The 57,671-nt window shown below is 64.4% G+C and carries 43 protein-coding genes, 3 tRNA genes, 3 rRNA genes and 10 pseudogenes (1 of these 59 running past the window's edge); 33 read left to right on the top strand and 26 right to left on the bottom strand.

Annotation, left to right across the window (positions count from 1 at the left end):
• Positions 1–90: the beginning of an ABC transporter ATP-binding protein gene (locus AC6I65_RS00295; protein ID WP_497902126.1), read on the bottom strand. It extends 828 nt beyond the left edge of the window; only the first 90 of its 918 coding nucleotides appear in the window; the start codon lies at positions 88–90; the stop codon falls past the left edge of the window.
• Positions 91–247: 157 nt separating this feature from the next.
• Between AC6I65_RS00295 and rpiA the strand changes: the two genes are divergently transcribed.
• Positions 248–961 carry a ribose-5-phosphate isomerase RpiA gene (gene rpiA / locus AC6I65_RS00290; protein ID WP_497902125.1) on the top strand — a complete coding sequence of 238 codons (714 nt, stop codon included), beginning with the start codon at positions 248–250 and terminating at the stop codon, positions 959–961.
• Between the two features lie 98 nt (positions 962–1,059).
• Here the strand turns inward: rpiA and AC6I65_RS00285 are convergent, their stop codons facing one another.
• Positions 1,060–1,488, bottom strand: coding sequence for a hypothetical protein (locus AC6I65_RS00285; RefSeq protein ID WP_497902124.1), 429 nt, complete (start codon positions 1,486–1,488; stop codon positions 1,060–1,062).
• 294 nt (positions 1,489–1,782) lie between these two features.
• On the opposite strand from AC6I65_RS00285, the gene fni reads away from it, so the two are divergent.
• Complete coding sequence (gene fni, locus AC6I65_RS00280) at positions 1,783–2,850, top strand: type 2 isopentenyl-diphosphate Delta-isomerase (RefSeq protein WP_497902123.1); 1,068 nt, start codon at positions 1,783–1,785, stop codon at positions 2,848–2,850.
• Between the two features lie 53 nt (positions 2,851–2,903).
• Here the strand turns inward: fni and AC6I65_RS00275 are convergent, their stop codons facing one another.
• Positions 2,904–3,623, bottom strand: coding sequence for a DUF547 domain-containing protein (locus AC6I65_RS00275; protein WP_497902122.1), 720 nt, complete (start codon positions 3,621–3,623; stop codon positions 2,904–2,906).
• A gap of 229 nt (positions 3,624–3,852) precedes the next feature.
• On the opposite strand from AC6I65_RS00275, the gene AC6I65_RS00270 reads away from it, so the two are divergent.
• The 3 genes and pseudogenes from AC6I65_RS00270 (at position 3,853) to AC6I65_RS00260 (ending at position 6,247) form a co-directional block, all read left to right on the top strand.
• The gene (locus tag AC6I65_RS00270) at positions 3,853–4,842 is read left to right on the top strand and encodes an AI-2E family transporter (RefSeq protein WP_497902121.1); all 990 of its coding nucleotides are present in this window, start codon (positions 3,853–3,855) and stop codon (positions 4,840–4,842) included.
• A gap of 90 nt (positions 4,843–4,932) precedes the next feature.
• Positions 4,933–5,738, top strand: a pseudogene (pheA, locus tag AC6I65_RS00265) (prephenate dehydratase).
• 89 nt (positions 5,739–5,827) lie between these two features.
• Positions 5,828–6,247: an Hsp20/alpha crystallin family protein gene (locus AC6I65_RS00260; RefSeq protein ID WP_497902120.1), complete on the top strand. Its 420-nt coding sequence runs from the start codon at positions 5,828–5,830 to the stop codon at positions 6,245–6,247.
• A gap of 190 nt (positions 6,248–6,437) precedes the next feature.
• On the opposite strand, the gene AC6I65_RS00255 is transcribed toward AC6I65_RS00260, so the two are convergent.
• Positions 6,438–6,899 carry a hypothetical protein gene (locus AC6I65_RS00255; RefSeq protein WP_497902119.1) on the bottom strand — a complete coding sequence of 154 codons (462 nt, stop codon included), beginning with the start codon at positions 6,897–6,899 and terminating at the stop codon, positions 6,438–6,440.
• 144 nt (positions 6,900–7,043) lie between these two features.
• Positions 7,044–7,391, bottom strand: a complete 348-nt coding sequence (locus tag AC6I65_RS00250; RefSeq protein WP_497902118.1) for a hypothetical protein — start codon at positions 7,389–7,391, stop codon at positions 7,044–7,046.
• A 267-nt stretch (positions 7,392–7,658) separates the two neighbouring features.
• On the opposite strand from AC6I65_RS00250, the pseudogene leuS (AC6I65_RS00245) reads away from it, so the two are divergent.
• From leuS (AC6I65_RS00245) to lpdA, 5 genes and pseudogenes are all read left to right on the top strand, one after another.
• Positions 7,659–10,321: pseudogene (gene leuS, locus AC6I65_RS00245) on the top strand (leucine--tRNA ligase).
• Positions 10,322–10,569: 248 nt separating this feature from the next.
• On the top strand, positions 10,570–13,524 hold the full coding sequence (leuS, locus tag AC6I65_RS00240) for a leucine--tRNA ligase (protein WP_497902117.1): 2,955 nt from the start codon (positions 10,570–10,572) through the stop codon (positions 13,522–13,524).
• Positions 13,525–13,842: 318 nt separating this feature from the next.
• Entirely contained in the window at positions 13,843–14,598 is a 756-nt protein-coding gene (locus AC6I65_RS00235) for a YqjF family protein (protein WP_497902116.1), read from the top strand.
• 76 nt (positions 14,599–14,674) lie between these two features.
• A pseudogene (gene ilvA / locus AC6I65_RS00230) lies at positions 14,675–15,894 on the top strand (threonine ammonia-lyase).
• An 87-nt stretch (positions 15,895–15,981) separates the two neighbouring features.
• Complete coding sequence (gene lpdA, locus AC6I65_RS00225; RefSeq protein WP_497902115.1) at positions 15,982–17,409, top strand: dihydrolipoyl dehydrogenase; 1,428 nt, start codon at positions 15,982–15,984, stop codon at positions 17,407–17,409.
• Positions 17,410–17,494: 85 nt separating this feature from the next.
• On the opposite strand, the gene AC6I65_RS00220 is transcribed toward lpdA, so the two are convergent.
• Complete coding sequence (locus tag AC6I65_RS00220; RefSeq protein WP_497902114.1) at positions 17,495–17,995, bottom strand: halocyanin domain-containing protein; 501 nt, start codon at positions 17,993–17,995, stop codon at positions 17,495–17,497.
• A gap of 985 nt (positions 17,996–18,980) precedes the next feature.
• On the opposite strand from AC6I65_RS00220, the gene AC6I65_RS00215 reads away from it, so the two are divergent.
• From AC6I65_RS00215 to AC6I65_RS00190, 6 genes are all read left to right on the top strand, one after another.
• Positions 18,981–20,454: ribosomal RNA gene (locus tag AC6I65_RS00215) — 16S ribosomal RNA — on the top strand.
• A gap of 116 nt (positions 20,455–20,570) precedes the next feature.
• A tRNA-Ala gene (locus AC6I65_RS00210) sits at positions 20,571–20,642 on the top strand.
• A 209-nt stretch (positions 20,643–20,851) separates the two neighbouring features.
• Positions 20,852–23,763: ribosomal RNA gene (locus tag AC6I65_RS00205) — 23S ribosomal RNA — on the top strand.
• A gap of 139 nt (positions 23,764–23,902) precedes the next feature.
• Positions 23,903–24,023, top strand: a 5S ribosomal RNA gene (gene rrf, locus AC6I65_RS00200).
• The 16S, 23S and 5S rRNA genes sit together here with 2 tRNA genes alongside, the layout of an rRNA operon.
• Before the next feature lie 113 nt (positions 24,024–24,136).
• Positions 24,137–24,212, top strand: a tRNA-Cys gene (locus AC6I65_RS00195).
• Between the two features lie 216 nt (positions 24,213–24,428).
• A complete protein-coding gene (locus AC6I65_RS00190) occupies positions 24,429–25,340 on the top strand; it encodes a DUF8231 family protein (RefSeq protein WP_497902113.1) in 912 nt (303 codons plus the stop codon).
• A 507-nt stretch (positions 25,341–25,847) separates the two neighbouring features.
• Here the strand turns inward: AC6I65_RS00190 and AC6I65_RS00185 are convergent.
• Positions 25,848–25,921, bottom strand: a tRNA-Lys gene (locus tag AC6I65_RS00185).
• A gap of 82 nt (positions 25,922–26,003) precedes the next feature.
• Between AC6I65_RS00185 and AC6I65_RS00180 the strand changes: the two genes are divergently transcribed.
• Positions 26,004–27,278, top strand: coding sequence for a M20/M25/M40 family metallo-hydrolase (locus AC6I65_RS00180; RefSeq protein ID WP_497902112.1), 1,275 nt, complete (start codon positions 26,004–26,006; stop codon positions 27,276–27,278).
• 24 nt (positions 27,279–27,302) lie between these two features.
• Here AC6I65_RS00180 and AC6I65_RS00175 read toward each other — a convergent pair whose 3' ends face one another.
• Entirely contained in the window at positions 27,303–28,022 is a 720-nt protein-coding gene (locus AC6I65_RS00175) for a DUF7119 family protein (RefSeq protein ID WP_497902111.1), read from the bottom strand.
• An 85-nt stretch (positions 28,023–28,107) separates the two neighbouring features.
• Entirely contained in the window at positions 28,108–28,302 is a 195-nt protein-coding gene (locus tag AC6I65_RS00170; RefSeq protein ID WP_497902110.1) for a DUF8595 family protein, read from the bottom strand.
• Between the two features lie 390 nt (positions 28,303–28,692).
• Here AC6I65_RS00170 and AC6I65_RS00165 point away from each other — a divergent pair, with 390 nt between their 5' ends.
• The 9 genes and pseudogenes from AC6I65_RS00165 to AC6I65_RS00125 all read left to right on the top strand — a co-directional run.
• Entirely contained in the window at positions 28,693–29,067 is a 375-nt protein-coding gene (locus AC6I65_RS00165; protein WP_497903207.1) for a DUF8134 family protein, read from the top strand.
• Between the two features lie 45 nt (positions 29,068–29,112).
• The gene (locus AC6I65_RS00160) at positions 29,113–30,888 is read left to right on the top strand and encodes a nitrite/sulfite reductase (protein WP_497902109.1); all 1,776 of its coding nucleotides are present in this window, start codon (positions 29,113–29,115) and stop codon (positions 30,886–30,888) included.
• A 4-nt stretch (positions 30,889–30,892) separates the two neighbouring features.
• A complete protein-coding gene (locus AC6I65_RS00155; protein ID WP_497902108.1) occupies positions 30,893–31,222 on the top strand; it encodes a DUF6360 family protein in 330 nt (109 codons plus the stop codon).
• A gap of 64 nt (positions 31,223–31,286) precedes the next feature.
• On the top strand, positions 31,287–31,775 hold the full coding sequence (locus tag AC6I65_RS00150; protein WP_497902107.1) for a DUF892 family protein: 489 nt from the start codon (positions 31,287–31,289) through the stop codon (positions 31,773–31,775).
• Positions 31,776–31,780: 5 nt separating this feature from the next.
• Complete coding sequence (locus AC6I65_RS00145; protein ID WP_497902106.1) at positions 31,781–31,972, top strand: hypothetical protein; 192 nt, start codon at positions 31,781–31,783, stop codon at positions 31,970–31,972.
• Between the two features lie 43 nt (positions 31,973–32,015).
• Positions 32,016–32,498 carry a ribosomal protein S18-alanine N-acetyltransferase gene (gene rimI, locus AC6I65_RS00140; RefSeq protein ID WP_497902105.1) on the top strand — a complete coding sequence of 161 codons (483 nt, stop codon included), beginning with the start codon at positions 32,016–32,018 and terminating at the stop codon, positions 32,496–32,498.
• A 102-nt stretch (positions 32,499–32,600) separates the two neighbouring features.
• Positions 32,601–32,729 carry a DUF7563 family protein gene (locus AC6I65_RS00135; protein WP_497902104.1) on the top strand — a complete coding sequence of 43 codons (129 nt, stop codon included), beginning with the start codon at positions 32,601–32,603 and terminating at the stop codon, positions 32,727–32,729.
• A gap of 96 nt (positions 32,730–32,825) precedes the next feature.
• Positions 32,826–35,183 carry an MEDS domain-containing protein gene (locus tag AC6I65_RS00130; protein WP_497902103.1) on the top strand — a complete coding sequence of 786 codons (2,358 nt, stop codon included), beginning with the start codon at positions 32,826–32,828 and terminating at the stop codon, positions 35,181–35,183.
• Positions 35,147–35,911 (top strand): annotated as a pseudogene (locus AC6I65_RS00125) (sensor histidine kinase); the annotation flags it as partial. The gene AC6I65_RS00130 and the pseudogene AC6I65_RS00125, both read left to right, overlap by 37 nt.
• A gap of 157 nt (positions 35,912–36,068) precedes the next feature.
• Here the strand turns inward: AC6I65_RS00125 and AC6I65_RS00120 are convergent.
• Positions 36,069–37,657, bottom strand: a pseudogene (locus AC6I65_RS00120) (preprotein translocase subunit SecD).
• Positions 37,654–38,532, bottom strand: a complete 879-nt coding sequence (gene secF / locus AC6I65_RS00115; RefSeq protein ID WP_497902102.1) for a protein translocase subunit SecF — start codon at positions 38,530–38,532, stop codon at positions 37,654–37,656. The pseudogene AC6I65_RS00120 and the gene secF overlap by 4 nt, the downstream one beginning before the upstream one ends.
• Before the next feature lie 118 nt (positions 38,533–38,650).
• Here secF and AC6I65_RS00110 point away from each other — a divergent pair, with 118 nt between their 5' ends.
• A complete protein-coding gene (locus tag AC6I65_RS00110) occupies positions 38,651–39,076 on the top strand; it encodes a DUF7968 family protein (RefSeq protein WP_497902101.1) in 426 nt (141 codons plus the stop codon).
• Positions 39,077–39,202: 126 nt separating this feature from the next.
• Here AC6I65_RS00110 and ddfA read toward each other — a convergent pair whose 3' ends face one another.
• The 3 genes from ddfA to AC6I65_RS00095 form a co-directional block, all read right to left on the bottom strand.
• Positions 39,203–39,475: a DdfA family disk-determining factor gene (gene ddfA, locus AC6I65_RS00105; protein WP_497902100.1), complete on the bottom strand. Its 273-nt coding sequence runs from the start codon at positions 39,473–39,475 to the stop codon at positions 39,203–39,205.
• Between the two features lie 121 nt (positions 39,476–39,596).
• Complete coding sequence (locus AC6I65_RS00100) at positions 39,597–40,082, bottom strand: Lrp/AsnC family transcriptional regulator (RefSeq protein ID WP_497902099.1); 486 nt, start codon at positions 40,080–40,082, stop codon at positions 39,597–39,599.
• A 359-nt stretch (positions 40,083–40,441) separates the two neighbouring features.
• On the bottom strand, positions 40,442–40,723 hold the full coding sequence (locus AC6I65_RS00095; protein WP_497902098.1) for a WNWW family protein: 282 nt from the start codon (positions 40,721–40,723) through the stop codon (positions 40,442–40,444).
• A gap of 313 nt (positions 40,724–41,036) precedes the next feature.
• Between AC6I65_RS00095 and AC6I65_RS00090 the strand changes: the two genes are divergently transcribed.
• Positions 41,037–42,038 (top strand): lipid II:glycine glycyltransferase FemX, encoded by a 1,002-nt coding sequence (locus AC6I65_RS00090; RefSeq protein ID WP_497902097.1) that lies wholly within the window; start codon positions 41,037–41,039, stop codon positions 42,036–42,038.
• A gap of 101 nt (positions 42,039–42,139) precedes the next feature.
• On the opposite strand, the pseudogene AC6I65_RS00085 reads toward AC6I65_RS00090, so the two are convergent.
• Positions 42,140–45,719, bottom strand: a pseudogene (locus tag AC6I65_RS00085) (DNA polymerase II large subunit).
• 1 nt (position 45,720) lies between these two features.
• Positions 45,721–46,138: pseudogene (locus AC6I65_RS00080) on the bottom strand (PPC domain-containing DNA-binding protein).
• 174 nt (positions 46,139–46,312) lie between these two features.
• On the opposite strand from AC6I65_RS00080, the gene yciH reads away from it, so the two are divergent.
• Complete coding sequence (gene yciH, locus AC6I65_RS00075; protein ID WP_253431440.1) at positions 46,313–46,606, top strand: stress response translation initiation inhibitor YciH; 294 nt, start codon at positions 46,313–46,315, stop codon at positions 46,604–46,606.
• Between the two features lie 617 nt (positions 46,607–47,223).
• Here yciH and AC6I65_RS00070 read toward each other — a convergent pair.
• The 3 genes and pseudogenes from AC6I65_RS00070 to AC6I65_RS00060 all read right to left on the bottom strand — a co-directional run.
• Positions 47,224–47,571 (bottom strand): annotated as a pseudogene (locus AC6I65_RS00070) (rhodanese-like domain-containing protein); the annotation flags it as partial.
• A gap of 52 nt (positions 47,572–47,623) precedes the next feature.
• Positions 47,624–48,206 (bottom strand): annotated as a pseudogene (locus tag AC6I65_RS00065) (NUDIX hydrolase); the annotation flags it as partial.
• Positions 48,196–48,627, bottom strand: a complete 432-nt coding sequence (locus AC6I65_RS00060) for a hypothetical protein (protein WP_497902096.1) — start codon at positions 48,625–48,627, stop codon at positions 48,196–48,198. The gene AC6I65_RS00060 and the pseudogene AC6I65_RS00065, both read right to left, overlap by 11 nt.
• Before the next feature lie 206 nt (positions 48,628–48,833).
• Here AC6I65_RS00060 and AC6I65_RS00055 point away from each other — a divergent pair, with 206 nt between their 5' ends.
• Entirely contained in the window at positions 48,834–49,154 is a 321-nt protein-coding gene (locus AC6I65_RS00055; RefSeq protein WP_497902095.1) for a hypothetical protein, read from the top strand.
• A gap of 258 nt (positions 49,155–49,412) precedes the next feature.
• On the opposite strand, the gene AC6I65_RS00050 is transcribed toward AC6I65_RS00055, so the two are convergent.
• Genes AC6I65_RS00050 through AC6I65_RS00030 form a run of 5 tightly spaced genes read right to left on the bottom strand, consistent with a single transcriptional unit; the run spans position 49,413 to position 52,822 of the window.
• Positions 49,413–49,823 (bottom strand): DUF5809 family protein, encoded by a 411-nt coding sequence (locus AC6I65_RS00050; RefSeq protein ID WP_497902094.1) that lies wholly within the window; start codon positions 49,821–49,823, stop codon positions 49,413–49,415.
• Positions 49,824–49,848: 25 nt separating this feature from the next.
• Entirely contained in the window at positions 49,849–50,337 is a 489-nt protein-coding gene (locus AC6I65_RS00045) for a DUF5810 domain-containing protein (RefSeq protein WP_497902093.1), read from the bottom strand.
• 37 nt (positions 50,338–50,374) lie between these two features.
• Positions 50,375–50,971 (bottom strand): class I SAM-dependent methyltransferase, encoded by a 597-nt coding sequence (locus AC6I65_RS00040; protein WP_497902092.1) that lies wholly within the window; start codon positions 50,969–50,971, stop codon positions 50,375–50,377.
• Positions 50,972–50,997: 26 nt separating this feature from the next.
• Positions 50,998–51,702, bottom strand: coding sequence for a ribonuclease HII (gene rnhB, locus AC6I65_RS00035; RefSeq protein ID WP_497902091.1), 705 nt, complete (start codon positions 51,700–51,702; stop codon positions 50,998–51,000).
• Positions 51,703–51,727: 25 nt separating this feature from the next.
• On the bottom strand, positions 51,728–52,822 hold the full coding sequence (locus AC6I65_RS00030) for an RAD55 family ATPase (RefSeq protein WP_497902090.1): 1,095 nt from the start codon (positions 52,820–52,822) through the stop codon (positions 51,728–51,730).
• 113 nt (positions 52,823–52,935) lie between these two features.
• On the opposite strand from AC6I65_RS00030, the gene AC6I65_RS00025 reads away from it, so the two are divergent.
• The 3 genes and pseudogenes from AC6I65_RS00025 to AC6I65_RS00015 all read left to right on the top strand — a co-directional run bounded on the left by AC6I65_RS00025 (position 52,936) and on the right by AC6I65_RS00015 (position 56,363).
• Positions 52,936–53,400, top strand: coding sequence for a hypothetical protein (locus AC6I65_RS00025; RefSeq protein WP_497902089.1), 465 nt, complete (start codon positions 52,936–52,938; stop codon positions 53,398–53,400).
• Between the two features lie 170 nt (positions 53,401–53,570).
• A pseudogene (locus AC6I65_RS00020) lies at positions 53,571–54,916 on the top strand (tryptophanase).
• Positions 54,917–55,022: 106 nt separating this feature from the next.
• Positions 55,023–56,363: an outer membrane protein assembly factor BamB family protein gene (locus AC6I65_RS00015; RefSeq protein WP_497902088.1), complete on the top strand. Its 1,341-nt coding sequence runs from the start codon at positions 55,023–55,025 to the stop codon at positions 56,361–56,363.
• A gap of 65 nt (positions 56,364–56,428) precedes the next feature.
• Here AC6I65_RS00015 and AC6I65_RS00010 read toward each other — a convergent pair whose 3' ends face one another.
• On the bottom strand, positions 56,429–56,746 hold the full coding sequence (locus AC6I65_RS00010; RefSeq protein WP_497902087.1) for a hypothetical protein: 318 nt from the start codon (positions 56,744–56,746) through the stop codon (positions 56,429–56,431).
• 210 nt (positions 56,747–56,956) lie between these two features.
• Positions 56,957–57,421 carry a hypothetical protein gene (locus tag AC6I65_RS00005; protein WP_497902086.1) on the bottom strand — a complete coding sequence of 155 codons (465 nt, stop codon included), beginning with the start codon at positions 57,419–57,421 and terminating at the stop codon, positions 56,957–56,959.
• Positions 57,422–57,671: the final 250 nt, after the last annotated feature.

The following is a 57,671-nucleotide window of genomic DNA, read 5'->3' as shown; positions in this document are numbered from 1 at the left end:
CGAGACGCCGTCGAGGGCGTGTACCGGCTCGCCGACGCGGTACGTCTTCCGCACGTCGGTCATCGTCACGGCGTCGTCGCTCGGTCCCATCGTCCCTCTACAAGGCTCGCTCGAGCCAAAAACTTTGGCGGGGTGGGGTCGAATCGCCGCAATCGCCGACCGAGTTGGTCTCGACTCGTCTCGATCAGCCGACCGAGGGTCGACCTCGAGGGCTACGTTTTTCCCGTCGCCGCCCGCTCGTGACGGTATGAGCGCGAAATCGTCGGGCGGCGCCGACGCCCACAAGCGCCGTGCGGGGGAACGAGCAACCGAGGAGGTCGAAGACGGGATGGTCGTCGGCCTCGGCACCGGGTCGACGACCGCCTACGCCATCGAGGCACTCGGCCGTGCAGTCGCGGACGGCCTCGAGATTCGGGGAATCGCGACCTCCTTTCAGTCCAGGCGACTGGCCCTCGACGTCGGTATCCCGCTGACGGATCTCGACGCCGTCGACGGGATCGACCTGGCTATCGACGGGGCCGACCAGGTCGTCGACGACCCCGACTCCCCTGCCCACGGGGCGCTGATCAAAGGTGGCGGCGCGGCCCACGCCCGCGAAAAACTCGTCGCCGTCGCGGCCGACCGGTTCGTCGTCGTCGCGGATTCCTCGAAACTCGTCCCCGCGCTCGAGGCGCCGGTTCCAGTCGAAGTGCTCCCCGCGGCCCACGCAGTCGTCGCGGGCCGCATCGAGGACCTGGACGGCGATCCGACCCTCCGTATGGCGACGCATAAGGACGGCCCCGTGGTCACCGATAACGGGAACCTCGTTCTTGACTGCGCATTTGGTTCGATCGACGACCCGGCCGCCCTCGGCAACGACCTCGCGTCGATTCCCGCCGTCCTCGAGCACGGCCTGTTCGTCGATTTCGCGAACGCGACGTACGTCGGAACCGACGACGGACTCGAAGTGCGGTCGTACTAGCTCGAAGCCGGGTACGTCGAGACGCGTGTCCTGCGTATCGGATCCTGCGTATCGCGTCTTGTTTATCACGTTCTGCGTACCGTCGACGGGAACAGACACTACTCCAGGCGAGTATTCTCCTCTGACCGTGAGTCCTCAGCGGGTGCCGATACACGCCCGGCGACCGTGCCGAGGACGACGTAGCAGAGACCGATCGCTCGAGTCAACGGAACCACCCACGGTTTCAACTCGAGGGCGTCCGGATTCTGGTAGGCGAGTTCGAGCGCCGTTCGAACGAATCGCTCCGGGGCCAGGAGGGCTGGTACGCCGAGGACGGCGAGAGCCGGTCCGACGGACGGCGCGCGTTCTCGTTCACGGAGGGCGAGCCACGCGAACAGCACGCCCTCGAGCCGAGCCATCGGTATGGTCCACGTGCGCAACTCGCCGGCGTCCGGGTTCTCGAACGCTCTTCGTTCTCCCCAGGCGATGATCCGGTCGGGAAACAGGGTTTCGACGACGCTGAATCCGAGGACGATTGCTCGCCACATAGAGATGCCTTCGCCGGACAGCCACAAAAATCCTGAAACGGTCGGACGCCTTTCCGTTGAACTGGTGAGATTCCACCCCCGCCTCGTCGTCGCTCGAGTGGGTCGCGAACGGCTCGGAGCGGCCCTGAACGATTCCGACACCACGCGAGCGGCCCACAGTTGGGCCACGTCACAATTGGTCCAGCGACGGTGGCGATTAGGCGGTACCCGGCGATAGCAATGGGTAGGCGACCGACCGTCGCGAATGGACACCTTTTCAATACCGCCGGCGAACGACACAGCAGAGACGAAGCGATGCCCGAGACATCCGACCGCAAAGACGACCACATCCGCATTATAGAAGAAGAAGACGTCGAGACCTCGGGGACCGGATTCGAGGATATCGAACTCGTCCACGAGGCGCTGCCGGAGATCCACCGGGACGAGATCGATACGAGCGTGGACCTGTTCGGCCACGAACTCGCGGCCCCCATCGTCATCGAGAGCATGACCGGCGGCCACCCCAACACCACGAAGATCAACCGATCGCTCGCCGCCGCGGCCCAGGAGACGGGCGTCGCGATGGGCGTCGGCAGCCAGCGCGCCGGCCTCGAACTCGACGATCCGGACCTCCTCGAGTCCTACACCGTGGTCAGGGAGGCCGGCCCCGACGCCTTCCTCTACGGCAACGTCGGCGCCGCCCAGTTGCTCGAGTACGACGTGAGCGACGTCGAGCGCGCCGTGGAGATGATCGACGCGGACGCGATGGCGATCCACCTCAACTTCCTCCAGGAGGCGGTCCAGCCCGAGGGCGACGTCGACGCCCGTGGCTGTCTCGAGGCCATCGAAACGGTCGCGAGCGAGCTCTCGGTGCCGGTAATCGTCAAGGAGACGGGCAACGGCATCGCACGGGGCACCGCCGAGCGACTGACGGCGGCGGGCGTCGACGCCATCGACGTCGCCGGAAAGGGCGGGACGACGTGGTCGGGCATCGAGTCCTACCGGGCTGCCGCCGTCGGCGCGACCCGCCAGGAACACGTCGGGCGACGCTTCCGGGCCTGGGGCGTCCCGACCGCCGTGAGCACGCTCGAGGCCGCGAGCGTCCACGACACCGTGATCGCCAGCGGCGGCGTCCGCTCGGGACTCGACGTGGCGAAGACCATCGCCCTCGGTGCGCAAGCTGGCGGTCTCGCCAAGCCGTTCCTCTCGCCGGCGGGGCAGGGAACCGAGGCGGTCGTCGACCTCCTCGAGACCCTCCGCGTCGAACTCGAGACGGCGATGTTCGTCACGGGGTCGGAATCGGTAGCGGACCTCCAGCGGGCCGAGTACGTATTGCTCGGGCGAACGAAGGAGTACCTCGAGGGTCGAGGGCACGGGAACTGACGGCTTTCGGAGAATCGAGACCCTCGAGATCGCCGGGCTGGCGGCGATCCGAGCTATTTCTGTCGGTAGTCCCCCAGATCCATCGACCAGTCGTACTCGTCGTACTGCAACGTCGGCGTCACGCCGGGCGGAATCACGTCGTAGCGCTCGAGGAACGACCGAATCCCGCTCGAGCCGCCGAAATCACCGCGGTACCAGAGGAAGACGCGCGGCACGCGGGCAACGCGCTCTCGTGGCTGGTAGCTCACGTTCTCCTCGAGGAACCAGTCGGTCGCCGTCTCGAGTTCCGTCTCGACGTCGGCAGGGCTGTAGACGGCCACCGGCGGACAGCTTTCGGTGCCGCAGTTCAGCGCGAAGTGGATCCGGGGATCGACTGATTCGAGCCGAAACTGGCGCTCGAAGGCCGTCGGGAACGGTCGCGGCAGGTACCCCATCCCCCAGGGGTGTCTCGAGCCACGAAGGAGTCCGTGCTGGATGTCGTTGAGACTCAGCCAGACGCCGGCGATCGGAACGCGATCCCTGGCGAAGAACTTCCAGCGGTCGAGCACACCACCTTCGAGCAGCGTGGGATCGTCCTCGAGGAGGATCTGCACGTACGCGTTGTAGCAGTTGAGCCAGAAGGCGAGTTTCTCCGCGCGGCCGCCGAGCGCCCGGTCGAGTCGCGTCCGCTCGAGCGTGGCGAGATGGTCGCGGAGGGCGCCCCGCTCCCCGTCCGTCTTGACCGTGTAGAGGAGGTCGGCCGAGATCGAGAGCGGGTCGAGCTGGGTCGACATACGTGATCTCTCGTGAACCACGGCCTTGAACCCGTGTGACGAGCGACGAGACAGTCGAGACGTACGAACCGTTTACGCCGGCCAATCCCATGTTTCCCCGATTACCCAGCAGTAATCGGATCTTCACGCAGGCGCCTTCGGCGAGGGCTGGGTCGCTGCTCTCGGCGGGACCGCCTCGGCCTGTACCTGCTGCCACCGCTTTTAACCCCCTCCCCGTTGAGTTCGAGGTGTGAACCGATCGAGAGGGACGCTGCTCGTTCTCATCACCGTCCTCCTGCTGTTGTCGGCGCAACTCGTCCTCCCGTACATCCAGTACGTGCTGGCCGCCGTTCTCCTCGCGTTCGTGCTGACGCCAGCCCAGCGTCGCCTGGAGCAACGAACGTCGCCCGCTATCGCCGCGTTTTCGCTCGTCTTGCTGGCCCTGCTTCTCGCCATCGTCCCCGTCGTGATCGTCGTGGCGTACGTCTTTCGCGACGCCCGCGCCCTCGTCGAAGGCGCCGACGCCGATTCGCTTCCGCTTGAGCCCTTCCAGTCGGTCGCCGAGCGATTCGGGGTCGACCTCGAGTCGACGGCCATGGAGTGGGCCCGAACCGCGGGACAGACGCTCCTGGAACGGAGTCCGGAACTGCTGGCGGGGCTCACGCACACGGCCATCGGCATCGGCGTGGCGCTCTTCTTGCTGTACTACCTCCTCCGAGACGGCGACTCCTTGCTCCGGTGGCTTCGGGAGGTGACGCCGCTTCCGGACGCCGTCCAGACCGACCTCTTCGACTCACTCGAGAACGTGACGTGGGCGGTGCTGGCCGGTCACGTCCTCATCGCGCTGGTCCAGGGCGGACTGGCGGGAATCGGCCTGTTCGTCGTCGGCATCCCGAACTCGCTGTTCTGGACGGTCATCATGATCGTCCTCTCGCTGATTCCGATCGTCGGTTCGTTCCTGGTCTGGGGCCCCGCTGTGGTCTACCTGCTCCTGATCAACCAGCCGGCGTTCGCGATTGGGCTGGCGATCTACAGTACCATCATCGTCGGTCTTTCGGACGACTACATGCGACCGATCGTCGTCGACCGCTACGCCGAACTCAACCCGGCCGTGATCATTATCGGCGTCCTCGGTGGCGTCACTGCCTTTGGGTTCATGGGGCTGTTCTACGGCCCCATCGTCCTCGGTGCGCTCGTCGCCACGCTCGAGATCTTCAGCGACGATTACGGGTCGCTCTAGCGTCGAGTCAAAAGTGGAGATGGCCGACTGCGAACTCGAGAAATCACCACCTTCGGCACGCTTTTCGGGGTTCGACTCCCACCTGCGGATATGACAGCCGTCACGCTCGGCCCCGAGGGGACGTACTCACACCGTGCGACGCGAGCGATCGACGACGACGTCGTCTTCCGCCAGTCGGTCACCGACATCGTCGCCGCCGTCGCCGCCGGCGAGTTCGACCGCGGGGTAATCCCCATCGAGAACAGCATCGAGGGGAGCGTCACCGAGAGCCAGGACGCCCTCGCGGAGTACGATGTCGCCGTCGTCCGCGAGATCGTCACGCCGATCCGCCACGCCCTGCTTGCACAGGGGCCGAACTTCGACACCATCGCCAGCCACTCCCAGGCGCTCGCCCAGTGTCGCGCCTACCTCGAGTCCGAGTACCCCGATGCGACCCTCGAGGCCGTCTCGAGCACGGCCCAGGGCGTCGAATACGCCCGCGAGAACCCCTCCGTCGCGGGCATCGCCCACCCCGCCACGGCGGGCGACGACCTCGAGGTCCTCGCCGCCGACATCCAGGACCAGACGTCGAACGCGACGCGGTTCTTCGCACTCGCACCCGCCTCCGAGCGTTCGGAGGCCGGCGGGAAGACCTCGCTCGTCGTCTATCCGAACGCGAACTACCCCGGACTGCTCCTCGAACTCCTCGAGCCGTTCGCCGACCGCGACATCAACCTGAGCCGAGTCGAGTCCCGCCCAAGCGGCGAGCGACTCGGCGATTACGTCTTCCACATGGACGTCGACGCCGGCCTCTACGAGGAACGTACCCAGGAGGCTCTCGCCGACCTGGAGTCCCTCGCCGAGAGGGGTGGGTTCGCCGCCTGGGGTCGTACGACCTCGAGCACGTCGTCGACTGAGAATCGCGAGATCCGCTCGACACGACCCTGCCAGTTCTGTCGTCCTCGCCGGGGCACAATTTATCCTCTTCGAGCGCCTATCGACTCGCATGCGACGCAATCCGTTCGACGACCTCGAGGAGATGCTCAACCGAGTCAGCAAGCAGATCGAAACGGGCGTCGGCGGTAACGGCCTCTCGTTTCCGGGTTCGGTCGCTGTCGATGTGGCCGACCACCGCGACGAGTACGTCGTGACAGCCGACCTCCCTGGCTTCGAGACCGAGGACATCGAGCTGACTCTCGTCGAGGGGACGCTCCGCCTCGAGGCCGAACAGGAGACCGACCGCACCGACGAGCACGATCGCTACCTCCGCCGGGAGCGGTCGCACAAGTCGGTCAGTCGACGGCTCCACCTCCCCGAACCGGTCGACGAGGAGTCGATAAAGGCCAACTACAACAACGGCGTGCTGACAGTCACGCTGCCGAAATTGCAGGAGAGCGACGATTCGAAACGCATCGACATCGACTAGGAAACCGCGGATTCAGGCGTTCTCGAAGCGTTTTCATCCAAAAATACGTGCTCGAGCCGTCGGCCTCTCTCGAGCGGGGTGCTGGCGATTCGCGAGTACCGACGGAGGAATATTGACGTGGCGAGGATCGACGCGGGCGTATCGACCGCAAATCCAGAGAGGATCCGGTGACCGGGGTCTGGCCGCCGATTCAGACGAGGACTGCATCAAATGCCTCCAGCCGTTCGATCCGGAAGGCCGCTTCGGTCGTACGAATGACGAACACGTGAGGGCGTTTACCGTGTTCCTCCTGGTAGGGCCGATACGCGAGATCGCGAACGTCGCTCAGAAGGGTCTGAAAGGAGGACCCTCCAGTTTGGGTGCACGCTTCGGCCCCGTCGTTGCGGATCGCGAAGCGAACGAGGCGCTTCGATTCCTCGGTGAGGAACTCGTACGCGACGGTAGCGGTACCGTACCTCGACTCGACGTCCGTTCTCGAGAGTTCTAGCGCTCCCCATGCCCACTCGTCTTCACAGCGGCCACGCTCTCGAAGCCACTCGGGCGGGTCCTCGACCGTCGCCGGCTCGTTCTCGGCCTCGTCGGCGCTCGAGAGACAGCCGGAACCGAGCGAGGTGCAAGCGAGAACCCCGACGAGCACGCGGCGCCGTTGCATGGACGTCTGTTTCCGCGGTACTCGAGAAAAACGTTCGGATCAAACGACACGTTTTGTCGAGTTAAACGATACGCCTGGCCGGGTCGGATGCACTCGAGCGGACGACGCGTTTCGACGGCGAAACGGGAAATCGCTCCGGACGGGTCAGATCGGCACGCCGAACGCGCCGACGCCGAGACCCAGGATCGCGTTGAGCACGAACAGAATCACTAGCGCCGACAGCCAGGCGATCACGCCGATGGCTGCGGCGGTCACCCAGCCGCCGGGGTAACGCCAGTTGATCACGGCGATCCAGACGATCAGGGCGATGATCGGCCCCAGGAGCGGAATCCACGAGGTGAGCGCCCAACCGATGGCGCCGACGATGGCCGTCACGATCGCGTGCTCGTAACTGTGAGCGTCGACGACGACGCTTGCGGCGAGGTAAATCGCCAGGCCGCCGACCAGCAGTGCGACGATGAACGCGACCAGTGCGCTGATGAGTGGTGCCATTGTGGTCCGTGATTCCACCGGCGAACGTATATAAAACCGCGACGGTTGCATCGGATTTTGCTCGTTCCATCTCGTTCGAACCTTCCTGCCGACGTATAGCGGTTTCACTCTCGAGAACGGTCCCACTTCGTCCCCTCGAGCTGGTTCGAAACCGAACCGGAACGGAACCCCTGCTTCGGGCGCCCGCCTCGAGGCGAGCGGGAACCGTCCGTTTGTCCACCAATGGAAAGGTATAGAACCTCGCCTCCGCCAATCCTATATAAGCAAATGAGCGACTCGGGATACGACCACGCGACGGTCGAACGACGCTGGCAGGAGGCGTGGGACGACGCGAACGTGTACCGAACGCCCGACGACGTCGAGGATCCGACGTACGTCCTGGGGATGTACCCCTACCCCTCGGGCAAACTCCACATGGGCCACGTTCGAAACTACACGATCACCGACGCCTACGCCCGCTACCGACGGATGCGCGGCGACGACGTGCTCCACCCGATGGGGTGGGACGCCTTCGGCCTCCCGGCCGAGAACGCGGCCAAGGAGCGCGACACCAACCCGCGCGACTGGACGTTCGACTGCATCGACACCATGCGTGGGCAGATGGAATCGATGGGATTCGGCTACGACTGGGGCCGCGAGATCACCACCTGCACCCCCGAGTACTACCGCTGGAACCAGTGGCTGTTCACCCGCTTCCACGAGGAAGGGCTGGTCGAACGCCGCGACGCCGAGGTCAACTGGTGTCCCCACTGCGAGACCGTCCTGGCCGACGAGCAGGTCGAGGGCGAGGCCGAACTCTGCTGGCGCTGTGACACCCCCGTCGAGACCCGCGAACTCGAGCAGTGGTTCCTCCGAATTACGGAGTACGCCGACGAGTTGCTCGAGGCCATCGACGACCTCGAGGGTGGCCGAACTCGGTCCGACAGATGCAGCGCAACTGGATCGGTCGCCAGCACGGGACCGAACTCGATTTCGAAATCGAAGACCACGGGGACGTCCGGGCATTCACGACCCGCGTCGACACGCTCTTCGGCGCGACCTTCTTCGCGCTCGCTCCGGACCACCCGATCAGCCAGGAACTGGCCGAGGAGGACGAGGAGGTCCGCCACTTTGTCGAACACGAGGCCGATCCCGAGGGCGACGAGCCGAACGGCGTCGCCACCGACCTGTCCGCCACCAACCCAGCCACGGGCGAGGAGATTCCGGTCTACGTCGCCGACTTCGTCCTCTCGGACGTCGGGACCGGCGCGCTGATGGCCGTGCCGGGCCACGACGAGCGCGACCACGCGTTCGCGACGAAGATGGGCGAGGACATCGTTCCCGTCGTCGCTCCCGAACCGGAGAACTGGGATGGCGAGTCCGTGCCCGACGCACCGGACGTGAGTGGGGAAGCCTACACCGACGACGGGGCCCTCGTCAACTCGGGCGAATACTCGGGTCTCGACAGCGAAACCGCACGCGAGCGCCTGACCGAGGATATCGAGAGCGCCGAGCACGCCACCCAGTACCAGCTCAGAGACTGGGGCATCTCGAGGCAGCGCTACTGGGGGACGCCGATTCCGGTCGTCCACTGTGAGGAGTGTGGCCCCGTAATGGTTCCCGAGGAGGATCTGCCCGTCGAGTTACCGGAGTTCATCAACACCACCGGGAACCCGCTGGACGCCGCCGAGGAGTGGAAGGAGACGACCTGTCCCGACTGTGGCGGTCCAGCCGAGCGCGAAACCGACACGATGGACACCTTCGTCGACTCCTCGTGGTACTTCCTGCGGTACGTCTCGCCCGACCTCGAAGATGCTCCCTTCGACCTGGAGCGGGCCAACGACTGGATGCCCGTCGACCAGTACGTCGGCGGCATCGAGCACGCCGTGATGCACCTGCTCTACTCGCGGTTCTTCACGAAGGTGCTCTCCGACCACGAGGGCCTCGAGCACCGCGAGCCGTTCACGAACTTGCTCGCCCAGGGGATGGTCCAGCTCGAGGGTGAGAAGATGTCCAAGTCGAAGGGGAACACCGTCTCGCCCCAGCGGATCGTCGAGGAGTACGGCGCCGACACCGCCCGGCTGTTCATGATGCAGGCCGCTCAGCCCGAGCGCGACTTCGACTGGAGCGAGGAGGGCGTCCGGTCGACCTACGCGTTCCTCACGCGATTGCGGGGGATGGTCCAGGACTACATCGCGGACGCGCCCGCGGGCGAGAACGACGCCGTCGCGAGCTACGTCGAGAGCGAAATCGACGCGACGCTCGCCATCGCCACCGAGAAGTACGACGACCTGACGTTCAACCGCGCGCTTCGCGAGACTCAGGATCTGGTCCGAACGCTCCGCCAGTACGCCGACTACGCCGAACCCTACACCGAGACCTACGAGCGCGGGCTGTCGGCCGTCGTTCGGCTACTGGCCCCGGTCGCCCCGCACCTCGCGGAGGACCTCTACGAGCAACTCGAGGGCGAGGACGGCGGCTTCGTCGTCGAGGCCGACTGGCCGACCGCGACAGTCGACCGCGATCACGTCCAGAAGCGCCGCAAACTCGTCGAGAACACTCGCGAGGACGTCCGCCAGATTATCGACGTGGCCGGCATTGACGACCCGCAGGGGATCGACGTCGTCGTCGCCCCCGACTGGAAGTACGACGCCCTCGAGATCGCGATCGAGAGCGACGCGGACAACCTGATCGGCGAACTCATGCAGGAATCGCACATCCGCGAGCAGGGTGACGCTGCCGCGAGTTACGGCCAGGACCTGCAAGTAGAGCGAGAGGCGCTCTCGACGACGCTCGGCCCGGACGAGGAGCACGCGGCTCTCGAGTCGGCCGCCTGGCTAATCGAACGGGAGTTCGACGCGCCAGTCAGCGTGGTTCGCGCCGAAAACGCCGACGATTCGGTGCTCTCGAACGCGGAGCCAGGCCGGCCGGCGATCGAAATCGAGGAGTAGCGCTCGAGATTTTGAATTACCGAGAGACCGAGCCATCGAGACACCGAACCACCGAGCCGCCGAGAAACCGAGAGACCGGGATTGGTGACAGGCCGCGCCTGTCAACACACTAGCTCTTTGTCCGTCACTCGAGTAAGCGAAAGCATGAGACGACGACTCGACGCCGACTGCGACGGTCAGCCGAAACGGATCCAACAACCGCCAGTAACGCCGTGGCCAATCGCCCGGTCGACCATCGAGGGATCGACGTGAACCGGCACGCTCGAGGCCGGGATTCCCGAACCGCCACCTCAGAGGAGAGCGACGGCTACGAGCCGCAGGAACTCGAGGCGCGCTGGCGCGAGCGCTGGGCCGAGTCGGGCCGGTACGAGGCCGACCCGGACGGCCGCAGTTCGGGAGAAGCAACGTTCGTGACCGTCCCCTACCCGTACCCGAACGGCGGTATGCACATCGGTCACGCGCGCACGTACACCGTCCCCGACGCGTACGCCCGCTACCGTCGTCAGCGGGGCGACAACGTCCTCTTTCCCATCGCGTGGCACGTCACCGGCACGCCCATCATCGGCGCTGTCGAGCGCCTGAAACGTGGTGACGCCCACCAGCTCGACAGCCTGCGAAACGCCTTCGGGGTGCCCGAGTCCGACCTTTGGGACCTCGAGACGCCGATGGGGTTCGCCCGGTACTTCATCGAGAACCACTACGAGGCGGGAATGCGCCGCCTCGGGCTGTCGATCGACTGGCGCCGCGAGTTCACTACCGAAGACGAGCGCTATTCGCGATTTATCGCCTGGCAGTACGAGACCCTGTACGAGCGCGGCCTCCTCGAGAAGGGGCTGCACCCGGTGAACTACTGTACGAACGAGGAACAGCCGGTCACGACCCACGACATCTACGAGGGCGAGGACGCCGAATTCCAGGAGTACTCGCTGATCGCGTTCCACGCCACGAGTGACGACTCGAGCGGAGCGAACGGCGAGGCGGTACCGGGAGCAGAGAGCGAACGCACCGTCTACCCAATGGCGACCCTGCGCCCCGAGACCGTCCGCGGGGTCACGAACGCCTTCGTCGACCCCGACGCGACCTACGCTCGCGCGAGCGTGGACGGCAGGGAGTGGGTCGTCTCCCTCGAGGCGACCGAGAAACTCGCGTTGCAGGCGCGCGAGGTCGAGGTGCTCGAGACCCTCCCGGGGGCCGAGATCGTTGGCACCCGCGTCCGGAACCCCGTCACCGACGAGGAGATCGTCGTCCTCCCGGCCGAGTTCGTCGACACCGACAGCGCTACCGGCGTCGTCATGTCCGTCCCCGCCCACTCGCCCGACGACTGGGTCGCCCTCGAGGCGGCGAAAGCCCGCGCAGGCGACCTGGTCGAGTACGGTCTCGACCCCGAGGCGGTGCGGGCCATCGAACCGCGGGCCGTCCTGGCCGTCGAAGGCTACGGCGAGTTCCCCGCGGCGGACGCCGTCGCCGAGTACGGCATCGAGTCCGCGAGTGACCCCGCCCTCGAGGCGGCGACCGAGGAGCTGTACACCCGCGAGTTCCACCAGGGCGAATTGAACGAGGAATACGGGGAGTTCGCCGGTGCGGTAATCGAGGACGTCCGCGACGACCTCGACGCTCACTACCGCGAACGGGGAGCCTTCGACGCGATGTACGACTTCGCCGAGACGGTCGTCTGTCGCTGCGGCGGGCGCGTCGAGGTCGCCGAACAGGACACCTGGTTCCTGCGGTACAACGACGCAGCCTGGCGCGAGAAGGCCCACCGGGCCGTCGCGAACCTGGACGCGATTCCCGAGAACACCCGCGAGCAGTACGACCACACGATCGAGTGGCTCGAGGAGTGGCCCTGCATCCGCAACTACGGCCTTGGGACGAGACTGCCGTGGGACGACGAGTTCGTCATCGAACCGCTGTCGGACTCGACCATCTACACAGCCTACTACACCATCGCCCACCGGATCCGAGACGTCCCGGTCGAGGACCTCACGCGAGAGTTCTTCGACGCGCTCTTGCTGGGTCCGGAGTCCGTCGACGAGCCGGACGAGCACGCCCTGGAACTTCGCAAGGAGTTCGAGTACTGGTATCCGGTCGACTATCGGTGCTCGGGCAACGACCTGATCTCGAATCACCTGACGTTCTTCCTCTCCCACCACGCCGAACTGTTCGAGCAGGCGAAGTGGCCCCGGGGAATCACCGTCATGGGCATGGGCCTGCTCGAGGGCGAGTCGATGAGTTCCTCGCGAGGGCACGTCGTCCTCCCTGGGGAAGCCATCGACTGCTACGGGGCCGACACCGTACGTTTCTTCTTGCTCAACAGCGCCGAACCCTGGCAGGACTACGACTGGCGGGCCGAGGCCGTCGTCGCGACGCGCGATCAACTCGAGCGCTTCTGGAACCGTGCCGTGGACCTGATCGACGGACCCGCGGGTGAACGTGACCTCGAGCGGATCGATCGCTGGCTCCTCGCCCACCTCCAGGAGACGGTTCGCGAGGTCACCGACGCGATGGACCGATTCGAGACCCGGAAAGCCAGCCAGAGAGCCTTCTACCGCTTCGAGGAGCACCTGAAGTGGTACCGCCGCCGGACGGACCTCGAACGCGCGGGGGCGCGATGGACCCTTCGTACTGTCCTCGAGACGCGACTGCGCCTGCTCGCGCCCGTCATCCCGTTCACGGCGAACGAACTCCACGAGCGACTGACGGGCGAACCAGCCGAGGACGTGCCGTGGCCCGAGTCGGTGCCCGAATTCGAGGACTCGAGCGTCATCGCCGAGGAACGGCTGGTAACGGCGCTGCTCGAGGACGTTCGCGACATCGTCGAGGTGACCGACACCGATCCCGAGACGATCCGCGTCTACGTCGCGGCCGACTGGAAGCGCGAGGTGTTCGGCACCGTCGTGGAAACCGGTCCGGACCAGGGAGCCGTGATGGAGCAGGTCATGCAAAATCCTGCCCTTCGTGAGCGAGGAGGTGCCGTCAACGACCTCGTTGGCGACCTCGTCTCGTTCGTCCGCGAACGCGAGGATGCCGCACTCGAGACGCTCGCCGGAATCGACGAGCGGGCCGTCTACGAGGCGTCCGCGGGTTTCCTCAAGAGCGAGTTCGACGCCGACGTCGTAATCGACGCCGAGGACGCCGATCCGATCGATCCCGCCGACAAGGCGAGCCAGGCCCGACCGTTTCGCCCGGCGATCTACCTCGAGTAGGCCGTTTTACGGGCGATCCTGTCCGTATTCGTTTCGAACTTACTCGTTCGGAGCGGCGGCCTCTGTGCACTCGTTACCGGTCCGGACTCCGCACACTCTCCCGATTCAGGCTCCCGATCGAGTTCGTATAGCGCTTCGATACATTCACCTGAACTAATTGGTTCCTGAGTGATTTATCCCCGCAGGTAACGTAGAGACGTATATGAATAACGCCGCTGCGACCGACCCCTCGCCGCCGACGAAAGCGCTCGGACCCGTCTCGCTCGGGGGGCTCGCCCGACTGTTTCTCGAACGAGAGGTCGCACTCTCGCATCAACCATGACCGAACAGCGAATCCTGCATCCCGATTCGACGACCGCCGAAACGGAACCGGCGTCCCTCCCCTGGCTGCCACACCCCTTCTCGATGGTGTGGCGAGACGGGGCCTTCCTCCACTGGCCCGTCAACCCGGACCGTCTTCGACCGCACGTTCCCGATCGGTTCGACCTCGAGACCTATGAGGACCGGGCCTGGCTCTCGATCGTCCCGTTCGTCCTCGCTCGAGCAGGCGTTCGAGACACGCCGAGCGCGATGCGCGTCACGCGTCCCGAACTCAACCTCCGGACGTACGTTCGCTACCGGGACGTCTCCGGACTGTACTTCTTCAGCATCGACATCGACGGACCATGGCTGGCTTTCCTCGCTCGCAGGGGACTCAACGTCCCCTGCTTCGACGCTCGCCAGCGTGTCGACGGCACTGACGGCCAGGTCGCGTTCTCGAGCGAGCGTGACGACGCCAGCGGTGACTCCGCACGATTCGACGCGGAATACCGACCGATCGCGCCTCCGACTCGAGCGCAGCCCGACTCGCTCACCCACTGGCTCACCGAACGCCGACGGATGCTCGTCCCCTACGGCGATCGAACGCTCGTCGCCGAGATCGCCCACGAACCCTGGTCACTCGCCCCGGCGGAGGTGACGATCCGCGAGAACGACCTATTCGAGGCGGCGGACGTGCCGACGCCCGCGGGCGACCCGCTCGCTCACTACTGCGAGCGACTCGAGATAACGGGGTCGATTCCGCGGTTTCTCTGATCTCGATTTCGGTTCCGGAAGGCGACGGGCGAAACCGAAGGTGAAATACTGCGCGAAACGCAACGATTTTACCGATATGGTCGAGGTCCGCTTCGAAGACGTGCTGGCGGCCCGGGAACGCTTCGACGACGAATCGGTCGTCCGCAAGACACCGCTCGAGTCAAACCGATCGCTGAGCGGAATGGCCGACGCGACGGTGTTCCTGAAGATGGAACACCTCCAGCGAACTGGCTCGTTCAAGACGCGAGGCGCCTACAACAAGCTCGTCCAGGTGGCCGAGGAAGGAACCGTCGACCGCGTCGTCGCCGCCAGCGCGGGCAACCACGCCCAAGGGGTGGCCCTCGCCGCGACCAAGACGGGCCTCGAGTCGACCATCGTCATGCCGAAGAACGCCCCGCAGGCGAAGGTCAACGCCACCCGGAGCTACGGCGGCGAGGTCGAACTCCACGGCAACGACTTCCAGGCGGCGATGGCCCACGCGAAGACGCTCACCGAAGCCGAGAACGTTGGCTTCGTCCACGCCTACGACGACCCCGACATCGTCGCCGGACAGGGGACGCTGGGACTCGAGATCCACGAGGCGCTCCCTGAGGTCGATACCGTCATTGTGCCGATCGGCGGCGGCGGCATGATCGGCGGCATTGCTACCGCGCTCGCCGGCCTCGACCCCGAAATCCGCGTCGTCGGCGTGCAGGCGGATTCCGCCGCGACGGTGCCCGAGAGCCTCGACAAGGGCTTCCCACAGGGGATCGACGATCCGACCACCATCGCCGACGGGATCGCCACGGGCGGCATCTCGGAACTCACCTTCGAGATCATCCGCGAGCACGTCGACGAGGTCGTCACCGTCACCGACGACCAGATTGCCCAGAGCACGCTCGTCCTCCTGGAGCGAGCCAAACAACTCGTCGAGGGGCCGGGGCGGCCTCGGTCGCGGCCCTGCTCTCTCCCGACCTCGACGTCAGCGGCGAGACCGTCGTTCCGGTGCTCGGCGGCGGCAACATCGACATCTCCATGCTCCAGACGGTCCTGGAGCACGCGCTGACCGACCGCGACCAGCTGTTGCGACTGCGCGTCCGCATCGCCGATCAGCCCGGCAAGATGGAGGAAATCTCGGGCGTGATCTCGGACCTCGGGGCGAACATCCGGACGGTCCGTCACGACCGGGCCGTCGGCAATCTTCGAGTGGGGGAGGCCTACCTCGTCTTTCAGGTCGTCACCAGCGGCCGCGAGCACGCCAGGGAGGTCCTCGACGCGATCGAATCGCGCGGGTACGACGCCACTCGAGTCGACTGACGCCGTCTCGATCGAAGGGACGAGCCGCGTGTCGGTCGGCGCAATACCTGCCCGTTTTTATATCTCGATTGGATTTGCTCTAGCATAATGGTCGTCGGAGACATTTCGACTGGAACGGACGTACTCGTCATCGGCGCGGGCCCAGCAGGCTACGTGGCCGCGATTCGGGCCGGCCAACTCGACCTCGACGTCACGCTCGTCGAGAAGGAGGCCTACGGGGGAACCTGCCTCAACCACGGCTGTATCCCCTCGAAGGCGCTCATTACCGCCAGCGACCTGGCCCACGAGGCCGGCAACGCTGAGGAGATGGGCATCCACGCCGACCCGGCCATCGACCTCGAGGGAATGGTCTCCTGGAAGGACGGCGTCGTCGATCAACTGACCAGCGGCGTCGAGAAGCTCTGTAAGGCCAACGGGGTCAACCTCATGGAGGGCGTCGCCCACTTCGACGGCGAGAACACGGTCCGCGTCTCCCACGGCGGCGAGGGGCAGGGCAGCGAATCCATCGACTTCGAACACGCAATCGTCGCCACCGGCTCTCGCCCGATCGAGATCCCGAACTTCTCCTACGACGACGAGCCCGTACTCAACTCGCGGCAGGCGCTCGCGCTCGATTCGGTCCCCGACTCCCTGATCGTCGTCGGCGCCGGCTACATCGGGATGGAACTCGCGACCGTCTTCGCGAAACTCGGCACCGACGTGACGGTCGTCGAGATGCTCGACGAAGCGCTCAACGGCTTCGACCCCGACCTCGCCCGCCCGGTCAAAAAGCGCGCGAAGGACCTCGGGATCGACTTCCACTTCGGCTACGGGGCCTCCCGCTGGAGCGAGCACGGCAACGGCATTCGCGTCGAGGCCGCCTCCGAAGACGGCGAGGACACGCTCGAGATCGACGCCGAGAAGGTCCTCGTGGCCGTCGGCCGCGCACCCGTCTCCGACACGCTCGAACTCGAGGCCGCCGGCATCGAAACCGACGAACGGGGCTTCATCCCGACTGACGACCGCGGCCGGACGAACGTCGAACACATCTTCGCCGTCGGCGACGTCGCCGGCGAACCGATGCTCGCCCACGCCGGCAGCAAGGAGGGCCAGGTCGCCGCCGAGGTCATCGCCGGCGAACCCTCGGCGCTCGACTACCAGGCGATGCCCGCGGCCGTCTTCACCGACCCCGAAATCGGTACCGTCGGTATGACCGAGATGGAGGCCGAGGAGATGGGCTTTGAGACGGTCGCCGGGAAGTTCCCGTTCCAGGCCAGCGGCCGTGCGCTCACCACGGGCCACACCGACGGCTTCGTCAAGATCGTCGCCGACGAGGACGCCGGGTTCGTTCTGGGCGCCCAGATCGTCGGCCCCGAGGCCTCCGAACTGATCGCCGAACTCGGTCTCGCCATCGAACTCGGAGCCACCCTCGAGGACGTCGCGGCCACGATTCACACCCACCCGACGCTCTCGGAGGCCGTGATGGAAGCCGCCGAGAACGCGCTCGGACACGCGATCCACACGCTGAACCGGTAGGACCGACGAACCAACGAACGGACCGACGGACGGACCACCAGAATTCGTTCCTGCTCTATACGTACACACTCGAGCGCTGCCTCGTTCAATCGCCGGTTTCAGACTCGACGATCTCGAGTGCCCCCTTCATCCCCCGGTGGTGGTGAGGGGTGCAGTAGTAGGTGTAGACACCCGGCTCGTCGAACGTGAACGAGAACGTCTCCCCCTCGCCGTGGTGCTCGCCGCTGTCGAACGCATCGTCGGTATCGACCACGTCGTGTCGACCGCCCGCACCCGTCCACTCCCAGGTGACCGTCGAGCCAGCCTCGACGCGAACAGCCCGCGGGGCGTATCCCATCCCCTCGCGACCGGTGCCGACCGCGACGACCAGCTCTTCCTCGCTGGCCTCCGTCCAGTCGACGGTTCCCGGATGATCGATCCCGTCGAGGTGTCCATCGAAATGGGGCTCGTCGTCCTCGGCGACGAACGATTCGCCCTCGTAGTAGTCGTCGTCGTCACCGCGTCCGAAGAGACACCCCGATAGTCCCGCGGTCGCCACGAGTCCGATTCCCTCGAGAACCCGCCGCCTGGTCGCTCGCTCGCGCATATACCTAGGCGTTCGGCTTCGTGGCCATAGCTCTCTCGCTCTCGCTCCCGCTGTACAACGTATGTCAACGTCTTCTTACGCGTGCACGCACGACCTACAACGTACGCGGGTACCACTCGATCTGACCCCACCTGCCAGGGAGGGATGACCGATCGATCTCCGCCCGCGAGACACCACTCGACGAGCAGCCGCGCCGTTCGACGGACCTGCCCCCGAATCAGGGGATACATTTATTATCATTTTGACGTTCCTAGAGCACCCGTGGTCGGTGAAAAACCGTGCCATGGTAGCGAGTTCCCACGGAGCTATCGGTTCGACGGCCTTATATACTAACCCTCTCCTCGAATAGAATGCAAACGACGTGGCCCACGCGGCCACGTCCCCTCTGGCCGTTTCCCGGCACGGAGGTTGGCACTGCATTCCACCCTTACACCGGGCGTCGAACCGATCCGACGACCTTAAGTGTGTAAGCCAATTCGGATTGGACGCAACCGTGGTCGGCCTCGCCGGCCACACCGATCCAACGGCCTTATATACTTAGGGGCGTTCAGATTGGAACGCGAACGCCTCGCCGGATGCGATTTCCGGCCGGGCCGCGATCCGATGCCCTTAAGTGTGTAAGGCTACTCGGATTGGATGTGAACGAGGTCGGCTTCGCCGGCTTCGATCCGATCCGACGCCCTTAAGTAAACGAGGGCACTCGGATGCAAACGCAAAGAACGCGTGATCGATGGGGCGTTCAACTCGCTCCATCATCTCGGACTCGGTTCGAAGGGGTTATGTACCCCGGACGACCTACAATGTAGTCCGAAGGAAATGAGGATCTCACCCCTGCGGTCCGCCGTACAGATGGGATCTGATGTTAGCCTTGGTAGTTCGGTGACGCTCGATCGGTTTATCGAGGTTGGTCACCGAACGGACCCATTTAGTGTGAGTGTGTACCTACATTCACCGCCAACTCCTCCAGCTCTGCTGGAGGGATAGCATTCCGGTTGATCCTGCCGGAGGTCATTGCTATTGGAGTCCGATTTAGCCATGCTAGTCGCACGAGTTCAGACTCGTGGCAGATAGCTCAGTAACACGTGGCCAAACTACCCTGTTGAGGGCGATAACCTCGGGAAACTGAGGCTAATAGCCCATACGGCTCGATGCCTGGAACTGGCTCGAGCTCGAAATGCTCAGGCGCGACAGGATGTGGCTGCGGCCGATTAGGTAGACGGTGGGGTAACGGCCCACCGTGCCGATAATCGGTACGGGTTGTGAGAGCAAGAGCCCGGAGACGGAATCTGAGACAAGATTCCGGGCCCTACGGGGCGCAGCAGGCGCGAAACCTTTACACTGCACGACAGTGCGATAAGGGGACTCCAAGTGCGAGGGCATATAGTCCTCGCTTTTGTGTACCGTAAGGTGGTACACGAATAAGGGCTGGGCAAGACCGGTGCCAGCCGCCGCGGTAATACCGGCAGCCCAAGTGATGACCGCTATTATTGGGCCTAAAGCGTCCGTAGCTGGCCGTACAAGTCCGTCGGGAAATCTACTCGCTTAACGAGTAGACGTCCGGCGGAAACTGTTCGGCTAGGGACCGGAAGACCTGAGGGGTACGTCTGGGGTAGGAGTGAAATCCCGTAATCCTGGACGGACCACCGGTGGCGAAAGCGCCTCAGGAAGACGGATCCGACAGTGAGGGACGAAAGCTCGGGTCACGAACCGGATTAGATACCCGGGTAGTCCGAGCCGTAAACGATGTCTGCTAGGTGTGACGCTGGCTACGAGCCAGCGTTGTGCCGTAGGGAAGCCGTGAAGCAGACCGCCTGGGAAGTACGTCCGCAAGGATGAAACTTAAAGGAATTGGCGGGGGAGCACTACAACCGGAGGAGCCTGCGGTTTAATTGGACTCAACGCCGGACATCTCACCAGCACCGACAGTATGCTGTGAAGCTCAGTGTGATGAGCTTAGTGGAGCTACTGAGAGGAGGTGCATGGCCGCCGTCAGCTCGTACCGTGAGGCGTCCTGTTAAGTCAGGCAACGAGCGAGACCCGCACTCCTAATTGCCAGCAACACCCTTGTGGTGGTTGGGTACATTAGGAGGACTGCCAGTGCCAAACTGGAGGAAGGAACGGGCAACGGTAGGTCAGTATGCCCCGAATGTGCTGGGCTACACGCGGGCTACAATGGTCGAGACAGTGGGATGCTACGCCGAGAGGCGACGCTAATCTCCTAAACTCGATCGTAGTTCGGATTGCGGGTTGAAACTCACCCGCATGAAGCTGGATTCGGTAGTAATCGCGCCTCAGAAGGGCGCGGTGAATACGTCCCTGCTCCTTGCACACACCGCCCGTCAAAGCACCCGAGTGAGGTCCGGATGAGGCCGGCGTAACGCCGGTCGAATCTGGGCTTCGCAAGGGGCTTAAGTCGTAACAAGGTAGCCGTAGGGGAATCTGCGGCTGGATCACCTCCACAGACCGGGACTGGGGCGACGCCCCAGCCCACACGCGGTCCGTTCACCGACCGCTCGATCGGCCGAGCGAGCACCTTTGAACTACCAAGGCTAACGTTGTGCCCCCGAGAGGGGGTGGGCCCATAGCTCAGTGGTAGAGTGCCTCCTTTGCAAGGAGGATGCCCAGGGTTCGAATCCCTGTGGGTCCATCTCTCGGGTGACGATGCTGTACTCTTTGAGTACGGCGTCTGATCCCGAATGAACCGATGCACCACCCCGCGCAAGCGTGGGTGGGAAGGGTCGATGCCACCAGCCGTCTACTGGTGGCAGATGAAGACCGTATGTACGTGTAGTCCAGGCGTCCACTGGACCCGTTCCCGGGTCACAACCGCTGCATTCTGTGCAGCACCGATCCGAAAGAACGTGGCTACTGTGCCAACTGGTGGATCGCTCGGCTCGAGAGCCGATGACGGACGTGCCAAGCTGCGATAAGCCCAAGGGACCCGCACGGAGGGGAAGAACTTGGGATCTCCGAATAGGAATCCTCTTGCAATTGCTTAGCGCAATGGGGAACGTCGAGAATTGAAACATCTTAGTATCGACAGGAAAAGAAAGCAAACCGCGATGTCGTTAGTAACGGCGAGTGAACCCGACACAGTCCAAACCGAAGCCCTCACGGGCAATGTGGTGTTCGGACTGACCTGCAACATCCGACCATCGACGAGAAATCCCTTGGAATAGGGTACGAAACAGGGTGACAGTCCCGTACCGTCGATCAGTACGATGGGAGTCAGCTCCAGAGTAGCGGGGGTTGGAAATCCCTCGTGAATCCCGCGGGCATTGACCGCGAAGACTAAACACTCCTCGAGACCGATAGCGAACAAGTAGCGTGAGCGAACGCTGAAAAGCACCCCAAAAAGGGAGGTGCAATAGGGCGTGAACTCAGTTGGCGATAGAGCGACGGGGCATACAAGGTCCCTCTCACAATGAACCAGGTGCGAACCTGTAGTAAGCCGAGAGGGAAGCCGGTGTTCCGTCGTACGTTTTGAAAAACGAACCAGAGAGTGTGCCTGTCTGACGAGTCTAACCCGAGTATCGGGGAAGGCAGAGGGAAACCGATATGACCGCAGTCTTACGACCAGGGTCACCGTGTTCAAGCGCGGGGAGTCAGGCGGGCACGACCCGAAACCGGATGATCTAGGCATGGGCAGGGTGAAGCGTGGCGAAAGCCACGTGGAGGCCCGCTAGCGTTGGTGTCCTACAATACCCTCGCGTGACCTATGTCTAGGGTGAAAGGCCCATCGAATCCGGAAACAGCTGGTTCCAACCGAAACATGTCGAAGCATGACCTCCGCCGAGGTAGTTCGTGGGGTAGAGCGACGGATTGGGGGACCGGACTCCGAGAGGAGTTCGCCCCCTGTCCAACTCCGAACCTACGAACGCCGTCGACGCGGGGAGTCCGGTGCGCGGGGTAAGCCTGTGTACCGTGAGGGAGACAACCCAGAGCTGGGTTAAGGTCCCCAAGTATGGACTAAGTGCGATCGAAGGTGGTCGCAAGCCCTGACAGCCGGGAGGTGAGCTTAGAAGCAGCTACCCTCTAAGAAAAGCGTAACAGCTTACCGGCCGAGGTTTGCGGCGCCGAAAATGATCGGGGCTCAAGTCCATCACCGAGACCAGCGACGTGCGTCACAGCACGATTCCGTAGGTTGGCGTACTGTTCGGGTGGAAGCACGGAAGAGATTTCGTGTGGACCGTGCAGTAACGAAAATTCTGGTCATAGTAGCAGCGTTAGTCGGGTGAGAACCCCGACGGCCGAACGAGTAAGGGTTCCTCAGCAATGCTAATCAGCGAGGGTTAGCCGGTCCTAAGTCAGCCCGCAATTCGAAGCTGACAAAAGGGAAATAGGTTAATATTCCTATGCCAGTGTGCACTCAAAGCCGACGCTTTGGGGCCGCCTCCCGGGCTTTCGCCCGGGTGAACAGTCCAAGACCGTGGAAGCCGTAATGGCACGAAGCGGTCGAATGGCTGGATAACGCAAGAGAGGTCAACCCAGAGCCCGTGAAAAGGCAAGCACACTGTCCGTACCGAGATCCGACACAGGTACTCGTGGCGGCGAAAGCCAAGGTCTGTCGGGAGCAACCGACGTTAGGGAATTCGGCAAGTTAGTCCCGTACGTTCGCAATAAGGGATGCCTGCCACGGAAAGTGGCAGGTCGCAGTGACTCGGGCGCTCCAACTGTCTAGTAACAACACAGGTGACCGCAAATCCGTAAGGACTCGTACGGTCACTGAATCCTGCCCAGTGCAGGTATCTGAACACCCCGTACAAGGGGACGAAGGACCTGTTAACGGCGGGGGTAACTATGACCCTCTTAAGGTAGCGTAGTACCTTGCCGCTTTAGTAGCGGCTTGCATGAATGGATCAATGAGAGCGCCACTGTCCCAACGTTGGGCCCGGTGAACTGTACATTCCAGTGCGGAGTCTGGAGACCCCCAAGGGGAAGCGAAGACCCTATAGAGCTTTACTGCAGGCTGTCACTGAGACGTGGTCGCCATTGTGCAGCATAGGTAGGAGCCGTTACACAGGTACCCGCGCTAGCGGGCCACCGAGGCATCACTGAAATACTACCCGATGGTGACTGCGACTCTCACTCCTGGCGGAGGACACTGGTAGCCGGGCAGTTTGACTGGGGCGGTACGCGCTTGAAAAGATATCGAGCGCGCCCCAAGGTTTCCTCACTCGGGTCGGAGACCCGAGAAAGAGCGCAAGAGCATACGGAAGCCTGACAGTGTCCGGCACAACAACGGACGCTGACGCGAAAGCGTGGTCTAGCGAACCAATTAGCCCGCCCAATGCGGGCAATTGCTGACAGAAAAGCTACCTTAGGGATAACAGAGTCGTCACCCGCAAGAGCACATATCGACCGGGTGGCTTGCTACCTCGATGTCGGTTCCCTCCATCCTGCCTGTGCAGAAGCAGGCAAGGGTGAGGTTGTTCGCCTATTAAAGGAGGTCGTGAGCTGGGTTTAGACCGTCGTGAGACAGGTCGGCTGCTATCTATTGGGGGTGCTACGGTATCTGACGGGAACGTTCGTATAGTACGAGAGGAACTCCGAATGGGTGCCACTCGTGTACCGGCTGTCCGAGAGGGCACGTGCCGGGCAGCGACGCACCACGGGGTAAGAGCTGAACGCATCTAAGCTCGAAACCCACCCGAAAAAGAGATGCCACCGAGATCACTCGTAGAAGACGAGTTCGATAGACTCGGGGTGTACGCACCGAGGCAACGAGGTGTTGAGCCCGCGAGCACTAACAGATCAAGCCACCATTCATTTCGCATGGATCAACCCGTAAGAACGGGTCCAGGCGCTAATTGGACTACACGTACAACACGGTCACAACCGACCAGAGAACCTTAGACACCGTAACCGACCCTGGTACTGTCGCGGTTCGACTCCGCGAGTCGGCATTACGGCGGCCAGAGCGGCGGGGCACCACCCGTACCCATCCCGAACACGGCAGTTAAGCCCGCCCGCGTTTCGGCCAGTACTGGCGTGGGAGACCCGCTGGGAACCCGGCTCGCCGCCGACCCACTCATACACTATTCAACCCTCACGAGCGACTGCGCTCGTGGGGTTTTCGTCTTTACAGCGGGCAAATCGTACCGCTACGCTTAAACGAACGCGGTGGCTACATCCGAGCGCGCCAAGGTGGCAGAGTTCGGCCGAACGCAGTTGCCTGCAGAGCAACCCATCGCCGGTTCAAATCCGGCCCTTGGCTCTTTCACGTTTTGTACCCTGATCCGGTCCCTTTAGACCGCTTCATCTCCTCCCTTCGAGCGCGTCGGTTTCAATTCCTGGAGCCACCTTCAAATCGTCGAGTACCAGTCAATCGCGGTCGATCTCGACCAGGCTCGGCTCGAGCGAATGCGATCCCTGGCTCCACTCTTTCGAGAACTTAGTAACCGTTATACGACGCGCGGACAACGCCTCATACATGCAATTACGCGCAGGGATCGTCTACGCCGTCCTGTTTATGGTGGTCGCTGCGGGCGCGTACGCCGTTATCGCGACCGCGGAATCACCGCAGGTGACGATCGACGAAGCCGATGCGGACTACCAACTCGAGCAGGGTGACGAGATAACGATCGAGGATCGGACGTACAACGTGTCCGAGCTGGACGGGGCTGCTGGAACGGGGACGTTGGAATACGTCAACGATTCCGTTCCAACTGACGTGGCGTGGTCCGGTGCGAGCGCTGCAAATGGTGACGCCTGGGACGATGGCGATACGGTTCAGTTCGAGGAAGAGGGGACGGAGTATTCCGTCTACATTTACGCGCCGCCAGGAGAGGGTGACGGAAACGAGAGTGCCGACGGTGGTGACGGAAACGAAAGCGAGGCCCAACCGGAGACGTTCTTGCTGATCGAATCGGTCGATTCCGAGGAGTACACGTTCCTCGAGCGACCCGACGGCGTCTACGTGATCGTCGAAGAGGACGGCCAAGAGGTCGTTCGCCACGTTACGGAGGTTGACGATATCGACACCCAGGAGTACGCGGTTGGAGATGAGGTGACCTTCTACGAATCCGAGATGGAAGAACAGGTTGACGCTGAGGTGACGACAATCGAGACGGACGAGGTGACCGTCGAGTACACCGGTGAGGATGTCACGGAGGTATCGCTCTCCCACAACGAGGAAGTGATGATCGAGCAGACGCCCTACGGCGTTCACTTCCCAAGCGAGGACGTCGTTTACCTGACCGAGGACGTCGAGAGTTTCCAGGCTCAACACCAGGCAGTCGATGAGCACAACGAGCGAATCCACGGGTTCTGGTGGGCGATCGGACTGTCGGTGATCGCGATCGTGTTGCTGGCCGGGTTGGCGTTCATGCCGCTGCGAGGCTGAGGGCTCGAACTTATAGACGACCACGGTTCGCGTGCCGTTTCGTCAGTGTGGTTGGTATCGGTGTGTTTTCGGTTATCGGTTTTCGGTTTGCGGTGTCTGTAGTCTTTGGCCGTTCTCGAGTGGCAACTGCGGCTCGTTCGGTGCGGTTCGATGCGGTCCGATGCGGTTCAGTGTGGTTCGGTGCGGTTCGACACTCGAGGAACGCTCGTGTCGCTGACGTGGATTGATCTGAACTCGCTGCTCACGAACGTGTTCGCGGCAGGAAAGCGAGACGGGTGCGATTGTGAACCACGCCCAGAAATGCTCGCTTCGCTGTGCCTTTCTGGTCTCTTTCAGATCGCTGTATGATCGCGTTGCTCCTCGCGGTTCTGCTCGGAGCAAGGGGCCAGGCGCGATTTGAACACACGGTCGATCGCTTCCTCGTTCACTTCGTTCGCGAGACTGCGCTCTCCCTGCGTTCAAATCGCAGGGCCGTTTTGCCACTCACGAATGTGCTCGTGGCAAAAGCGGGCCGGGCGCGATTTGAACACGCGACCGTCTGGTTAAAAGCCAGACGCTCTGCCGAACTGAGCTACCGGCCCCGTACTCTCCTCTTTCGGGGACGCGTGGTTAAACGTTTCTTTCTCCCACGGTATTATATCGGGGTCCGACGTGGTCTCGCACATGAATTTCCGCATCTGGGACGACGACCTTCGGGAGTTCGTCGACACGTGCTGTTCGTTCGAGACGACTGCAGGAAACGAGAAGCCGGCCCAGGTGTGGCTGCGCGAGGAACTCGAGGCGGCGGGCTTTCGGACCTACACCTGGGAGGCTGACCCGGCCGTTCTAGCCGAGCATCCGTCGTTCCCGGACGACCCTGACGACATCGAGACGGCGGATCGGCCGAGCGTTGCCGGAGTTTTCGAGTTCGGAGATCCTGACGCGGGGCCGACGCTGGTGTTGAACGGGCATGTCGACGTCGTCCCTACGGGGTCGGGGTGGGAGGGTGATCCGTTCGAGCCCCGGTGGCGCGACGGTCGCCTGACGGCCAGGGGTGCGGCGGACATGAAGTCGGGGCTGGGGGTGTGCGTGTTTGCGGCGCGTCACCTGGCAGAGGTCGCTACGAATACTGACCACGACCCCAACCTGAACGGTCGGATCGTCGTCGAGAGCGTCGCCGGCGAGGAGGAGGGCGGGATCGGTGCAGCCACGGCAGCACTCGAAAATCCCTATCCGTTCGAGCGAGACGCGGCGATTGTCGCGGAACCGACGGAGTTGCGTCCGGTGGCGGCGGTCGAGGGAAGCCTGATGATCCGGATCGGCCTCGAGGGCCGGTCGGCACACGCGGCGACGCGGTGGCGGGGAGCGTCGGTGTTGCCGGCGTTCGAGCGCGTTCGCGAGGAGTGCGAGGCGTTCGAACGGGAACGAAGCGAGGCCATCTCCCATCCGTTGTACGACGAGTTCCCGATTCCGTGGCCGATCTGTATCGGGCGAGTCGAGGCGGGGCGGTGGGCGTCCTCGGTCCCGGACGAACTGACGGCGGAGGTTCGGGTCGGCGTCGCCCCCGGGGAGACGGTGACGGACGTCGAACACGCGCTCCGAAGCCGCCTCGAGTCGCTGTCGGACAATCCGTCCTGGCCGGCGGGGGTCAGCGGGCCAACGATCGAACGGTTCTCGGTACAGTTCGAACCGGCTGAAATCGCGGCGGACGAACCGGTGGTTTCGGCGCTCCAGAACGCGATGGCGGCGCGCGGATTCGACGCCGAGGCAATCGAACCGCGCGGGGCGACCTACGGGGCCGACAATCGACACTACGTCGAGGCGGGGATTCCGACAGTCCTGTTCGGGCCGGGGAGCATCAACCAGGCACACTTCCCGGAGGAGACGATTGAGTGGGACGAGGTGCTCGAGGCAGGGGCGGTGCTGGCAGAGACGGCGCGGGCGTACCTGTCGCAGTGATGGGATTGTGACGCTTTCCCGATGCTACTCGAGTGCGTTCTCGAGTGCGTCCGCAACGATCGTTCCTGGATCGACGCCCTCGAGTGAGGCTCGTCGCCGGAGGTCGCGGTAGGCCGACGCCGGGAGGGTGAGTTCGAGGCGGCCGAGGGTGACGTCGCAGTCGTCGAGTGCGCGCTCGATCGAGGCCCCGTCGTTGACCTGACTGGCGACCTGGCGGACGTCGCGGACGGTGAGGTCGCCGTCGAGGACGGCCCAGGCGAGCAAGAGTCGATCCTCGCCGCCGACGCGGGCGATGTGTTTGGCGGCGGAGGGGGCGATTTCGCCGAGGGCGACCTGTCGACGAACCGATCGGGGGAGGTCGTGGACGCGGGCCCACTTGCGGATGAACGAAACCGTGACCGTCTCGTCGCCCTTGAGGTGGGCGCTCGCTCGCTCGGCGGCGGTTTTGTACGATCCCTCGCCGCGAACGAGCGCGGCACAGGCTGCGGCGCCGCGGAGCATGTAGAGGTGGTCCTCGTCGACGGACCCGGTGGCGAACTGGGCGACGGTTTCGGCCGCGAGTGCGAGACTGTCCGGGTCGTCGGGGTCGAACTGGACGGCCCGGCGAGCGTGGGTTCCCGTGATCGATTCGTCGCCCCGGATGACCGGTGCGCCGACTGGCGATTTTCGATCCGTCGGGATCGGAGGCTCGTTCCCGGGGTCGCCGTCTCGAGTTCGGCGGTCTCCGGTGTGGTCGTCGGTCATGTACCGCTGATAGGGGCGACGTGCCTAAAAAGCGTTTCAGACGGTCCGCTGTGGTTCGTCGAGGGGTGCATCTGGGGCCTCCTCGCTACTCTTCGCGTCGCTCGGCGAGGTGCTCCCAGATTTCCGTACAGCCAGCGCCGACGTCGACGTCCTCGAGGTGGGCCGTGTCGTCCTCACCGGGAGTAGCCTCCGGGGTGGCTCGGTCGCTGACGTCTCCTTCGTTGCCGTTGCTGTCGTCGGATTCGTCCAGCTGGCGTCCGTCGGGTGACGCATTCGTCATCGTGTGTCCTCCGTTGGATCGTCGTTCGGTACCGATCGCGACGCGCCGGATCCGATAGGAGGGAGGTGCAATTCCGGAGCCACGTCGGCGGAGACGTGCTGGCGACTCCGTACCCTGCGTTCGGAGGGCTGGCGGCGTGATGAGCGGTCGTGTGACCGTGACGGATCGTCGGGCATACTCCTCCGTATGGTCGGCCATCGCTTAAGTACGGCTTCGGGTGCAAGCGATACCCCGGCTCCCGTTCTCGGGTAACGATTGCTGGTATCTCTGACGGGCTGAAACGAAAGACGGCGACGCATGCTGGCGATTCCCGTCGAATTCGCCGTCACGACAACGGCGAAGCATTGCACGGGCCGATGGACGAAGGTGGCTGCCACCCGAAGCGAGGGCATGGTCATCTCGTTGCGTACCCTCGACGACGGGGCGTGGATCAGCGTCAACGACTCCCGAACGGTCGGCGCGAGCGACGTCTGGACCCTCGCTCGCGGTCGATTCTGTCGGTGCGAACCGGCGTACGTTCTCCTCGAGGGGTTCACGGACGTCGGCGTGGACGGCACCAGCGTAGTTGCGGGGGCGGTCGGCCGGTGTCTCGAGTGCGGCCGTCACTCATCGCTCGAGGGCCTGCCGGTCGGCCGGGTCGTCGACGGCGAGTTCGAACGGTACGAGGCGTCGGCCGTCCAGGCGACGCTCGAGCAGTCGTCTGGCGGAGCGGTCGAATCGGGCCGGCAAATACCGCCGGAAGGGGCGAGAGGCGGGGAGAACTGACGCCACGGCCGGGGCCTTGTAGGTGGTCCGCGTAGCCCGGTGCAGATGCCAAGCGACGTCGAGAACTGGAAAGACGAACTGTACGGAACCGATATCAGGGAGGCGATCAAGGAGTTCGCTGCGTCGGGGTGGGAGTCGATTCCCGAGGACGAACACGACGCCTGGTTCGAGCGCTTCAAGTGGTACGGGCTATACCACCAGCGCGCCGGCCAGGAGTCCTATTTCATGCTCCGGGTCGGTCCGCCGAGCGGAGTCCTCGAGCCGGGACAGTTTCGCGTTCTGGCCGAACTCGCCAAAGAGTACTCGAACGGGCCCGCCGCCAATCCTGAATTCGGCAACGGCTGGCTCGACGTGACGACCCGTCAGGCCGTCCAGCTCCACTGGATCAACCTCGAGGACGTCCCCGCGATCTTCGACCGACTCGAGGACGTCGGCCTATCGGCGGTGCAGGCGTGTGGGGACTCCTGGCGGAACATCGTCGGCTGTCCGGTCGCCGGGAAGGACGAGCACGAACACGTCGACGCCGGTGCGCTGGCCGACGACCTCCACGACACGTTCAAGCGAAACGAGGCGCACTCGAACCTTCCGCGGAAGTGGAAGGTGGCGGTCACCGGCTGCGACGAGGGCTGTGGGCAGGGCGACATCAACGACCTCGCGTTCGAACCGGCCGAGAAGGAAATCGACGGCGAGACGGTGACCGGCTACAACGTCCGCGTCGGCGGTGGCCTCGCTCGCAACGAGCCCCGCTTCGCCCGCGACATCGACGTCTTCGTCACGCCCGAACAGGCGGTCGAGGTCGCCGGCGGCATCTCGGGCCTGTTCCGGGACTACGGCAACCGCGAGAACCGCTACGCCGCCCGGATGAAGTTCCTCGTCGACGAGTGGGGGCCCGAGAAGGTTCGCGACGTCCTCCAGGAGGAGTACGTCGACTTCGACCTCGAGAGCGCAGGCGAGGACCTGCGCTCGTCGTACTCCTACAACGCCGGCGAGGCCGCCGGGAAACACGACCACGTCGGCGTTCACGACCAACCGGACGGCAATTCGTACGTCGGGTTGAACGTCCTCGTCGGCCGGATCGGCGCCGACGACGCCCTCGAGCTGGCCGACATCGCCGACGAGTACGGTTCCGGCGAGGTTCGTCTCACCCAGCGCCAGAACGTCGTTTTCACGGACGTCCCCGACGAGAATCTGGACGACCTGCTCGCGGAGCCCTTGCTCGAGACCTACAGCCCGGATCCGCATCCGTTTCAGCGCGGCTCGATCGCTTGTACCGGGACCGAGTTCTGCTCGCTCTCGATCGTCGAGACGAAGAACCGCCAGGTCCGATTCTCGCGCTGGCTGGTCGAGAACGCCGACCTGCCCGAGGGCGTCGACGACTTCCACATTCACCTCTCGGGGTGTACCGCGTCGTGCGCCCAGCCCCAGATCGCCGACGTCTCCCTGCGGGGGATGAAGACCCGTAAGGACGGCGAGCCGGTCGAGGCGCTCGACATCGGCCTTGGTGGCGGCCTCGGCGAGAATCCGCAGTTCGCCTCCTGGGTCGGCGAGCGAATCCCCGTCGACGAGGTGCCGGGTGCGATCGCGAACCTGCTTGAGAACTTCGAGGCCCGTCGGGAGGGCCAGGAGAGCTTCCGCGAGTTCGTCGCCGCGCGTGACGACGACGAACTGGCCGACCTTATCGAACCCGAGGAGACCGACTACGAGGATCCGTACATGCACAACACCAAGCGGACCTGGTACCCATACGCCGACCAGGACGCCCTGGACGAGAGTCCCGCGCCGGCGACGCCCGACGGATCGCCGATTCCATCGGACGACTGAGCCCATGGCCGACCGACTCATGCGCGTCACCGCGCACACGACGTTGGACCTCACGGACGCGGTCGTGACAGGGCACGACTTCGAGGACGAGCGAGACGCGGTGGTGGACGCGACCGCTGCCCGGAGACAGCCCGATCACGTCAAACTGCAACTCGAGGTGGACAACATGTCCGAGACGCACCTGCCGGCGCACATGGAGGAAGTGCGCCTGACGTCCGAGCAGGCGCGGGCGCTGGCGGCCGACCTGGAGAATCATGCTGGGCGCGTCGAGGCGGCTGCGGATACGGATTCGGGCTCGAGTTCGAGTTCGAGTACGGAATCACCGTCCGAGTAACCCGCCTGCCATCGCAGGCTGACGACGTTTGTCCCTGCCCGGCGGAGTCCGACCTGGTGGTTCCATGACCGAAACGATCCAGGACCTGTTCGAGCACGGCCTCGAGGACATCTACCACGCCGAGCACCAGCTACTCGACGCGTTGGAAGACCTCGAGGAGCACACGGAACGCGAGGAGATCGCGAACGCCTTCGCCGAACACCGCGAAGAGACCCAGACGCACATCGACCGCCTCGAGGAGGTGTTCGACGCTTTCGGCGAGCCGCCCGAGAAGGAAGAGTGTAAGGGCATCGAAGGGCTGATCGAGGAGTACGAGGAGTTCCTCGAGACCGACCCCAGCCAGGAAGTCCTCGACTACCACAACATGGCGGCCGCCGAGAAGACCGAACACTACGAAATCGCGGCCTACGGCAACCTGATCCCGCTGGCAGCCCAGATGGACATGGGCGACGCGGCCGACCTGCTCGAGGAGAACCTCCGGGAGGAACAGGACGCCCTCGAGGAGCTGAAGACGCTCACCGAGGAGTTCGATATGGGAGCGATCCCGGCCTGATACGTATGGTCGACGACGAGAACGAATCCGGATCCCGAGACGAGAGCGAGTCCGAATCCGACGACGAAGGAAGCGAACTCTCGAAGGAGGAACAGACGCAGTACGGCGGCACGGAAGATGCGAACGACGAGGACGAGAGCGAAAGCGAGAACGAAAACGAGAACGACGGTCAATCCGAAGCCAGCGAAACCGGCTGAACGGTCGCGTACTTATTTTACCCTCACGTCGATACTCCCTCCTGTGACGACCCCGACCGAGTCGACGCGGACTCGAGACGGCGTGACGATCCGCCAGGCCGAGCGGGCCGACCTGCTCGCGGTCGTGCAGATCGAGAACACGTCGTTTCCCCAGCCGTGGCCCTACGATGCGTTCACCCAGTTTCTGGGCGAGCCCGGGTTTCTGGTCGCCGAAACCGACGACGGGCGGGTCGCCGGGTACGTCGTTTCGGACGTGACGCCGAACTACGGCCGCGACATCGGCCACGTCAAGGACGTCGCCGTCCATCCCGACTGGCGCGGCTCGGGTATCGGCTCGGCGCTGCTGGGTCGGTCGCTCGCCGTCCTCGCGAGCCAGGGCGCTCACTCGGTCAAACTCGAGGTCCGAGAATCGAACGACGGGGCGAAACGCCTCTACGATCGGTTCGGCTTCGACCCGCTGCGGCGGGTGCCGCGGTACTACGACGATGGTGAGGACGCAATCGTGATGGTTCGCGAGCTGTCGTAACGCGTTTGCGATACTTGCGACACACCGCCCACTCGTAGCGCTCGCGAACCACCTTGCATACCCACCCACAGCGCTATTCTCACGCTCCACGGAGCCTCGAGTATGGACTTTACACCGGAGTCGAGTACCTGTCTGCGCTGCGGTCGCCCGGTCTCGATCGATTACCGTCGAACCCACGGTGACGAGAACGGATTCGTGGAGACGTGTCCCCGGTGTCGGCGCTCTGGGTGACGCGAAACCAGCATTTGCTAAAATAGTAGGTGATCCATCGATCACCTGGTCTAATTGGGGACCAGAGTTAAGAATCTCCGCGAATAACCTGATTTAGTGAGTAACCAGGTCGAGCGCGGTACGCGACAGCGAGAACCGGACCGCGAGGGTGGGCCGGGGGCGCTGCATCAGCACTCGGAGTTTCGTGGGCCGGTCGAGCCCGAGAACAACCACGACCACTCGAACGACCATTTTGCACTCATCTACGAGCGCCCTGCAGACCAATTTGCATCTGCGATTCCGTTCATCTCCGAGGGACTCGAACGTGGCGAACAGTGTCTGTACGTCGCCGACGACAACTCCAGGGAAGAAGTCGTGGAGGCGATGCGGGACGACGGCATCGACGTGAACGCCGCCCTCGAATCGGGTGCGCTCTCCGTCCTCACACCAGCGGACACCTACTACCGGACCGGCGAGTTCGATCAGACCACCATGCTGGAATTCTGGGAGGAGTCGCTCGAACAGGCGAAAGACGAAGATGGCTATACGGGACTCAGAGCGGCCGCCGAGATGACGTGGGCACTGGAGGGAGACACGAGTGCAGACGAACTGGTCGAGTACGAGGCCGTGCTCAATTCCCTCTACCAGGACGAAGACTACGCCGTCATGTGCCAGTACAACCGAGAGAGGTTCCCGGCGGCAGTCATCCACGACGTTATCAAGACACATCCGCACATCGTCTCCGACAGCACCGTCTCACAGAACTTCTACTACACACCACCCGAGAAGTTCTTCGGCTCCGAGAAGATGGAGGCGAAGGTCGATCGCATGATGCAGACGCTGCAAGAGCGGACGGAGGTGAAGACGGCGTTAACGGAACGACAAGAATACCTGGAGCGAGTTTTCGAGAGTAGTCACGACGGCATCCTCATCGTTGACCCCGAAGCGGACGAGATCGTCGACGCGAACCGGGCCGCAACCGAGATGCTCGGCTATACGTACGACGAATTGGTGGCCCTCGCTCCCTCCGACGTACACCCCAACGAACTCGACGCGTTCCGGGAATTTGTCGAAGGGGTGTTCGAAGACGGCACTGGGTGGACTGATGAACTTACCTGTCGCACCAAGAACCGGGGCCAGATTCCGGCGGAGATCTCTGCGTCTCGGATGGAACACAACGGCCGTCCGGTCCTGCTCGCGGTGGTCCGCGACAATAGCGAGCGCAGGAAGTGGGAACGGGCCCAGCGGCAATTGTACGAGATAACCTCCGATCCCGATCGGGCGTTCGAGGAGAAACTCCAGGACTTGCTCGATCTTGGCTGTGAACGCTTCGATATGGAACTCGGCGGGATCGCCGTCGCTGAACCGGACACTGATCACTTCGAGGTGGAGATCACGAACGGGGAGCACGAACACCTCGTTCCGGGCGACTCGTATCCTCTCTCCGAAACGTACTGCCGTGTGCCTGCGGACGAGGGGGGAACCTGTGCGATTACCGCTCCTGTGAGCGATGGGTTCGAAGGCAAACTGTGCTACGACCAGTTCGGTGTGCGGACGTACCTCGGAACGTACCTCGAATTCGAGGACGACAGTAACCGGACGTTCTGGTTTGTTTCGACCGAACCGAGAGCGGACGCGTTTTCTGAGGCCGAACGGACGTTTCAGCACCTGATGGGGCAGTGGGTGAAATACGAACTCGAGCGCCGCCAGCGCGAGCAGGAACTGCGCGAGCGCACAGAGTATCTGAGTGCACTCATCGAGACCGCGCCCGAGTGCATAAAGACCGTTGCCGCCGACGGCACCCTGCTCCAGATGAACCCCGCCGGGCTCGACATGGTGGAGGCCGACTCGGAATCGGCGGTGATCGGCGAATCTGTCTACGGGCTGATCGCCCCCGAACACCGCGAGACGTTCCGCGAGTTCAACGAGCGGATCTGTCGGGGCGAACGAGGCGTCCGAGTTCGACATCATCGGGCAGACGGCACGCGCCGGCACATGGAAACGCACGCGGCGCCGCTGCATCGCCCCGACGGGACGACGTCCCAACTTGCGTTGACGCGCGACATTACCGAACAGATCGAGCGTGAACGTGAACTCGAACGGACGCTCGATTTACTCGAGAAAACCGAACGCATCGCGGACGTCGGCGGCTGGGAGATCAACCCGGAAACGAAGGACGTGTTCTGGACCGACCACATCTTCGAGCTTCTGGAAGTGGACGCGGACGAGGAACCGCCGCTGGAGGACGCCCTCGACATGTATCACGAGGACGACCAGGGGATCGTCGAGGATGCCGTCGAGAACGCGCTCGTCTCGGGCGACCCCTTCGACGTGGAGGCACGGATTCGTACGAACAGCGGGGACATACGGTGGCTGCGGCTGCAGGGCGTCCCGGAGGTCGTCGATAATAAGGCGGCCTCCTCCGCGGAGCCGTCCAGGATATTACTGAACGCAAACAGCGCGAGAAACGGTTAGAAGAGGTGATCGAGCGACTCGAAGCGTCGAACGAACGGCTCGAGCAGTTCGCCTACGCCGCCTCCCACGACCTCCAGGAACCGCTCCGGATGGTCTCGACTTACCTTCAGCTGCTCGAACGACGGTACGAGAACGCGCTCGACGAGGACGGCGAAGAGTTCCTCGAGTTTGCGGTGGACGGAGCCAACCGCATGCGCGAGATGATCGACGGGTTGCTCGCCTATTCGCGGGTCGAGACGCAAGGTGATCCGCTGGAACGCATCGACCTCGATGCCGTGTTCGACGACGTACTGGCGGATCTTCGGATCCAGATCGCGGGGAGCGACGCCGAGATTACCGCCGACGACCTCCCTCGCGTCGAGGGTGATGCCACCCAGCTCCGCCAGGTGTTTCAGAACCTGCTGGAGAACGCGATCACCTACAGTGGCGACGAGAAGCCCCGGATCCACGCCTCGGCCGAACGCGATGGGGCCGAGTGGATCGTGTCGGTCCGCGACGAGGGCATCGGCATCGATACTGATAATCAGGACTGCATCTTCGAGGTGTTCCAGCGCCTTCACACCCACGGCGAGTACGACGGGACCGGTATCGGACTCGCACTGTGTGAGCGGATCGTTGAGCGCCACGGCGGGGACATCTGGGTCGAGTCAGAGCCAGGCGAGGGAGCGACGTTCTCGTTTACGCTGCCAGTAGCGGCTGGCGAGCGACGGGAAGCTACAGGAAAGTGAGCGAGTGACATCCTCCTCGCCGCAAACGGCGTCACCTCTCTTCGCGTATGCAGCGCGGATCCAGCCAAAGTTAGCCTTCTCCACCAGAACCGACCAGGACATTCGATATCGATTCAGGACTCGAGACGATTAGCGGGCGAAACGCGAAACCGACGAGCTACTTGTCGGTCAGCAACCGGCGCAGGATGTCCCCGTAGGCCGGTCGCGTGATCAGAACTCCGACGAGCACGCCCAGGATCGTGATGATAGCGAACCCGCGGAGGTCGCCCAGGCTGAGCACGGCCAGCGGCGACATAGCGATGATCGTCGTCGCCGCCGCGGCCCCGATGACCCAGAACGCCTTCCGGAACCGGGACTCGAAGACGCGCCTCGAGTTGACGTCGCCCTCGTCTAACACCTCGTCGGCGATGATGACCAGGTCGTCCACCCCGGTCCCGACGACGGCGATGAATCCGGCGACGTGTGAGAGGTCGAGTGGCATCCGCAGGAGGGCGGCGACGCCGAGGAGGATGACGACCTCCGAAAGGGCGGTGACGATCATCGGGAGGGCGACGCGTCGGTCGCCGTAGCGCACGTAGACGACGCCGCTGACGGTGAGAACGGCCAGGATTCCGATCAGCAGCGAGTAGTTCTTGAACTGCTCGGCCAGCGCGGGACTGATCATGTACGTCTGGGCCCGGTCGAAGTCGAGGGGCGCGCGCAGTTCGCCGGCGCGGAGGTTGATCGAGAGCGTCTGGGCCTCCTGCTGGCTGGGCGTGATCATCTGGAACTGGCCGCCGTTGGCCCACTGACCACTTTCCATGTCTGCGGCGAGTCCCGGGGAGACGCTGTGGGCATCGATGACCTCGCCGTCGACCATCGTGAGCAGGCAGTAGTTCGACCCTTCAGCCTCGGGGTTTCCGTAATTACAACTGCTGGGATTCTGGGTGAAGCCGGTCTCGACCATCCGCTGTTGGTACTCTTCGGCAGGGCCGGGGTTGACTGTGACGGGGACGTAGTCGTACCCATCCTCGCCGTTATAGGAGGCTGTCCCGATGCTCCCGAAGTCCTGTTGAACGAGCGCCGTCTCGTTTTGCTGGCCGCCCTCGCCGTCGGGATAGTGCATCACGATCTCGACGATTCCGCGGTACTCGAGCAGGGATCGAAGCTCCTCGGTGGTCATCGCGGGCGCCTCGGTCACGATGTAGTAGGTGCCGTCCATCTCGGCCTGGGAGACCTGGCTGCCCGAGAGACCGGCCTCGTTGATCCGCAACTGGATCGTCGTCTGGATGTCGTCGCGGGTCGCCTGGGTGACGCCCTGTTCGACGTCCTCTTCGGCGACGTCGATGCCGGCTTCCTGGAGCGCCGCGGCGAACTCCGCTTCCGAGACGTTCCCGGTGAAGACTTCGACGCTGACCTCGCCGTTCTGGTGGTCCGTCCGGACGAGGGCGTCGCCGGTCTCGAGGTCCAGTTCCTCCGAGACCGTGGCCTGGATCTCCTGGCCGCGTCGATCCAGTTGGGTTCCTCGGCATCGACGCTCACCTCCGAGACGTGCATCCCCACGACCGGGGCGCTGATCTTCGTCCCGCCGTCGAGACCGAGCCCGAACTCGAGGTTGTGCATGCTCGAGTCGGACTCGTTGGTCGGGTACGTCTCCTCACCGCCCATGACGCCACCGGGAAGGAAGAGCGCGACGAGCGCGACGGTAAGGAAGACGACCAACAACAGGACGCGCCAGTTCGCCTTGATCGACCCGATGGCGCTCATCGGGCCACCCCCTCGAACTTGTACCACCGAAGCAGGCTGAGGTTCAGCAGGTAGGTGTTCATCAGGTCGGCTGCCAGCCCGACGGTGAGGATCAGGCCGACCGAGAGCAGGAGTTCGACGCCGAGCGCCCACGCGGCGACGGCCATGACCAACATTGCCGCCATCGACGTGACGGTCATGGTGATCCCGGTGCGCATCGCCCGGTGGGTGCTCTCGTAGAAGTCACCGCTGCGCCTGAGGATGTGGTTGTTCAGCAGGATGTCCGAGTCGACGGAGTACCCGACGATCAACAGGAGTCCGGCGACGGTTCCGAGCGACAGTGGAATCCCGAGGACGTTCATGAACGCGAGCGGGATCACGAGGTCGGAAAACGCCGAGATGACGATAGCGATGGAGGGAACGAACGTCCGGAAGAGGACGAACGCGATGACGCTCATCCCGACGAACGCGGCTCCGAGGCCGAGCAGCGCCGTCTGCTGGGCGGCCGCCCCGAAACTCGCCGACGTCTCCGCCGAGAGCTGGACGACCTGGTCGTTACCGGAGACGGGCTCGAGGTTCGACTCTGCCTCCGACTGTACGTCCGCGTCGGTCGGCGCGAACTGCACGAGGTACTGGTTCTCGGTGGCCTGGACGGACTGCACCGACTCGGGCTGCTCGCTGAAGGCGGCCTCGATCTCCGCTTCGGAACTCGTCGTCTCGATCGTCAACTCGGTTCCGCCGGCGAAGTCCATGCCCAGTTCGACCGGCGTGCCGTAGACGACGTAGCCGCCGAGGAGAACGAGCAACGCGAAGGCAAGGACGGCGAGTGGAACCGCCGCCAGCTGGCGGTTGGTGTACCGGGTGTAATCGATTTCCGGTACCGCGAAAGTCCCCATATACCCTGGGTGTTGCCGTCGGCGAAAGTAAGCCTTCTCAATTCCATTACGATATTTCAGGTACTGGCTCGGTGAACGAAACGGAACCCGTCATCACGCTCGAGCGCGTAGTCGGCGCATGAAACACTCGAGTGACACGAGTACAGCACGCGACGGAACTGCGGGGAGCGACGCGGTTGCGGAGCCGAACGAGGACGGGACCGACGCACGGATGGCCGCTCGACTGGTCCTCTCGTACCCCGAGGACCTCTCGGACTGGGGGCGGTTTCAGGTCGAGAAGCCTTCGTTCGGAGCGTTCCTCCGCAAGACTCGCGAGCGAGCGGAACCGGGCGACGTCTGGGAGGAGTTCGTCGGCGTCGGCTGCTGTGGGAACACCCTCGACGTCCCCCTGCGCGTCGAGTCCGTCGACGGCGGGGCGCGAATCGGGCCGGAGACCGAGATCGACTACGATGTCAGGAAGCCTGCGGCCTCGATGGGGCTGGCGCGTCCAAAGTGCAGGCGGACCACGCCGTTCGTGAGCGGTTTCGCGTCCAGAGCGCGGTGAACAGCAGGATAGTTAGCGAGCGCGGGCCGAGGAATATTTGGCTATCAGACGGCTCACTCACCGCTGTGGGCGTGTGACCCGAGTGAATAATGGATCCGGTCCGATCGCCACGACCGCTCGTGGTCGCTACCGTTCAGTGTTGTTTCTCACGGAAACGTCCCCGTTCCCCCGGACGGTGACGTCGTAGCCCAGGTACTCGAACGAAACCTGACCGGATTCGCGCGGTCGGCCGCGACTGGTCGGCGCGAAGAGCGCGTTGAGTGCCTCGGGGTCGATCACGTCGTAAAGCGGCGGCTGTAGCTCCATCGGATCCGTTCCTTCTCGATCTGCGACGAGTTCGACGACGGCCGTGACGGGCGAACTGGAGGAGACTGATTGCGTGGGTGAAACGGATTCCATCATCGCTAGGCAGCCGTTGGATACGTATAAACCCCGTCACCAGTTGTGGAAGGCCTGGATTTTACCATCGAACGCTGCTTATTCCACAGAAAACGGGCTGAATTTCCGGCGAGACCGTTTCTCACCCCTCTCTCGAGGGGACGTCCTTGCCGAAGTGGTCGAACGGCTGGACGTACTCGTCGTCGAGCACGTCCGACCGAACGATCTCGAGGCCGCACTCGCGAATCGAGTTCGCGATGTTCGACACGTCGTTCGTGTCCGTACCGACGACTCTGATGTGGTAGTTCTCCCGACCGGCGAGCAGCTTCCGGACGGAGACGACGCCGTGTTTTTCCAGCAAGTCCTCGGTGAGCGGTTCGGACGGATCGCTGGCGGTGCAGGTGAAGAGGATCGACAGCTGATAGCCCGCCTGCTCGTAGTCGATCTTCGGAATGTATCCCCTGATCACGCCCTCGTCCTCAAGTGCTTCGATTCGATTCCGGACGGTGCTCGCGGAGACGCCCACGGCCTCCCCGATTTCCCTGGCTCTGTTGTTCCGGGCGTCCGTCTGTAGTATGTGAAGGATCCCCCGGTCAACCTCGTCGAGTGCTGACTGTCGTTCACCCATGCTCGGCGGTACCGGGGAAGAAGCGGTGTATCTTGTGTGCGCAGATGTCTGGTCGTCATTACCAGATCGAGCGTTGCCGAATCGATCTCCAATCGCTACAGATCAACTCGCCCTCGAGGCCCCTGTTGGTCGTGGAGTCACCCGCTGATGCGGCGCGCGTTCGATCGACGACCGTCGAATGACATTATACTATCTATAGCATTACCATCGAGAAAACTATACTATCTATAGCATTACCATCGAGAAAACTATACTATCTATAGCATTACCATCGAGAAAACTATACTATCTATAGCATTACCCGACGCCAGTTTTCGACCGACGACGAGGGTCTCATCCTCTCATCCGTCTCACCCGCCTCACCCGTCGCGATAGCGCTGAATCCCAAACTGGCCGTAGCCTCCGTAGGCGACCTCGAGCGACCCGATCCACCAGTTCCACCGGTCCGCGGGCGTGCCGTGGGGCGCATCGGCAAGTTCCTCGAGCACCGCCTCGGTGGTCAACTCGGCGCCCACGTCGGCCTCGTACTGGCCGGAGTCTGCGAGGTCGACGGCTTGGCGGACGACGACGCGTGATTCCCCAACGGTGCCGCCGAAACGATCGCGGAGGCGAACCTCGAGCGGGCCTGGCTCGACGGTCACGGTCGTGAGCACGCGAAACCGGATTGGCGCACTGTACGCTTTCTCCGGTGCAGGTGACGACGGGTAGCGATTCCGGCAGTGTCTGTGGGTGTCATGTGTACCAACCCTGTATTCTTCGCGAGCGATTGAAAAACTGGTCACTGGTTCGTCTCCGTTCGCGCCGCTGGTGGTCACGACTCCGGTCGTTCCATGTCGCCGAGGGTAACAACGACGACTGCGATACGCTTCAGCGAAATGCATGAAAGAACTTTACACGGGGTTCTCGTCCGTAGGAGTGCTGCGTGCCGTCCAATACGCCGATACGGTGAGGAAAATGACCATCGACGTGTCCCTCGTAGACGACCCGGACGAGTGGAATAGCCTGGTCGAACAGTCGCCCCATCGGACGCCCTTCCACCGCTACGAGGCCCTGGAGGTCATGGAAGACTACGCCGGAACGCTGTATCCGTACGTTGGGTACAAAGGCAACCAGCCGGTCGGCATATTTCCGGTGTTCTCCAAATCGAAAGGCCCCGTTCAAACGGCCTATTCCCCGCCGACCGGTTTGCGAATCAACTACCTCGGGCCAGTCCTGCTCAACCAGGAGTCGCTGAAAGAACGGAAGGCGTTGCGGCGTCACAACCGCTTCGTCGCGGCCGTTGACGAGGCGATTCGAGAAACGATCGGTCCAGCGTACATCCACATTCAGACCGGCACGGAGTACGGCGACCCGCGGCCGTTCTTCTGGAACGAGTACGCCGCTCGCAAGCCGTACTTCACGTACGCCGTCGATCTCACGCCGTCGGAAGAGGATTTGCTGATGACGTTCAGCAGCGACCTCCGGCAAAACCTTCGAAACACGCCGAACGACAGCTACGAAATAACGGAAACGAACGGCGCAGAGATACCCGCTATCATCGACGGGCTACGGAAACGTCACGACGAGTACGCCGCACCGCCGGCGTTCTTTTCGGCCCTGTACGGCGCACTTCCCGACGGGATCATGCGCGTGTACCGGTTCGTTGCCGACGGCGAACTCGTCGGCGGTCAGATAACTATCGAAGACGATAGAACGCTGGTCACGTGGCAGGGGGTTAGCAATCGCGACCACAGCGTCCCGGTGATGGACCTCATGCTCTGGCACGTCATCTGTCAGGCGCGCGACCGCGGCCTCGAGCGCCTCGACCACGGCGGGGCGAACCTCTACGGACTCTCCGAGTACAAGGCGAAGTTCGCCCCGGAGGTCCGGATGTACCACCGACTGACCTGGTCGAGTCCGCTGGCTACCGTGTACAGCGGGTTCAAAACGAATATCGTCGACAACCTACGGAGTTAACCGGTCCGCCTCCAAGCGCCACGTCAGGGGCGTGCGACGCGAGACAGAAGCGCAGTTGATCCGACGAACGTCCGAACGGAGTCGCTCACCACCAGCCGCGGTCACATGAAGTCCGCGATGCCGCTTTGCTTGTTCTTGTCGTTCTCGAAGACGCTCTCGAGGGACTTCTCGAGCACTTCCAGCCGTTGCTTGGTGTAGTCCCGACAGCCGTACTCCTCGGCGACGTCGATGGCGGTCTGCATGTACTTGTTGACCGACCCCTTGTGGACGGTCAGATTGACGCGGCCGCCACACTCCCGGCAGACCTCGGTCAGGGGCATCCGTCGGAACTTCTCCCCGCAGTCGAGACACCGCGTCTCCTGGCGCGAGAACGCCCGCAGGTTGCCGATGAGGTCGGGCAGGAAGTGGTACTCGATGACCCGCTCGGCGACGTCCGTCTCGTCGACGGCCTCGAGTTTGCGCGCCAGCTCGAGCTGGGCGTCCATCTTGTCCATCATCGACCCGAGCGTCTTGTAGGCCGACAGGTCCGGCCCCATGGCGATGTCGGTGGTGTCGTGGGTGTGCCCGAAGCCGGTGTACTCGTGGTCGGTTCCCAGGGTGTCTTCGGCGATTTCGACGATGTCCTCCACGTCGCCCGGGTCGGCCTGCTCGAGGGTGGCCTCGTAGAACTCGCGGGGATAGCGGGAGACGACGTCCATGTTGTGGGCCTCGTCGTCGATCTCGGAGGGGTCGATTCTCGAGGACATAACGAGGGGAGCGTCCATGCGCCCGCCTCGTTTGTCTGGCAAGAAACTAATACTAAAGTTCAACAAGCCGTCCATGAGGAGCATGACACAGTCCTCGTCACCGTCGCAATTTCGTCTTTTTGCTGCGTGGAAAAACGGGTGTGCATAGCCGACGGCGGCGCTCGTGAAACCGATCACTCTCCCGACAGTAGCCGCGGAGGTGTGCGGTGCCATACCAAATACGAGCTCGCCGACGAGCTCCTGGCGATCGTCGATCTCGTAGAACGGCTCGAGCCCGTAGTACTGCGCGAGCAGGTCGTCGATGAAATCGGCGGTCTGCATCATGTGCTCGGCCGCGCCGTCCGAGAGGACGATGTCCTGGACCTTGAGCTCGACCAGCTGATCGGCGTGGGTCAGCGGTTCGCCGTGGACGTCCTCCTCGTAGCCCAGCGCCTCGGCTGGCCGACCGTCACGTCGAGTTCGCTGGCCCGCACGGCCGTCACGGGGAGGTCGGTCATGTCGTAGCGGACGGTGCCGTCTTTGAACGTCGAGACGTCGTGTTTCGCCCGAAGGATGCCCTTCTCCATCGGCTCCGGCACCTTGGTCGTCGAGGTGAGTCCCTTCACGCCCTTGAGGATCTCGAAGGCGTTCTCGCGCTCACCGACGGCCTCGAGGGCGTCTCGGTAGACCTCGTGGACGTCGACCTCGGTGTACTCGACGCAGGTGGCCTCGATCTCACAGCGGTCGCACTCGACGCGGCCCGCCTCGTCCGGGTCGACCCGGGACTCACAGGAGGGGCACTCGTAGTCTGGGACGGTCCGCTCGTTGCACTCCGGACAGCGGTTCTTGAACGTCTCCTCGCCGCAGGCCTCGCAGCGCTTGCGGCCGATCTCGAGTTCGACGACGCCGGGCGTGTCGCTCATCGTCTCGGCGTACTTTCCGGCGTCGGCGACGTTGCGCTGGGCGCCGCCGGCCTCGCCGATGGGAAAGAGGGTGTGGACGGGCGGGCTGAGGTCCCGGCGCTCGGACTTCTCGGGCCGACCCATCCGCGTGCCGATGCGGGTCGGCGCGCGCTCCCGAACCGTGAAGGAGGCGACCTCGTTGACCGCCTCGATGGCGTTGTCGCCGTCTTCGTGTACGCCCCACGCGCGAGCGCGCTCGCTCAGGTCTTCGAGTGACCAGGTGCGCTCCAGATCCACTGTCAGTCCCAGACTGCGAACGAACGGCTCCCAGTCGTCGACCTCGATCCGGTCGGGGCGCTGGCGGTGTTCGACGACGATGGTCTCGAGCGCCTCGCGGACGGCGTCGGTGTGCTCGAGGACGAGCGTCTCGCCACCTGCGCCCCCATCCTCGACCGTTCCGTCGCTGACGGCCTCGGCCAGCCCGACGAAGGCCTCGACCGAGAGGTCGTGCCACTGGTAGGTGTATTTCGGATGGAGCGGGGCGTCGTACTCGAGCGCCCACTCGAGGACCTGCTCGGCGGGCGGGTCCTCGAGGTCGATCCGGGGGTCGTCCTCGAGCGCCTGGACGTCCGCACCGGCGGCCTCGAGGTCCTGGACCCACCACTCGACGGCGTAGGCGGCGGGCGCGAGCGCGTGGTTGTTCTCGACGAACTCGCCGTAGTTGACCAGGTACTCGCCGGCGTCCAGGATCTTCTCGATCCCGTTGCGGACCTCGAGGGCCTCCTCGACGTCGTCGATCTGTCGGACGTCGCCGTTGGCCAGGCGGACGGTGGGGCCTTCGATGCTGTCGACGGGAATCACCCCGGCGGCCTTGCCGGGGCGCTCGGTCTTGATCTGGGTGCCCGTCGCGAGGAAGTCGTCCAGAATGTGCATCGAGGCGGGGTGGACGCCCGCGGTCGCGAAGCCGTGGTTGCGCGCGCGGCCGTAGCGCAGGCGGAAGCCGCCCTCGGCGCAGGGGTGTGAGAAGACGGGGCGGCCGGCGATCAGGTCCCGGAGGAACTTCGTGGCGGGTTCGACGCGCGGGGGTCCCGACGGTCGATCGTCTTCCTCGGAGTCGGGACTCGAGTCGTCAGCGTTTGTCTCCTCGTCTCCCTCGCCTTCTCCGCCGTCGCCTCCATCCTCGTCCTCGCCTTCATTCGCTGACGCACCGTCGTCGTAGTAGGTCCCGTCGATCAGATCCTGGAGCCACGGCCAGTCGATTTCGTCGAGCTGGGACGTATAGCGCTGGATCTTGGGGGCTTTCAGCGCGATCCCTTCGGCCATCACCAGACACATCCCGCCGCGGGCGGAGTTGGTGTCGACGCGCTCGAGATCCCGAAAGCCCGAGACCTCCTCGTCGCCCGTGGCCTCGCCGTCGAGCATGATCGGGAGGTGTTTAGCGATGAACTTCGTCTCCTCGTCCTTTGGGGAGTACTGCAACCCGGTCTCCTTGTCGTAGAGGCCGACCTCCTCGGCGTAGCGTTCAATCTCCTCCTGACGGGCCTCGTAGGTCTCGAGCCCGACCAGCGCGCGGGTGTAGTCCGCGACCAGCACCGAGAGTGCCTGGGCGGTCCCGCCCGCTGACCGGATCGGGCCAGCGTAGTAGACGTTGACGAACTCGGTGCCGTCGTCGTTGGTGAGGATCTCGACCTTGTCGATCCCCTCGATCGGTGCCGCGACGACCCCCTCGGTCAGGAGCGCGACGGCCGTCCGGACCGCGCCCTCGACCTTCCCGGCTTTCGTCTCGTAGTCACCGACGGAACCGTCGGCGAAGTCTTCCGCGAGCGCGAGGGCGGCCTCTTCGCGGGACATCTGGCCCTCGAGTTCGCGCACGCGCTCGGCGACGCCGTCGATCCCGAGGATGTTCTCGACGCGGTCGGCCATGTCTTTCGCGACCGGAATCTCGACTTCTGGCTTCGGGTCGTCGCCTCGCTGCTTGGCGGTTTCGGCGACGTCCATGGCCTCTTCGAGCAGGATTCGAGCGTCTCGAAGTAGCGCTCGTCCTCGGCCCGCATGTTAGAGCCAGAGGTCGAGGTCGGTGGTCTCGTCGTGCTCGCGCTCGAGGGCTCCTCGAAGGTGCGCATGTACACTTCGCCCGCGAAGACGGTCGCGGCGTTCAGGTGGCCCGCGAGGGCCGTACCGTCGGGTCGCGAGAGGACGGCGTGGGTGTGGGCGAACCGGTCTCCTCCAGCCAGGAGACGTTCCCCACGCAACTGGCTACCTCGAGCGGTTCGTCGAAGGTCACGGGTTCGTACTCGAGGGTGTCCTGGTCGTAGAACCAGATTTCGGCGTCCTGGACGGCGCCGAGGGCGGTGAACCAGGCGGCGTCGGCGTCGACCTCGGTCGCGAGCGACTCGATCTCGGCCCGCCAGTCGGCGCCGTGGTCGAGGCTGGCGACGTACTCTCCCGTCGGTTCGACTGCGCGATAGTTCATGCCAACACCCTGGACGCGCAGACGGGAAAATCCCATCGGTTGTCAGGCAGCTTCGGGCAGCGGTGGGTCGAGCGTCCGACTGCTGGAGGCCGAAGACGGTTGCGGTCACGAGAGTCGGAAGTCGGTTGCGGTCCCGATAGTGTTTAATATGCTCATTCCGTACGGGCGAACGTAATGTCGGAAGTCTGCTCGACGTGCGGGCTGCCCCAGGAACTCTGCGTCTGCGAGGACGTGGCCAAGGGCCAGCAGCAACTCACCATCCGCATTGACGAGCGCAGATACGGTAAAGAGGTAACGGTCATCGAAGGATTCGACCCCAAAGACGTCGATCTCGACAGTCTGTCGTCGGATCTGAAATCGAAGTTCGCCTGTGGCGGTACCGTCGAGGACAGTCACATCGAACTCCAGGGCAACCACCGCGGCCGCATCGAGGACTTCCTCCGCGATCGCGGATTCAACGTCGCCTGACCGTCGATGCTCTGACCGGACTTCCGATCCATGGCGGGTCGCGAACCGAACGAAACAGCGCCTGCGGTGCGGTTTTTCGTTTCGACGAGGGCCTCGAGCAGCGACGCCGCTCTCCCGTTTTTCGTGCGACGCGTCCGAACACGCCTCGAGTCGTACAACTCGAGTAGCAGTGTCGTCTTCGGACCGGTACCTCGAGTAACGACGTCGTCTTCAAACCACTCTCTCGAGGATTCGAATACGCCGACAGCAAAACCGGCCACGTGGGGGGTGTGGCCGGGTGCTGATACGGCTCTCAGCCCGCTGAAATCCTGACGGTCTGTCCCATTGTGGTGCGATGCGGAACCAGACCATTCGTATGTGAATCATTCACAGGGATGGTTGTTCGGCCGTCATAGTCAGGGTCGTTACAACGGGGTGGTCGTCATCCGCGTCTCGCCTCACTCGAGTCGCGTCCGCCAGGTCGGTTCGGGGACTGGTACAGTGATTACCCTGCGGCGACCGCGAGTCGATCTCCGGTCGCAGAATCAGAACGGCGCGCTCGAGTCAGCGTTCCCTCGAGTACTGTGTTCGCGTTCGTCGTCCTCGTCTCGCTCACCTCGCCCGTCTCGCTCGTTGCCCTCGCTGCCCTCGCTGTCCTCGCCGTCGTCGGCCGCCAACTCGTAGGCCTTGGCCCAGGCCTCGAGTCCCCCGACCATGCTCTCGACGCGGGCGTCCGCGCTCCCCTCGTAGGAGCCGATGAGCCGTGCCGCCTGAACGCTCGCCTGCCCGTGCGGGCAGACGGTGACGATCCGGTCAGCGTCGTCGAAGTCCTCGATTTTCGCTGTTATCTCGTGAAACGGGACGTTCTCGCTGCCGGGAATGTGGCCACGTTTGAAGCTCGCCTGGTCGCGAATGTCGACGATCCGCACGTCGGCGTCGGACTCGAGCAGTGCCGAGACGTCGTCGGTGGAGATTTCGCCGTCCATCGTGTTGGTCGGGGTTGGGTCTCGAGCGGGTTAAACGATGCTCTTGGTCCCTGAGCAACCCGTCCTCGCGGGCCAGCAACAGTGCGCTCAGCGTCGAGTCGTTCGCCGGGTGCTCGCGCGCTCGAGCCAGCGCCTCGCCCTTCGGAATCGTCCGCACCTCGAGGAACTCGTTGCCGTCCAGGTCGCGCTCGCCGGGTTCGAGTCCCTCCGCGTAGACCACGCCGCGGTCGTGGCGAAGGACGCCCGTCGCGACGCGGTACTCCTGCAAGAGGGCGAGACTCGAGGGGCGAAAGCCGGTTTCCTCCTCGAGTTCGCGCGCGGCCGCGGCGGTGTAGGACTCGCCGTCCTCGACGATACCCGCGGGCAACTCGAGGTGCGTCTCTCGAATCGCGGGGCGGTACTGCTCGACGAACAGGATCGACTCGTCGGTCGCGGCGACGATCACCACTGCCGGGGAGGTCGGCCCAGTAGTAGCGCTTCTCGGAGCCATTGGGCTGTTCAACCAGATCGTAGCCGCCGTCGTACCAGCCGGTTTCGTACTCGGTCTGCGACTCGAGCACGGGCCACGCCGGTGCATCCTCGGTGGTTCCCGAGTTGGCGTCGGCACCCCCGTCGTCCGTGTCGTCAGGGTCCATCGACATCGCTAGCTGGTGTGATCTCGAGGCGGTAGTAGGTACCGTTTCGCTCGAGGTAGACCACGTCTGCCTCGGGGTCGGTCGCTGCGCGGTTCCACGTCTCGAACTCGGAGAACTCGTCGAACGGCGTGTGCGTGAACGCCGACTCGAAGCCGAATCGCCCCTCTTCGTAGGCCGCCGAGCGACCGTCCTCGAGCGCGCCCGTCGTGTACGGGAAGCGGTTCTCCGAGAGGTTCTCAGCGGCGATCGTACCCGTGACGTTCGCCTCTGGCGGTTCCCCATCCTCGAGGTCGACCTCGTTCGCGACCACGTAGTAGACGTCCCCGCCGCCGATCAGCGCGGGGACGGCGCCGAGGGCGACCAAGAGGACGAGTGGCACGAGTACGAAGGCCGAAACGAGGAGGAGGGTCCGTCGACGCATTATTCGACATTCGGGACCGACGGAGGATACGCGTTTCGTCGTTGCTTCGTCGGGTTCCGTTGGCTTCCGCCGGCGCTCCGTCGTCTCGAGAACGCTCTCGCGCAAGTGATAGCGAACGCAGGCCGTGAAACGCGCCAGCACGCTTATATAAATACCCTCGAGGTCACCGCATGATTGCTATCCCGTTGTGGCCCCTCAGGGCCCACATGGACGACCAGGTTGCGGGAGACGACGCCGCCGAACCGGCGTCAGACGAAGTCGCAGGTGAAGACGAAGATGGCGTCGACAGCGATCACGAGCGTGAACGCGTGCAGAAAGTCGCAGCGATCTGTACGTCTTGCGGGGCGGCGTACGCGGCGGAGCGGTGGTCCGACGAAAAAATTCGCCCGATAGGGCGACGAGAGGGCTGCCGGTGCGGCGGAACGACGTTCGAGGTGGTCGACGACTCGAGTTCGGACTTGGGGTCGCGTTCGGATTCGAATTTCCGCTCGGATCCGGATTCGGGTTCAGGTCCAAACTCGTCCTGATTGCCGTCCCTACGGACGCCGGTCTCCGCGTCGTTACGCGAAGCCGCCTTCCTCTCGTGCAGCAACCCCTTTCGATTCGTATAGCAACCCCCTGAGAGCGATGGCCACGATCACTCGTCGCGTCACTCCACGAACGCCGTGATCTCGAGACGCTGGTGCACGCGCTCTTCGCCGCTCACCCGGGATGGTTCGCTCGAACGTTCTCACCAGATGACGCGCTACGTCCACCCGGTGGCCGATGCGACACTTGAAAAGATCCTATAGCTGGTCACGGTACAGTCGGCCGAACGCCTGACGCCGAAGCGTCGCGATGGCGGCCTCCTCCTTCTCTTGAAAGGTCGCGGCGACGGCCTCGCCGGTCGGGGCGGCGTGCCAGACCACGTGGTCGACGTGCTCGCTTCCCGCCTCGATCACCTCGCCGTCGTACGCCTCGCGCCAGTCCTCGTACTCCTTGCGGGTGCCGACGCGAACCTCGAGCAAACTCGCGAACAGGGCGTCTCGAGCCGTCTCCACTACGTCTCTCGAGACGCGGTCGGCGTACTCCTCGCGGTCGAAGTCCATGGATTTGGCGACCTCGCGGACGACGGTCTGGGCGGCGGGACCGACCAATTCGTACTGCTCGCTCGCGTCCTCGAGGGTGCCGGGGGCGAAGGTACCGACGGTGTGCATGTCGAGACGGTTGGCGAGAGGACAGTTACGCGTTTTCGTTTTCGTTTCCGGTCTCGTCTTCGTGCTCGTCTTCGACGGGCGATTCCCCGTTGCCGGCGCTCGACCCGCGCCGCCCGTCGCCCTCCATTCGAGCCGTCAACGCCCTCGCCTCTTCGAGGACGTCCCTGGTTTCGGTGGTCACGTCTCCGCGCCCCGGTTCCTGTGCCTGCTGGGCGATGGCGTCCTCGAGTCTGGGGCCCTTCGGGCCTCTCTGGTTCCTCGCGTTCGCCCCCCGCCCCGACTGCACCCTTGGCCCCTCGGAAGCGTCTTCCGAGACCGGTAACTCCACCTCGAGCGCGTGCGGGGTGACGGCGTCGGCGAGTTCGTCTCGCGTTCTCGAGCCCCAGTCGGGGACGTGCTCCTCGAGCCACTCGAGGTGAGCCGTGCGGCCGAGCGACGCGGTGACCGCGAGGTGGTCGGCGAGCTGGCGGCCGTCGGTGACGCCCGCCTCACAGATTGGACAGACGTATCCCATGAATCGCGCTACGACGCGGGACCCAAAAAGTCGATTGCTATCGGGCGGGCGTGCGGGCCAGTGCGGAGACCCACCCGTCCAGTTCGGTCACCGTCACCCGTTCGAAGCCGGCCGTCTCGAGCAGGTCGTGGACCGCTCTCGGCTGGTATGGCTCGAAGTGGCGGTCGCTCTCGTCGCGGGCGGCCAGGTCGGGTCTCTTTACGGAGAGGTACAGGACGCCGTCGGTGTCGAGCACCCGTCGGAACTCGCGGAGCGTCGCGGGCGCGTCCGCCCGGGGGACGTGGAGAAATGACGCACACGCCCAGAGGCCCTCGACCGCGCCGGTCGCGACCGGGAGTGCGCGCATGTCGCCCCGGAGGAACGACGCCGAAGGGACGTCCTCCGTCGCCGCCCGGAGGAACGACTCGGTCAGATCCAGACCGACGACGTCGTATCCGCGGGCCTCGAGCGCCGCCGAGTCCACGCCGGGGCCACAGCCGACGTCCAGAACGCGCTGTCCGCCGGTGGTCTCGAGCGCCTCGAGGAACGCCTCGCCGTACCGGGCGAGCACCGACTCGGTTCGGTACTTCTCGACGTAGGCGTCGGCGTCCGATTCGTAGGTTCGCAGGGTTCGAGCGACGTCGTCTTCGCTCATGCCGGCGTATTTCGGGCGGGGGTACGTCAAAATTGCCCGAGTCCGGTCTGTTCGGCGTCGGCGAGCACGTCGGCGCAGGTCGACCACGACGCGCGGGCGAACGGCGGCAACGCTCCACATCTCGCGACGTACTCCTCCAGGAACGCCCGCGTGGTCGGGTCGGAAGGGTAGCCGCTGCCGACCTCGCCGTACTCGTCGGCGATTGCGGCGACGTGGGCGTCACGTTCGACCTTGGCGACGATGCTCGCGGCACCCACGAGCGGGTCGTCGTCGTCGGCGCCGTGGGTCGCCTCGACCGTGGTCTCGAGGGCGCAGGCGTCGGCGACCCGGCGGGCGAAGCGCTCGGCGTCGGTGTCGCAGGCGTCGCAGTGGACGACCGGCGGTTCCGACGTTCCCCCGTGCTCGAGGGTGGATGGAGACTCCCCGGCGGCCTCGGCAGCCCCGGAAGCCTCGACGGCCCCCTCGAGCGCGCTCGCGTGGGCCTCGACGGCCAGGCCATTCATGTCGGTGTCGGGGGCGTCGATCCGGTCGGTGGTAATTTCGGCGACGCCGACCCGAAGTCGAGCGTCCGCGCGGATGGTCTCGGCCAGGGTCTCCCGTCGCTCCAGCGAGAGGCGCTTGGAGTCGGCGACGCCGTCGGGGAGGGCGTCTCGAGTCGGGGCCCAGACCGCGGCGGCGAACATGGACCCGAAGACGGGGCCTTTGCCGGCCTCGTCGACACCGAAGGGCATTGACGGAGGATTTCGGCTGGAACAGTTAGCTGTTCCGTTCCTCGACGTTGGGCTCGTCGATGTGTTCGCTTCCACCGACGTCGTCTCGCGGATCGTTCGTCCCGCTCGTCCCATCGTCCGATTCTCCACCACTGTCACCGTCATCGTGGTCGCCCTCGAGTTCCTCAAGCGGATCGAAGGTCACCATGCCGAGTCCGCTCGTGTACTCGTAGGTGTGCCACTCGCTGATCGCGAGAACGCCTCGGAGCTTGCGCACCCGGAGCCGACGAAAGAGCGTGTCCTCGACGATCGAGTTGTCGAGCGCGAGGTCGACCACACCATCGACGGCGTACGCGAGGTTCCGGGGGAAGACTTCCTCGCCGCCCGCGACCGTTCCCCCGGCGATCAGCGGCACGAACCGGCCTTTGCAGACCTCGGCGCGGGCGTCCCGGACGAAGTCGTAGGCCTGGACGGGCTGGACGAGCGAGGCGAACTCCGCGATGGAGTCGACGACGACCAGCCCCGTCTCGATCATCTCGAGGTCCTCGAGGCCGTTGTCGAGGACGTTCAGCACCTCGTGGGCGTCGCCCGGATCGCGGACGGTGGCCGTCTGCGGCTCGACGACGCGCCGCAGGTGGGTATTCCACTCGGTCATCCGGTCGTGAAGGCGCTCGGGGTCGTCCATCCTGGAGGTAAAGCAGTCGAGGACGCGAAGCTGGCCGGACTCGAGGTAGGGGAGGACGTTCCAGTCCATCGCGAGGAAGTTCTCGACGACCGACGTGGGTGGTTCGGTGAACGCCACCACGATCGCCGGTTCGTCGCGCTCGAGCGCGCGCCAGACCAGTTCGGCCTGGATGGCCTCCTCGCGGGTTCCGGAGTTGCCCACCAGGAGGACGAACGAGTTTCGCGGGAGCCCCTGCGGGAGGCTCGCCTCGAGAGCGGCGACGCCCGTCTCGAGCGTTCGGTGTCCGTTTTCTTTCCGGGACCCGTCTTCGTTCTCCCGAAAGGCGTCGCGGCAGGCGCGCGAGCAGAAGACCCGGTCCGGGTCCGCTCCCTCGCCGTCTCCGGTAACCGGCTCGAGTGGGCACGCGTGTCCACAGAACGCACAGCGAGTCTCGTCCGTCGCCGACGCGTCGTTCATGCGGTGCGTTTTGCCTCCCTGGCACAAGAATGTGCGCGCGTCGACAGTGGGTCGTAGCGGCGGTGTCCGTGGCTCGTCGGATTTATATTCGTGCGTGGCATTGACAAACAGTAATGAACGTACGGGATGCCCTCGAGGCCGATGCCGACGCGATTGCCGCCATCGCCGACGCTCCGACCGACGTGGCCCGGAACCTCGTCCACGACCGGACGGTGCGCGTGGCCGAGGACGGTACTCACGACCCGAACGCCGACGTCCCACCTGCGGACGACGCGAGCGACGCGGACGCCTCGCAGTACGGCAAGTCCAATCCCGAGGACCTCCTCGGATTCGTCAGCTTCGACGCCCAGGGCGACACCGTCCACGTCACCCAGATCGACGGCACCGAGGCCGCCTGCGAGCGCCTGCTGGCCGAACCCGTTCGCTTCGCCGAGTGTGAAGGGATGGCCGTCGAAGTACTCGTTCCGGACGGCCACGGAGCAGTCGAGGAGGCCGCCGAGGAACTCGGCTTCGGTGACACCGGGTCGGGTCCTCGGTTCGACGGCGCGCGGACGGTCCGGTATCGCCTCGAGCCCTGATTGCGGGCCTACTTTGACTGGTCGGCGTCTCGAGCGTGCCGACCGGGCCACCTCCCGCGACTACGGGACGTGCTTCGAAGCCCCGATTCGTCGCCCGGTGTACGTTCGGGGCGGATAGCCCCCAGAAACCCGCAGATGCATTGAACTATCGCCGCGCCTCAGAACGGGATATGGTACACTACAAGTCGACGATGGTCGAACCGATCGACCTCCCTTCTCGCGGCGAGCGCGAACGCGCACTCGAGGAGGCGGGCTACAACGTCTTCAACCTCGACGCCGAGAACGTGTTCATCGACCTGCTGACCGACAGCGGGACGGGAACGATGAGCGAGGACCAGTGGGCCGCCCTGATCCGGGGCGACGAGTCTTACGCCGGGTCGAAGAGCTTCCGACGGCTCGAGGCCGCGGTGGCCGACGTCATGGGCTTTTCCCACGTCGTCCCGGCCCACCAGGGGCGCGGGGCCGAGAACGTCCTCTACGGCACCCTGCTCGAGGAGGGGGACGTCGCCCTGAACAACACGCACTTCGACACGACGCGGGCCCACGTCGCCAACCAGGGCGCCGACCCGGTCGACTGCCCGGTCGAGGTCGCGACCGACCCGGGGCCCCGGGCGACTTCAAGGGCGACTTCTCGATCGAACGCGGCCGCGAGGTCGTCGAGGAGGTGGGCGCCGACCGCGTCCCCGTGGTGATCCAGACGATCACGAACAACTCGGCGGCGGGTCAGCCGGTGAGCGTCGAGAACACCCGCCGGGTCGCCGAGTTCGCCGACGAGATCGACGCCACGTTCGTCGTCGACGCCTGTCGCTTCGCGGAGAACGCCTACTTCGTCACCGAGCGCGAAGCTGAGTACGCCGAAGCGTCGGTCGCCGACGTCGCCCGCGAACAACTGGGGTACGCCGACGCGCTGGTGATGAGCGGCAAGAAAGACGGCCTCTCGAACGTTGGCGGGTTCGTCGCCACCCAGGGCGAGGCGCTGGCCGACCGCTGCAAACAGCGGGCGATCCTCTACGAGGGCTTCCCGACCTACGGCGGCATGGCCGGCCGGGACATGGAGGCCCTGGCGGTCGGCCTCCGGGAAGCCGTCGAGGAGGCCTACGTCGCCGACCGCGTCGAGAGCATTCGGACACTCGCGAGCCTGCTCGAGGACCGCGACGTCCCCGTCTACACGCCCACCGGCGGCCACGCGGTCTACCTCGACGCCGAGGCCGTCTTCCCGCACCTCGAGTCGAGCGACTTCCCCGGGCAGGTGCTGGTCTGTGAACTCTACCGTGAGGGCGGCGTTCGCGGCGTCGAACTCGGGAGCTTCGCGTTCCCCGGCACTGACCGTCCAGAACTCGTCCGGCTGGCGGTCCCCCGCCGGACCTACCACCGCGAGCACTTCGAGCACGTTGCCGATGCGGCCGCGGCCGTCCTCGAGCGGGCCGACGAGGCGACGGGCCTCGAGATCAAAACCGAACCCGAGGTACCCGAACTCCGTCACTTCACGGCCGAACTCGAGCCGACGTCCAGGTAGCCCTCCGCTCGCGGACGGTCGTCGGTCACTTTGAGATTACCACCGGTGAGCGCACCGAGGCGCTCGAGGCGAACGTTCATGCCACTCGAGTAAAACTGCTCTCGTAATGCAAGGCCTCTCCCGACGACGCGTCCTCCGACTCAGCGGCGCGAGTCTCGCGGCGGCAACCGCTGGTTGTCTCGACCAGTCGGAATCCGACGATCCGACGCCGAACGCCGGTAATCGTGACGGGAACGGCAACGGTAACGGCAACGACACCGAAGACGACCCCCTGATCGACCCCATCGACGACCCGCTCGAGGCGACGTACCCCGACAATGTCGCCCAGTTTCGGGACTCGCTCGAGAACTGGGGATATCGTCCCCAGGAGACGATCCCCGACGCGGTCGAGCAGGCCTGGCGCCTCCCAGAGGTAAACACTGGCGATCACAGCGCGGCGAAAGCGAGCGCGACGCCGACGTCAGACGGTGGTCTCGTGATGCCGGGCGACACTGGCATCGTCACGGCGCTCACCGCCGATGGCGAAGTGCTGTGGGAAGCCGACACCGAGACGGACGGCAACGGCATCCACGGGACGGCCGTCGTCACCGCAGATACCGTCTTCATCGGTGCTTACGACGGCGTCCTCTACGCGTTCGACCTCGAGACGGGCGACGAGGTGTGGGCCGAGAAGCTGGGCGGGTCGATCGGCTCGAGCCCGGTATTTGACGGCGACCGCGTCTTCGTGGCCGTCGAGTATCCCGACCCCGAGGGCAGCATGTTCGCCGTCGACCCCGACACCGGCGAGGTGCTGTGGGAGGACGCCGAGAGCCGGCCCACCGACCACCCCCACTCGACGCCCGCGATCGACCCCAACGCCGGCCGGCTGGTCGTCGGCGCCAACGACGGCGTGCTCTATGGGTGGCAGTATCCAGACCTCGAACTCGAGTGGACGTTCGAGACCGACCCCGACAACGACACCGACGGCGAGATCAAGGGACCGATCGCCACCTACGACGGCGGGGCCTACTTCGGCTCGTGGGACCAGCGCATCTACCGGGTCGACCTCGAGGACGGCACCGAGGACTGGTCGGTCGAGACGGGCGGGCTTTCGATGACGGGCCCAGGGATCGACCCGAGCCTCGGAGTCGTCTTCGCTGGGAGTCACGACGGCAACCTTTACGCGCTCGACGCCGCCACCGGCGAGGAGCACTGGCGCTTCGGAACCGACAGTGCGCTCACCGGGTGCCCGACGGTGTGTGCCGACCGGGTGGTCTTCGGCTCGAAGGACCGGACGCTGTACGCCGTCGAGAAACAGACCGGCGAGGAAGTCTGGCACGTCGACCACGACGGCGTCGTCACGAGCACGCCGCTGGTCGTCGACGGCGCCATCTACTACGCCGAGCGGGCGCCCGCTCCCGAGGACGGCGAGACCGACGGGGGTGCCTACAAGCTCGTCGAAGCCTGAAAAACGGTGGTGCGCTTCTTCGGTCCTTTCTCGAGGCGATTCTACGCTTCTACGCTTCTACGAGTCTACGAGCGAACGAAGCCCGTCGCTCGAGCCCGCAGCGAGGGTTCGGGTTCCGGCTCCGACTCGCGGCCGAACCGTTTCTTCGCCATCGACGCGAAGTCGTCGCCGCTCCCGTCGCCCTCGAGCGCCTGGAGGAGCACGTCGGGGACTGACTCGCGCAGTTCCTGTTGTTTCTGCTCTCTGAGGCTGCCGTTGCGCAGCGCGATTCCGACGCCGAGGAACAGGGCGGCGTCGAGTAGTTCGCGTTTGAAGCGTCGCTTGTCGTTGCGGACCGCCAGCGCTTTCAGCAGCGAGATGGCGCCGATCCCGAGGTAGAGCATCGAGCCCGCTTGGGATCACCGGTGAGGAGTTGTCTGGGGTTCATGCCGGGGCCACCTACCACACTCGCCGGTATAAAATGTGAGCATGATCGCTATCACTGACAGGCGGGCGTGTCAGCCGCCACACTCGAGGATCGGGTTCCTGTCGGAGGTATCAGGTAACGGTGATCGAGCACGTAGTCGTCGGCTACACTCCGCCCGGATTGATCCTCACCGAAGTCGCGATGACCTCGGCTCCTTCAGCCGTTGTGTCGTGCCCCCGAACGTCGTTTCACCCCGCGATACCGTCCCTCCGTGATCGATTCGACGTCGAATCCGAGCGACTCGTAAAACGGTCGCACGTCCGCATCGAAGTTCGCCGTTAGCACGCCCGCTTGCTCGAGCGCCGCCTCGAGCAGGTCGGTTCCGATCCCACGTCCGCGGTGACGTCGGTGGACGGCGATCGCCGCGACGTGCCCCCTTCGTTTCGCCTCGAACCGGCGTCTCGAGGACGACCGCGCCGAGGACCCGCCGCGTCTCGCCGGTACCCACCGATCGCGGTTCTGTCGCGACCAGGACGTCACCGTCGTCGATTCGCGACTCGACGTCGCCGACCTCGAGCAACGCGCCGTCGACGAGTCGACGGACGGCCAGGGCGTCGTCCGACGTCGCCCGTCGGACGCGGCGATCGGTCACGGGAGCCCCTCCGACTCGCTATCCGTTCGGGCGGTGGCGGGTCGCTCGTACACGGCGCGGGCTACGTTCTCGGGAACGAAAACGGCCCGGCTTTCATCGACGGGCCGTCAGGATGCAGAACGTGTATCGACTGACCGTCAGGAAGCCAGAACAGTCTTGCTCGCGCGGGAGAGAAGGAGACGTGTGACACGCCGGTTCGTCGCTGCCCTCCTGATCGTACTCGTCCTCGGAAGCGTTCCCGCGAGCGTCG

This window comes from Natronosalvus sp. KLKA75 (genome assembly GCF_059736265.1).
Note: the sequence above shows the minus strand (reverse complement) of the source record. Positions and strands in the feature narration are given on the sequence as shown.

Coding starts and splice junctions, on each gene's coding strand:
- AC6I65_RS00190 (WP_497902113.1), top strand. CDS start 24,429: ATGCAATTACGCGCAGGGATCGTCTACGCCGTCCTGTTTATGGTGGTC.
- AC6I65_RS00155 (WP_497902108.1), top strand. CDS start 30,893: ATGGCCGACCGACTCATGCGCGTCACCGCGCACACGACGTTGGACCTC.
- ddfA (WP_497902100.1), bottom strand. CDS start 39,475: ATGGAATCCGTTTCACCCACGCAATCAGTCTCCTCCAGTTCGCCCGTC.
- AC6I65_RS00055 (WP_497902095.1), top strand. CDS start 48,834: ATGGACGACCAGGTTGCGGGAGACGACGCCGCCGAACCGGCGTCAGAC.
- rnhB (WP_497902091.1), bottom strand. CDS start 51,702: ATGCCCTTCGGTGTCGACGAGGCCGGCAAAGGCCCCGTCTTCGGGTCC.
- AC6I65_RS00275 (WP_497902122.1), bottom strand. CDS start 3,623: ATGTCGACCCAGCTCGACCCGCTCTCGATCTCGGCCGACCTCCTCTAC.
- secF (WP_497902102.1), bottom strand. CDS start 38,532: ATGGGGACTTTCGCGGTACCGGAAATCGATTACACCCGGTACACCAAC.
- AC6I65_RS00150 (WP_497902107.1), top strand. CDS start 31,287: ATGACCGAAACGATCCAGGACCTGTTCGAGCACGGCCTCGAGGACATC.
- AC6I65_RS00175 (WP_497902111.1), bottom strand. CDS start 28,022: ATGACCGACGACCACACCGGAGACCGCCGAACTCGAGACGGCGACCCC.
- AC6I65_RS00045 (WP_497902093.1), bottom strand. CDS start 50,337: ATGGGATACGTCTGTCCAATCTGTGAGGCGGGCGTCACCGACGGCCGC.
- AC6I65_RS00110 (WP_497902101.1), top strand. CDS start 38,651: ATGAAACACTCGAGTGACACGAGTACAGCACGCGACGGAACTGCGGGG.
- AC6I65_RS00180 (WP_497902112.1), top strand. CDS start 26,004: ATGAATTTCCGCATCTGGGACGACGACCTTCGGGAGTTCGTCGACACG.
- AC6I65_RS00040 (WP_497902092.1), bottom strand. CDS start 50,971: ATGAGCGAAGACGACGTCGCTCGAACCCTGCGAACCTACGAATCGGAC.
- lpdA (WP_497902115.1), top strand. CDS start 15,982: ATGGTCGTCGGAGACATTTCGACTGGAACGGACGTACTCGTCATCGGC.
- rpiA (WP_497902125.1), top strand. CDS start 248: ATGAGCGCGAAATCGTCGGGCGGCGCCGACGCCCACAAGCGCCGTGCG.
- fni (WP_497902123.1), top strand. CDS start 1,783: ATGCCCGAGACATCCGACCGCAAAGACGACCACATCCGCATTATAGAA.
- AC6I65_RS00100 (WP_497902099.1), bottom strand. CDS start 40,082: ATGGGTGAACGACAGTCAGCACTCGACGAGGTTGACCGGGGGATCCTT.
- AC6I65_RS00030 (WP_497902090.1), bottom strand. CDS start 52,822: ATGAACGACGCGTCGGCGACGGACGAGACTCGCTGTGCGTTCTGTGGA.
- AC6I65_RS00260 (WP_497902120.1), top strand. CDS start 5,828: ATGCGACGCAATCCGTTCGACGACCTCGAGGAGATGCTCAACCGAGTC.
- AC6I65_RS00015 (WP_497902088.1), top strand. CDS start 55,023: ATGCAAGGCCTCTCCCGACGACGCGTCCTCCGACTCAGCGGCGCGAGT.
- AC6I65_RS00255 (WP_497902119.1), bottom strand. CDS start 6,899: ATGCAACGGCGCCGCGTGCTCGTCGGGGTTCTCGCTTGCACCTCGCTC.
- AC6I65_RS00025 (WP_497902089.1), top strand. CDS start 52,936: ATGAACGTACGGGATGCCCTCGAGGCCGATGCCGACGCGATTGCCGCC.
- AC6I65_RS00165 (WP_497903207.1), top strand. CDS start 28,693: ATGGTCATCTCGTTGCGTACCCTCGACGACGGGGCGTGGATCAGCGTC.
- AC6I65_RS00170 (WP_497902110.1), bottom strand. CDS start 28,302: ATGACGAATGCGTCACCCGACGGACGCCAGCTGGACGAATCCGACGAC.
- AC6I65_RS00050 (WP_497902094.1), bottom strand. CDS start 49,823: ATGCACACCGTCGGTACCTTCGCCCCCGGCACCCTCGAGGACGCGAGC.
- AC6I65_RS00235 (WP_497902116.1), top strand. CDS start 13,843: ATGACCGAACAGCGAATCCTGCATCCCGATTCGACGACCGCCGAAACG.
- AC6I65_RS00220 (WP_497902114.1), bottom strand. CDS start 17,995: ATGCGCGAGCGAGCGACCAGGCGGCGGGTTCTCGAGGGAATCGGACTC.
- AC6I65_RS00250 (WP_497902118.1), bottom strand. CDS start 7,391: ATGGCACCACTCATCAGCGCACTGGTCGCGTTCATCGTCGCACTGCTG.
- AC6I65_RS00135 (WP_497902104.1), top strand. CDS start 32,601: ATGGACTTTACACCGGAGTCGAGTACCTGTCTGCGCTGCGGTCGCCCG.
- AC6I65_RS00090 (WP_497902097.1), top strand. CDS start 41,037: ATGACCATCGACGTGTCCCTCGTAGACGACCCGGACGAGTGGAATAGC.
- AC6I65_RS00145 (WP_497902106.1), top strand. CDS start 31,781: ATGGTCGACGACGAGAACGAATCCGGATCCCGAGACGAGAGCGAGTCC.
- AC6I65_RS00285 (WP_497902124.1), bottom strand. CDS start 1,488: ATGTGGCGAGCAATCGTCCTCGGATTCAGCGTCGTCGAAACCCTGTTT.
- AC6I65_RS00160 (WP_497902109.1), top strand. CDS start 29,113: ATGCCAAGCGACGTCGAGAACTGGAAAGACGAACTGTACGGAACCGAT.
- AC6I65_RS00010 (WP_497902087.1), bottom strand. CDS start 56,746: ATGCTCTACCTCGGGATCGGCGCCATCTCGCTGCTGAAAGCGCTGGCG.
- AC6I65_RS00060 (WP_497902096.1), bottom strand. CDS start 48,627: ATGCGTCGACGGACCCTCCTCCTCGTTTCGGCCTTCGTACTCGTGCCA.
- yciH (WP_253431440.1), top strand. CDS start 46,313: ATGTCGGAAGTCTGCTCGACGTGCGGGCTGCCCCAGGAACTCTGCGTC.